The sequence below is a fragment of the Burkholderia sp. GW821-FHT14F03 genome (assembly GCF_058803765.1).
In genome coordinates, this window is sequence record NZ_JBXAPG010000051.1 from 1 (window position 1) to 48,140 (window position 48,140).

Here is a 48,140-nt window from a genome sequence, read left to right on the forward strand (position 1 = left end):
GAGGAGACAGGCCCGTGTCCGAGCCCGCGCCCGCGCCCGCGCCGGCCGGCGCGCCCGGCTCCGCGGCGTTCGACGCCGAGCCGCCCGGCGCGTCGCCCGTCGACCCGGGGCGCGAGGCCGAGCGCGCGGGCAAGATGCGGCGGGTGCGCGCGGACAGCCTGAACCGGCTGCTGAGCCTGTCCGGCGAGGCGCTGGTCGAATCGCGCTGGCTCAAGCCGTTCGCGGAATCGATGCTGCGCCTGAAGCGCGCGCAGCGCGACGCGGCGCGCGCGCTCGACACCATCCACGAGGCGCTGCCCGAGGAACTCGATCCGCGCGTGCACGGCGCGCTCAACGACGTGCGGCAGATGTTCACCGACCTGCAGCGCGCATTCGGCGCGCGGCTCGACGAGCTCGACCGCTTCGAGCGGCGCGGCACGCACATCGCGGAGCAGATGTACGACGAGGCGCTGCAATGCCGGATGCGCCCGTTCGGCGACGCGACGCGCGCCTATCCGCGCATCGTCCGCGACCTCGCGCGTTCGCTCGGCAAGCGGGTGCGCTTCTCGGTCGTCGGCGAGGCGACCCAGGTCGATCGCGACATCCTCGACATGCTCGACGCGCCGCTGGGCCACCTGCTGCGCAACGCGGTCGATCACGGCGTGGAGTCGCCCGAGGCGCGGCTCGCGCGCGGCAAGCCGGCCGAGGCGAGCATCACGCTCGAGGCGCGCCACAGCGCGGGATCGCTGCTCGTCAGCGTGTTCGACGACGGCCCCGGCGCCGACCTCGCCGCGGTGCGCGCGGCGGTCGTGCGCCACAACCTGACCGACGAGGACACCGCCGCGCGGCTGTCCGACCAGGAACTGCTCGAATTCCTGCTGCTGCCGGGCTTCTCGATGCGCGAGCGGGTGACGGACGTGTCCGGGCGCGGCGTCGGGCTCGACGCGGTGCAGGAACTGGTGCGCTCGGTGCGCGGCGCGGTGCGGATCTTCAACGAGCCGGGGCAGGGGATGCGCTTCGTGCTGCAGCTGCCGCTCACGCTGTCGGTGATCCGCAGCCTGCTGGTCGAGGTGGGCGGCGAGCCCTACGCGTTCCCGCTCGTGCAGGTGCGCCGCACGCTGGAGCTCGATCGCGCGGACATCGACGTGCTGGAGGGCCAGCAGCATTTCCCGCTCGACGACCGGCGGGTGGGCCTCGTCACCGCGCACCAGCTGCTGGAGGCGGGCGAGCTGGACGCGAGCCGGCCCAGCACCGCCGTGGTGGTGGTGGGCGGCGAGCCCGAGACCTACGGGGTCGCGGTCGACCGGTTCCTGGGCGAGCGCATGCTGGTGGTGCAGCCGCTCGACGGCCGTCTTCACAAAATTCAAAACATCGCAGCGGGCGCCTTGCTGGAAAATGGCGATCCGGTGCTGATCGTCGACGTGGAGGACCTGATCCGCTCGATCGACAAGCTGATCCGCGGCGGCCAGCTGACCAAGGTGCGGCGCGGCGAGCAGCACGCGCTCGCGCCGCGCGCGAAGCGCGTGCTGGTGGTCGACGATTCGCTGACGGTGCGCGAGCTGGAGCGCAAGCTGCTCGAAAAGCGCGGCTACGGCGTGACGATCGCGGTCGACGGGATGGACGGCTGGAATGCGATTCGCAGCGATGCGTTCGATCTGGTCGTCACCGACATCGACATGCCGCGGATGGACGGCATCGAACTCGTCACGCTGATCAAGCGCGATCCGCTGCTGAAGGCGGTGCCCGTGATGATCGTGTCCTACAAGGACCGCGACGAGGATCGGCGGCGCGGCCTCGAGGCCGGCGCAGACTATTACCTGGCGAAGGGCAGCTTCCACGACGAGGCGCTGCTCGACGCCGTCCACGACCTGATTGGAGACGCCCGGCCATGAACATCGGCATCGTCAACGACCTCCCGCTCGCGGTCGAGGCCCTGCGCCGCGCGATCGCGCAGCGGCCGGAGCACCGCGTGCTGTGGGTCGCGACCGACGGTGCGCAGGCGGTCGACTTCTGCGTCGCGAACCCGCCCGATCTGGTGCTGATGGACCTCGTGATGCCGAAGGTGAACGGGGTCGCGGCGACCCGCAGCATCATGGAGCGCGCGCCGTGCGCGATCCTGATCGTGACCGCGAGCGTCGACGCGAACACGTCGCATATCTACGAGGCGATGGGCGCGGGCGCGCTCGACGCGGTCGACACCCCGACCCTCGTGCAGGGCGTGCTGGCCGAGCCGCTGCTGGCCAAGATCGACCAGATCGGGCGCCTGCTCGCGACCCGCACCGCCGCGCCGGCGCCCCCCGCGCCCGCGGCCGTCGCGCCGGGCGCGCAGCCGCCGCTCGTGGCGATCGGCGCGTCGGCGGGCGGCCCGACCGCGCTGACGACGCTGCTCAAGCGCCTGCCGGAGGATTTCCCGGGCGCGATCGTGATCGTCCAGCATGTCGACCAGGCGTTCGCGATCGGGATGGCGCAGTGGCTCGACGGCCACACGGTGCTGCCGGTGCAGGTCGCGCGCCAGGGCAGCGTGCCGCGGCGCGGCGAGGTGCTGCTGGCCGCGACCAACGACCACCTGACGCTGACCGCGCGCGGCTCGCTCGGCTATACGCGCTATCCGGAGGAGACGCCCTACCGGCCGTCCGTCGACGTGTTCTTCAACAGCGTCGCCGAATACTGGAAGGGCGACGCGCTCGGCGTGCTGCTGACGGGCATGGGCCGGGACGGCGCGCTGGGCCTGAAGGCGATGCGCGACAAGGGCTACTACACGATCGCCCAGGACCAGGCGACGAGCGCCGTCTACGGGATGCCGAAGGCCGCCGCCGCGATCGGCGCGGCCACCGCGATCCTGCCGCTCGAGCGCATCGCCGAGCAGCTGATCTCGCTGCTGCAACGGAAGAATCGGTTCCGCTAGGCGCGCGCCGGCCGGAACCCGACACCCGCGCGCGGGTCGGAACCGTGGGGCCGCCCAGGTGGGGCCGCCCAAGTCGGGCCGGCCAGGCTACCGGTGCGGATGCACTAGCCGAACGGGTGCATCCGCGCCTGGCGCGCGGCGCGCGCGGCGGCGAGCATCGCATGATGCGCCGGCCGCGCGGGCCGTGCGCCGCAACGGAGAACCGATGACCGATCCAGCCAACGAAGTGATCAACGAGCAGGCGCTCAAGACGCATACCGACCGGCGCCAGTTGCAGCAAATCATCACGGGCCTGACCGAAGGCGTGATTCTCGTCGAGCCGGACCAGCGGATCGTGTGGGCCAACGAGGCGGCGCTGTCGATGCATGGCGTGGCCGACCTCGCGGGGCTCGGCGCGGACGTCGACGCGTACCGCGCGCGCTTCCGGCTGCGCTACCGCAACAATCATCCGGTGCAGGACGGGCACTACCCGATGGACCGGGTGATCGCCGGCGAGGCGTTCACCGACGTCACGGTCGAGGTGGCGCCAGCCGACGCCGAAGACATCGTCTGGGTGCACCGGATCCGCGGCCTGGTGTTGACCAACCACGCGGGCGAACCCGACTGCCTCGCGCTGGTGCTGCACGACGCGACCGAATGGGCGAGCGCCGAGCAGCGCTTCGAGCGCACCTTCAATGCGAATCCCGCGCCCGCCGTGATCTGCCGGCTCGGCGACTTCCGCTACATCAAGGTCAACCAGGGCTTTCTCGACATGACGGGCTACGTGCGCGACGACGTGATCGGGCGCTCCGTCTACGAGCTGGACGTGTTCGAGCACGCGGACGACCGCGAGCTGGCGATCCAGCGGCTCGCGGACGGCATGACGGTGCCGCAGATGGAGGCGCTGCTGAAGCTGCCGACGGGCGGCGCGAAGGCGGTGGTGGTCGCCGGCCAGCCGATCGATATCGGCGAGGAGGCGTGCATGCTGTTCACGTTCATGGATCTGGAGCCGCGCAAGCAGGCGGAATCGGCGCTGCGGCAGAGCGAGGAGCGCTTCGCGAAGGCGTTCCGGATGGCGCCCGTCGCGATGGCGATCATGACCGCCGCGCGCTCCGAGCTGCTCGACGTGAACGCCGCGTTCGTCGAGCTGACCGGGCACGCGCACGAGGACGCGCTGGGCCGCTCGACGGACGAACTCGGGCTGTGGGCCGACGGCGACGCGCAGCGGCAGATCGCGGCGCTGCTGGAGCGCGCGGGCGGCGGCGCGCGCAACGCGGAGGTGCGCATCGATACGCACGGCGGCGAGCGGCTCGACTGCGTGGTGTCGGCGGATCACGTCGCGATCCACGGGCAGGACTGCATCCTGATTGCGCTGCTCGACATCAGCGAGCGCAAGCGCACCGAGATGGAACTGGTGCAGGCGATCGAGACCGCGATGCAGGACGCCTCGTGGTTCAGCCGCACGCTGATCGAGAAGCTCGCGAACGTGCGCCGCGCGAACGCGCCCGATGCGGGCGCGCAGCTGTCCGACCTGACCGCGCGCGAACGCGAGGTGTTCGAGCTGCTGTGCGCGGGGCTCGCCGACAAGGAGATCGCGGCCCGCCTCGGGCTCGCGCCGAACACGGTGCGCAATCATGTCGCGACGATCTACACCAAGCTCGACGTGCACAGCCGCGGCGAGGCGATCGTATGGGCGCGCGAGCGCGGCATCGCGGGGCCGGCCGAACCGCCCGCGCGCGGCGGCGCGAAGGGGCGTCGCTGAGCGACAGGTGCGGATGCACCCGCGACGGCGGGGCATTCGCACCTGTCGCGCGCGCGCCGCGTTTGCGATGCTGTCGACAGCCGGCCGCGCGACGGCCGGCCTTCCTTGCATTTTCCGAAGGAGTCGACCATGGACAGGAATCGCATCGACGGCAAGCTCAGGCAGATCCGGGGCTCGGTCAAGGAGGCGCTCGGCAAGGTGATGGGCGATCGCCGCGCCGAGGCGGAAGGGCTCGCGGAACAGGCCGCGGGCCGCGTGCAGGAGCAGGCGGGCATCGCCGCCGACGCGGTGCGCCGCCGGCGCGACGGCCGCGCGAAGTAGCGGCTTGCCGGGCGGGCGAAGACGGCGGCGGGGGCGTGCGTCGCCGGCCCGCCCCCGCTTCACCGCTTACGCGAGCAGCTTCGGCTCGGTCTTGCCGTACTTGAGCGAGCGTTCGTCCGCCGTCATCAGGCCCGTGTACTCGTTGCGCCCCTGCAGCACCAGCCGCGCATCGGCGCGCCCGAGCTGCGCGGCGGCGCGCTGGCTGTCGAGGCCGATCTCGCCCGTCTTCATCCGGTTGACGATCACGCCGACCGCCGTGTCGTCGAAGTCGCGCAGCATCCACGCATCGCCGTCGCTGTCGCCGAACACGAGCAGCGGCCCGTAGCCCTTGGCCGACTGCAGCACGTTGCGGATCCCGACCGTCTTGCCCGGCCCGTAGTTGAAGTGCCAGTCCGGCGCATAGGCGTTGACGTAGCGGTCGTCCTGCATCACGAGCCGCATGCCGATCACGTTCGCCGCCGGCACGCCGTAGCCGAACGCGGGATGCCCCGCGAACACGCGCACCACGTCGTCGAGCGATGCCGTGCTGATGTAGACGTCGATGCCGTTCGAGCGCAGCGTGTCCATCAGCGCGCGGATCTCCTCGTGGATCCGGATGCCGTGGAAATGCGTGGCCGCGACCACGCCCGCGCGGCCCGGCTCCGCGCGCGAGCTTTCATAGGTGACCTTGCGCAGCGCGTCGCCGAGGTTGGCGGTGTTGCTCTCGTAGGCCATCGTCATCAGTTCGTCGCGGCTCAGGTTCGCGAACCAGTACATGATCCACTTGTAGCCGATCTCCACCGGATAGGTGTCGCAGATCGCGTCGTACATGAAATACAGCTTCGCGCGGAAATCCTTGAAGGCCTCGCTGCGCTGGATCTCGGCGAGCGGCAGCGTGCCGCCGAGCCCGTCGTAGTGCGCGTGCAGCCAGCGATAGTCGCGCTCGACGTCGGCGGCGATGTCGGCCATCGCGACCGGCTTGCCGTCGACCGTGCGGTAGCCGAGCGAGGCGTCGAAGGGCCCGTCCGGCACGCCCTGGCGCAGGATCGTCGCGAACTGGTCCGGCGTCAGCCGATAGCGCAGGTGGTCGATCTGATACATCATCAACGCCTCTTCGCAGTCGTTCATGATGCAGGTGTTGTCCCAGTCGAACACCGCGTAGGGGCGTCGATCGGCGCGGTATGACGCGCTCTTCGCGCCGTGCGCGTCGATCACGGCGGCGAGGCGCGCGTAATTGCGCGGCGCCCAGCGCCCGGGCGTCAGCGACAGCGGCCCGGCGACGGCCGAGGCGGCGGTCGCGGTCGGCGCGGCGGCGCCGGTGTTCGTCCAGGCGCCGGCGAGCGCGGCGGCCGACGCGCCCGCGACCGAATGCACGAAGTGGCGGCGGTTCATCTTCATTGCGGGGGTCTCCTGAGCAAAGGGGAAAGCGCGCGCGGAATCGCGAAGCCAGCTTCCCCGCCCAAAAATGCGCGCGGCGTGCGAAATCGGACGCCGGTCAGCCAAATTGCGACCGGGGGCCGCGCCGGCCGAGGGCAGGAATTCGCAGACGGAACCGGTCCCCGGGTAAAATGGGCCGCGTTCGCGGGCTCGCGCGCCCGCGAACGCCTATCATGGCGGAATCGCCCGAACGCGCGGCAGGCATCAAGCGCCGCGCGGGACTCAAGGACACCTCGATGGACACCAAACGCTCCCGGCCCGGACTCGTGGCCGCGCTGCTCTGGGCGGCGCTGTATCTCGCGAGCGGTTATATCTCGCACCGGTTCAACGGCCCGATTCGCCTGACCGGCTATATCTGGCTGCCCGCCGGCGTCACGGTGGGCGCGTTCATGCTGCGCCCGATGCGCGAATGGCCCACGCTCGGCGGCGCCTTCCTGCTCGGCCAGCTCGCGCTGGTCGCGATCGAGCGCGGCAACCTGCTCAACGCGGTGCTGTTCACGGTCGACGAGGTCGGCGCGGCCGCGCTCGCGGTCTGGCTCGTGCGCCGCACGCGCTTCTCGCTCGAAGGGCTCTATTTCCTGCGCTCGGTGATCCTCGCCGCGCTCGTTGCCGGGGTGCTCGGCGCGCTCGGCGGCGCGGCCTGGTTCGCGCTCGTGAAGGGCGCATCGTTCATCGACGTCGGGCTCGTGTGGGCCGCGTCCGATTTCGTCGGCGTGCTGCTGATCACGCCCGTGCTCGCCTCGTGGTCGCGCTTTCGCGCACACCGCTCGGGCGACCACGAGCGCTTCGACGTGGTGCTCGGCATCGTGTCGTTCGTGCTGCTCGCGATCGGCGCGGTCGTGATCTTCGACGGCGACAGCGTCGACCGCTTCGGCGCCGGCGCCGGCGCGGGCTACGCGCTGACCTACATCCCGCTGTTCATGACGGTGGCCGTGACCGTGCTGCTGGGCGGGCGGGTCGGCTCGTCGTCGGTGCTGGTGCTCGCGCTGATCGTGATCCTGCAGACCGCGCAGGGCGACGGCCCGTTCGCGCTGCTCGACGAGCATCACGGCCGCTCGCTGCTCGAGGCGCAGCTGTATCTCGCGGTCGCCTCGCTGCTCGTGCTGACCGTGAGCACGCTCAAGACCACCCGCGAGCGCGTGCACGAACACGCGGCCGTCCTGCAGAACAACATGGAGCTGGCGCTCGCGAGCGCCGGCCAGATCGCCTACGTGCTCGATCCCGAGTCCGGGCGGATCGAATGGAGCGGCGAAGTGCAGCGCGTGTTCGGCGTCGGCGTGACGGCCGAGCAGATCGCGTGCCTGTCGGACGTGCTCGACCGCGTGCATCCGACCGATCGCGATGCACTGCATCGCTACTGGCGCGCCGCGATGGCGGGCGAGGAGCGCGCGCCGGTGTCGCTGCGCGTGGTGCGCCCCGACGGCGGCACCCAGGCGATCACCGACCACGGCGCGCCGCTGCTCGATTCGAACGTCGACGTGACGGTCGTGGCAGGCGTGTGGCAGCTCGAACGTCTCTATGCGGACACGGCAGAGTGAGCGACGGAGCGTGCGCCCATCATGAATGACCGCACCGGCGTCCTGCTGATCCATGGGCTCGGCGGCACCCAGTATGACCTCGGCTCTCTGCACAAGGCGATGCGGCGGGCGGGCGGCGACGCGCACATGATCACGCTGCCGGGCCACGGCACGCGCCCCGAGGATCTCGTCGGCGTGCGCGCGGAAGCGTGGCTCGACGCGGTCACCGAGCAATACCACGCGCTCGCGGCCGAATACGACACGCTGCACGTGGCGGGCATGTGCATGGGCGCGCTCGTCGCGCTGCTGCTGTGCCATCGCGTGCAGCACGCGCGCGGCCGGCTCGCGCTGCTCGCGGCGCCGGTGTTCATCGACGGCTGGTCGACGCCCTGGTATCGCGCGCTGCGCCACCTGCTGTACCACATGCCCGGCGTGCCGGCGCGGCTGCGGGTGGAGGAGGGTGATCCCTACGGCCTCAAGAACCCGCTGATCCGCGCGATCGTGAAGAAGAAATTCGAGCGCGCGGACAACTTCCATTATCCGTGGGTGCCGCTCGCGTGCATTCGCCAGGTCGACCGGATGCGCGACTGGGTGCGCGCGGCCGCGCCCGAGACGTCCTGCCCGACGCTGGTCCTGCACGCGCGCGAGGACGAACTGACGAGCCTGCGTTCGGCCGAATTCCTGCAGGCGGTGCTGCCCGATGCGCGCGGGATCGTGCTCGAGAACAGCTATCACATGATCTGCGCCGACAACGATCGCGAGGCGGTGGCGCGCGAGGTGCTCGCGTTCTTCGGCTTCGATCCCGCGCACGCGGTGAGCCCCGCGATGGCGCGCCGGCAGGGGCGCGCCGCGGCCTGAGCACGCCCGATAATCGCCGACGGTGCGGCGGGCGCCGTATCCGCCCGCGCCGGGCGAGCCGGCGCGTCAACGCAGACGGGGGCGTGATGGGATTCACTGAAGTGAAGGTCCTGTTGTTCGACGTGTTCGGCACGGTGGTCGACTGGCGCGCGGGCGTGATCCGCGACGCCGCGACGTTCCTGGCCCGCCACGGGCGCGCGGATGCCGATCCGGCGGCATTCGCGGACGCCTGGCGCGCGCGCTACAGCCCGTCGATGGAAGCGGTGCGCAGCGGCCGCCGGCCGTTCACGCGGCTCGACGTGCTGCACCGGGAAAATCTCGAAGCGATTCTGCCGGCGTTCGGCATCGAACGCGCGGCGGTGCCCGACGCGGCGCTCGACGCACTCAATCTCGCGTGGCACCGGCTCGATCCATGGCCGGACGCGGTGGCGGGGCTCGCGCGGCTGAAGGCGCGCTACGTGATCGCCCCGCTGTCGAACGGCAACATCGCGCTGATGCTCGACGTCGCGAAGCGCGCGGGCTTGCCGTGGGACGCGATTCTCGGCGCGGAGGTCGTGCAGGCGTACAAGCCGTCGCCCGAATCGTATCTGCGCACCGCCGACCTGCTCGCGCGGCGGCCCGAGGAGATCTGCCTCGTGGCCGCGCACAACGGCGACCTCGCGGCCGCGCGGCGCTGCGGCCTGCGCACCGCATTCGTCGCGCGGCCTCGCGAGCACGGGCCCGCGCAGACCACCGACCTGCGCGCCGAATCCGACTGGGACGCGGTTGCGCCCGACTTCCTCGCGCTCGCGGACCCGCTCGGCGCGTGAGCGCGCGGCGCGCGGCCCGCGCCGTGCGACGCCGGAATCGCGTAGAATGACGCGCTTCCGGAGATGGCATGCCTCCGTATAACCGCCGGTCAGCCGGCTGATGATGCCTACGCGTTCCTGGGTGCAGGAGGTCGTAGGCCGTCTGGTGCAAGTGGCGTTCTGCCGCCCGGGTTTGATGTCCTGTCAAATCTGCTGCTCATGAAATCTCTCGTCTCGATCGAACCGGCCGCGCTGTTCGCGCATCTCGGCCGCTGGCTCGCGTTGTCGAGCGCGCTCGGCGTACTCGCCGGCAGCGCGTCGGCGTTCTTCCTGTACGCGCTCGATGTCGCCACCGACACGCGTCTCGCGCATCCGTGGCTGCTCGCGGGGCTGCCGTTCGCGGGCTTCGCGACCGGTTGGGTGTACCACCGGATCGGCCGGTCGGTCGAAGGCGGCAACAACCTGCTGATCGACGAGATCCACGATCCGCGCCGGATCGTGCCGAAGCGCATGGGGCCGCTCGTGCTGGCGGCGACCGTCGTCACCCACCTGTTCGGCGGCTCGGCGGGCCGCGAGGGCACCGCGGTGCAGATGGGCGGCGCGCTCGCCGACCGTCTGACCGTGCTCGCCGGCCTCGATCGCGATGCACGCCGGATCCTGCTGATGGCCGGGATCGCCGCCGGCTTCTCGTCGGTGTTCGGCACGCCGCTCGCGGGCGCGGTGTTCGGGCTCGAAGTGCTGGCGATCGGACGGCTGCGCTACGACGCGCTGTTCGCCTGCGTGATCGCGGCGATCGTCGCGGACGCCGTGTGTCGCCTGTGGGGGGCGCACCATACCGTCTACGCGGTGCCGCTGGTGCCGCCGCTGACCCTGTCGGGGTTCGCGTCGACGCTCGTCGCGGGGGTGGCGTTCGGCCTCGTGGGCCGGCTGTTCGCGCAGGCGACGCACGCGCTCGGCGCGCGTTTCAAGCAACGCATCGCCTATCCGCCGCTGCGGCCGTTCATCGGCGGCGCGCTGGTCGCGGCGGCCGCGACCGCGCTGCACGCGCCGCAGTATCTCGGCCTCGGCATTCCGACCATCGAGGCGGCGTTTCATGGCCCGCTGCCGGCCTACGATTTCGCGGGGAAGTTTGCCTTCACCGTCGTGACGCTCGCATCGGGTTTCAAGGGCGGCGAGGTGACGCCACTGTTTTACATCGGCGCGACGCTCGGCAACGCGCTCGGGCAGGTGCTCGCGCTGCCGGTGCCGGTATTGGCGGCGATGGGCTTCGTCGCGGTGTTCGCGGGCGCGGCGAATACGCCGATCGCGTCGACGCTGATGGCGATCGAGCTGTTCGGCGCGCCGATCGGCGTGCATGCGCTGCTGGCCTGCGTGGTCGCCTATTTGTTCTCGGGGCACATGGGCATCTATCGCGCGCAGCGGATCGGGACGGGCAAGCATCGGCCGTTGCCCGAGGACCAGCGCGCATCGGAACTCGCGACCGGGCGGCGCGCCGACGGCGCGTGACGGGTGGGGCCGGGCTTCAGGTCGCGCGCGCGGGCCGTTGCCGCGCGGCCGCGGGCAGGCCGCGCCATGCGATCAGCGCGAGCACGGCGAGCGCGGGGAATACCAGCACGCTGGCCTCGGGACCGACCGTGCCGCCGCTCAGCCAGACCGGCCCGGTCGCCTGGCTCGTCAGCAGGTTGCCCTGTGCGACGAGCCCGCTGTCGGCCGCGCCGAACAGGAACGACTCGCTCCAGTCCCAGGTCGCGTGCAGGCCGATCGCCCACCACAGCGAGCCGGTGCGCCAGATCGCGAGGCAGGCGACGAAGCCGTAGATCATGACCGGCACCACGCCGGCGAGATTCTCGCCGCGGTTCGCCGCGTGCGACAGGCCGAATGCGAACGAGGTGAGCGCCGTCGCGATGACGGGATGCGTGCCGCGCGCGAGGCGGAAGAACACATAGCCGCGAAACGCGATCTCCTCGGCCGCCGCGACGAGCACGAACGCGATCGCCCATTGCAATCCGGAGACGAGCGCGACCGGCGCGCGCGCGCCCGAGTGGTGGGTCGTTGCGCCGCCGAGCGCGATCAGCGTGAGCATCAGCACGCTGAAGATCGCCACGCTGCACAGCGCGCCGAGCGTGAACTGCACGGCTCCGCGCGGCGCGCGCAGGCCGAAGTCGAGCCACGGCGCGCGGTCGAGGTGGGCCATCGCGCGGGTCGCGGCCAGTGCGGCGATGCACAGCGCGAGTTCGAACTGGATCTGGGTCGGCGCGTTCATCACGCCGTGAAACTCGAACGGATGGCCGAGCCGCCGGCAGGCCCAAGCGAACCCCGCCATGATCGCGGCGATGAGTGCGCAATAGAGCAGCGCGGCCCAGCCGGCGCGCAAGCCGCGCGGTCCGAGCCACAGGGTTCTGAGACGAAAAGACGACGTGTTGAGCGAGCCGGTTCTCTTGACCGCTTTCATGTCTGTAATCCTTTCCATTCGTAAGCGTGTGAGCGCCTGATCTTTCGTGCGCCTTGCAGGCAGCGTGTCGCGTGTCGTGTGATGCACGGGGGCGAATGGTAACTCCGGGCGCGCGTTATGTGGCGGCGATCGTGTGCGGCGTGGTGGCGCGTGGCGGCGGGTGCGGTCGTCGCTTCGGTGGTGGTGAGGAGAGGGTGGGTGGTCGTAGGCGCGATCGGGAATGGCGATCGGCCGTCGCGGCTTGGTGGTGTGATGGTGCGATGGTGCGATGTCGATTGCGCGCGGATGCGGCGCGCAATCGGCGTGGTGCGAAGGCGAGCGTATCGGTGGGCGGCTTATTGCCCGAGGTCGCGCGCGGTGGCTTCGTTGTGCCCCTCGCGCCAGATCGCGGCGAAACGGCTGCCCGCGTGATAGGGGTTGGGGCGACGCGCGACGTAGTCGTCGATGCCCTGGCAGTACGCGCCGTACAACGTCAATGGCGGATTCTTCACGCTGGGCGCGCCGCGTGCGGGGGTGATGAGCCGTACGCCGTCGATGATCTCGAGCGCGTCGGCGGGCGCGGGTCCATGCGCGAATTCGACGATGTCCATGTTGGCCTCCCTGAGCCTGTTTTGTCTTGTATTCAGCAATAAGAGTGCCAAGGCGAAGCGCGGGAGAGGATCACGGTGGGATGCGGGTTCGCGCGCGTGCGCCGCGCGCGCGATGGCCGGTGTTACGGCGCGTGTAACGTGACATGGCGCGGCGCGTGCGTCGATGGACGGCGCTGAGTGGTTGGGAACGGTGTGTTCGTCGAACGTGAAGCGGCGCAAGGTTGGCGAAGAATGTCAACGCGGGGGCGGGGAGCGCAGTAGAGCGGCCCGGAGTGCGGGAGCGGTGAACGATGCGAGCGGCCGAGACGTATCGATGCGGCTCGCGCGTGAAGCTGCGAGGTGCCTCGTTGTGCGCGCAGCGTTTGAGTTCGCTGGATTGGAGATTCACGGGCTGGCGCGGATGGGCGGCGTGCGAGTGTGCGTCGATGGATGCGAGCGCGGGGTGGCGTGCGTGTCACTGAGTGAGGCGCTGGCGATTGCTGGATTGACGATTCACGGAATGGCGCGGACGAGTGGCGTGCGGTCATGCATCGAGAGGATGCGAGCGCGGGGTGGCGTGCGTGTCGCTGAGCGAGGCGCTGGCGATTGCTGGATTGACGATTCACGGAATGGCGCAGACGAGTGGCGTGCGGTCATGCATCGAGAGGATGCGAGCGCGGGGCGGCGTGCGTTTCATTGAGCGAGGCGCTGGCGGTTGCCGAGCTTGAAATGTGTGGATTGGCGCGGATGAGCGATGCGCATGCAGGTATCGATGCAGCTTGCACACGGCGACGCGTAGTTCATTGAACGCGATGCGCCGGGTTGCGAAGGATGAGAAATTCGCGGACAGGTTCAGGCCGAGCGCCGGGCACGCATCGATGCGAATCGCGCGCGAGGCGACGCGTGCGTCATTGAATGCGAAGCGCCGGCTGCGCCGGATCGTAAATTCGCGGGCTCGCGTGGATGAACCGCGCACAAGCGCGCATCGATGCGGCTCGTGCGTGAGCGGCGCGCCGTTTCCACGTGCGGGGCGGACGTGCTCGTCGCACTGGATTCCGATCCGCGTGGCGCTCCGCGCCGATGCGGCGCCCACCGAGTCGTCGTGCGCCGCGCCCTGCAAGCGGATGAAACGACGCGGCCGCGGCACGCACACGGATGCATGCGCAACGGGTATGCAAACGGCGCAGGCGGTCCGCCCACGGCGCGACGCGTCTACTCGGTCGGCGACAGCGGCGGCCCGAGGCTCTCGGCCGTTGCAGCAGCGGCTCGCGCGGCGGCGGGTTGCGAGAGCCGATCCTTGATGCGCAGGAACGGTGTTTCGATGCAGGCGTGGCTGAGCGCCGCCGCCGCGAGCGCGGCCGCGACGCCGAGCGGAAACGGCAGCGTCGCGGGCCCGCCCGGATGCATGAACAACTGTTGCCACAGATAGAGGCTGAACGAAATCGTGCCGACGAAGCCGAATGCACGCGTGCGCAGCAGCCGTGAGAACCAGAAATCCGGCCGCGCGATCAGCACCGCGATCAGCAGCCCGGCGAGCCCCGCTTCGAGGGTCACGCCGTAGGTCGCATACCAGAAGCCGCCGAGCCGTGCCTCGACGATCGGCATCGCCACCAGCAATACCAGCACGATGGCCGTGGGCGCGCGCGAACGGCGCGGCCAGGCGCGGATCCACGCATCGAGCCGCTCGGCGTTGAGCGCGATCCAGCAGCCGACGAGAATCGGATCGACGCCCGTGTGGAGCATCATGCCGAGCTGCCCGCGCAGCGCGGGCGCGGCGAAGTAGGTGGCGGCGCGCCCGAGCGGCACCGCGACGATCAGCACGATGAGCACGATGAGCACGCGCTGGCCGCGCCGCCGGTACAGCCCGGCGAGCAGCAGCGGCCACAGCCAGTAGAACTGCTCCTCCAGCGCGAGCGTCCAGAAATGACCGAGATACCACGCGCCGTCCGGGTGGCGGAGATTGTCGGCCGCGAGCCCGACGAGTCCGGCATAGTTCCAAAGATGCAGCGCGGCGTACGCGAGCTGGCGCGGCGTGACGTCGAGCCAGCCGGCATACGCGAGCGCGGCGATCGCCAGCAGATAGACATAGAAGGCCGGCCAGATCCGCAGCGCACGCTTCGCATAGAAGCGGCCGAGCCGCAGCCGGTGGCTGCGCGCCAGTTCGTCGTCCAGCTGGCGGGTGATCAGGAAGCCGCTCAACACGAAGAAGATCAGCACGCCCAGGCGGCCGTCGGCGATCAGCCGCAGCGGCGCGAGCCCGTGCGTGTAGCCGCCCGCGCGCGTGTGCTCCGCATGGCCGAGCACGACGAGCGTCACCGCGACGGCGCGCAATCCCGTCAGCGCCTGTACCCGATTGTTCATGGTCGATGCCCGTTCCGTCCCGCTCGATTCGGCTGCCGGCTGCACGGCGTCGCGGGATGCGACGCCCCGGTGCGTCGCCACGATTCCACGAAAAATCTCGAAATAAAATCGCCAAAAATGCGCGCTGGGCGCGCAGCGCCCGGATGCTCTGCTAATATACGATCCGTATATGAAACGTATAAGGATGAATGTGATGGGCATCGTCAAGATCTCCGAGCAGATGCATGAATCGCTGCGCCGTGCGAGCGGCGCGCTGAGCCGCTCGATCAATGCGCAGGCGGAGCATTGGCTGCGCGTGGGCATGGTGGCCGAACTGAATCCCACCCTCAGCTACGGCGAGATCTGCCGGGTGCTGCTCGACGCCGAGACGGGCGGCGCGGCGCTCGCGCGCGACGATTTCGCGAAGGTCGCGTGATGGCGGGGCGTCGCAAGGTGGCGATCCGCAATCAGGCGGAGATCGCGCAGGCCCGGCGCGCGGGCGCGCTGGCCGCCGACGTGCTGGCGATGATCGCGCCGCACGTGCAGGCGGGCGTGACGACCAACGAGCTGGATCGGCTCTGCCACAACTACATCGTCGACGTGCTCGACGCGATTCCGGCGAACGTCGGCTATCACGGGTTCCCGAAGACGATCTGCGCGTCGGTCAACCACGTGGTATGCCACGGGATTCCGTCGGATCGGCGGCTCGAAGACGGCGACATCGTCAATATCGACGTCGCGGTGATCAAGGACAGCTGGTATGGCGACACGAGCCGCATGTATTGCGTCGGCACGGCGTCCCCGGATGCGCAGCGGCTGATCCGCGCGACCCATGACGCGATGATGGCGGGCGTCGCGCAGGTGCGGCCGGGCGCGACGCTCGGCGATGTCGGCCACGCGATCCAGTCGGTCGCGCAGCGCGAGGGCTACAGCGTGGTGCGCGAGTACTGCGGGCACGGCATCGGCCAGATCTACCACGACGAGCCGCAGGTGCTGCATTACGGGCGCCCGGGGATCGGGCTCACGCTCGCGCCCGGGATGATCTTCACGATCGAACCGATGCTGAACGCGGGCCGTCCCGAGACCCGCGAGCTGGCCGACGGCTGGACCGTGGTGACGCGCGACCGATCGTTGTCCGCGCAATGGGAGCACATGGTCGTCGTGACCGACAGCGGCGCGGAAATCCTGACGCCGTGGCCGGACGCGGATCGCGCGGCGGCGTGAGCGCGGCGCGCTGCGGCTCGCCGAACGCTTCGGCTATCGGCGCGACGCGGAGGCCGTCTATCGGGGGCGTCCGACCGTGGTGCTGCGTCGCGCGGCCTGAGCGGCAGCGCGCGGCGAAGGCGCGGGCCGGTGAACCACATCGCATGTGCTCGCCAACGTACTATGTCGCGCGTATCAGACATCAGTGCCTATTGCGTCGCCTGGCGAACCGAAACCAATGCGCCGCCCATCGACCTCCGCCAAAAATTCCTCTTTGAATGCCGCGAGCAAGGCATCCGAATCATCGACAAAGCCCCCCAACTGCGTTGCGGCACGCGCCTTCGCGGTGGTCGCCGGCGAAGTGCGCAGCCTCGCGCAGCGCAGCTCCACGGCGGCGAAGGAGATCAAGAACCTGATCGAGACCACGACCGGGAACATATCGCATCGGGCGCGGGCGTCGCGCGCGATGCGGGCGCCTCGATGCAGGCGATGGTCGGCGAGATCGCGCGGGTGGCGGCGTTGATGCAGGCGATCTCCGCCGCGTCCGCGCATCAGGGCACGGGGATCGGCCAGGTCAGCCAGGCGGTCCGGCAGATGGATGCGGTCACGCAGCAGAACGCCGCGCTCGTCGAGCAGGCGGCCGCCGCGTCGCACAGCATGCGCGAGCAGGCCGCGCAGATGAAGGAAGGGGTGCGGGCGTTTCGCCTCGCGTGACGCGCGGCGGGCGCGCGGCTCAGTTGGCGGACGCGACGCCCGCGTCGCTGGCCGCGGGGGCCGACGCGGGGCGCTCGACCACCTTGCTGAATTCGCCGACGTGCTTCTGGATCTTCTCGGCGTAGGCGGTCGAGCCGCCGTACTTCTTCAGCGCCAGCGTCACGTCGCCGCGCGCCGATTTCAGGTAGCCGTACAGGATCGCGGAACCGGCGTCGATGTTCGCGGTGGGCTCGGTCAGATCCTTGGTGTTCTTCAGCAGGCCGCGATGCGCGGACGGCACCACCTGCATCAGGCCGGTCGCCCCGTTCGAGCCGCGCGCCTTCTCCTTGAAGCGCGATTCGATCGAGATGATCGCGAGCAGCATCGCGGGCGGCAGCGAATATTTCGAGGCCGCGACGTCGACGGCGTTGGCGATCTGCACGGCCTTGTCGCGCGCGACGCCGAACTTGTGCATCAGGTAGCCGGACAGGCGGACATTGTCGGGCGGCGGCTGCGTCGGCGGCGGCTGCTCGGCGGCCGACGCGGCCGCAACCGCGGCGGCCGTGGCCGCCGACGCCGGGTCAGCGGGCTGCGGCTGTTGCTGGGCCAGCGCGGGGTGCGCACAGCCCAGCGCAAAAACGATCGGACAAAGGAACCGCCTCATGGTCGATGGGATCGTGTGCACGGGAACAGCCGGAGTATAGCGGGTCGCGCGGCGCGGCTCCGGTGAACCTTTCATATGCATTTCAATGCCCGCTGCGCGGGTGACGCGGCGCGGCTTCGTCGATGTCGTCGTCGATGCGCGCGGGTCTCTTGGGCCCCGCGATTTGCCGGCGGGCATGAAGACGTTCCCGCCGGGGCGCGTCCGGCACCGTGCGTTGCCCCGCGTATTCCCTCGCCAGCGTGTGTCAGCGCACAATCGCGCAGGGCGGATTCGCCTAGCATCGATGCGCGCCGGTCCAACGATGTGAACCCAAACCCCGGCCGCGATCCCAGGAGGGCAGGATGTCCATTTCGAAGAACGCCGCGCTCGCGGCTTGCATCGTTGCATTCGGCTGGTCCGCTGCGTCCCGCGCGCAGACCATCACCCCCACCAACATCGAAGTCACGGCCAGCGGCCCGCTGCTCGTCAGCGGCGGGCCGGCGGGCCGCTGCACCTATCACTTCGCCGGCGCGGCCAAGGCCGGCCGGATCACGTTCGACCACATCACGCGCGACGGCGGTCCCGGCTGCGACAACCCGAACGACATGCGCATCGGCAAGCTCACGCTGGTGCCGCAGTCGTCCGGCGTGATGATGGCGATGGTCTACCTGACCTCGCTCGATCCGCTCAACGCGCAGGCGCTCAATTTCCAGGTGGGCTGGGACAACGCAAGCTCGGCGGCGACCTTCGGCGTGCCGGTCGATCCGCATGCGCACTACTGGGTGACGGGCGGCATCGTGACCGTGCGGCCGTCGATCTACGTGCAGTGAGGGCGCCGCCGCGCGGCGGCGAGTCGATGCGTCATGCGCCGGCGAGGCGCCGCAGGGCCGGATGCGCGGCCAGTGTCGCGATCGTCGCGACGAATTCGATGGCGCGCGCGTTCTCGCGCGTGATCCGGAAGCCGAGCTTCCGGTGGAAATTCATCGACAGGCGATTGGTCTTGTAGACATGGCTGCGCAGCGTCTCGACGCCGTGCCGCGCGGCCAATGCGGCGAGTTGCGCGAACAGGTCGGCGAGGATCGGGGCGGCGCGTCGCTCGGGATGCGTGCCGAGCCCCGTCACGAACCAGCCGTGCCCGTCGTCCGCGTCGGGGCGCAGCAGCGCATAGGCCGCGAGCCGGCCGTCGCGCCGCACCGCGCACAGCACGCCGTCGGCGAGCGAGCGGCGCAGCTTTTCGCGATGCGCGTCGGGATCGAGGTGGTCGCCCGCGCGTTCGGTGTGCGCGCGCAGCGTGAGCAGATCGAGTTCGAGGATTTCGTCCAGCGTGGCGGCGGGTGGGGTGTCGGGCGTCATGAGGCGGGGCGTGAGCTTGTCGTGCCGACGCGGTGAGCAGGCAGGGAGGGCGAGCAGCGTGCGCGTCCGTTCCGCGACAGGATGTGCCATTTTATCGTGAGACCGTGGACGCGCGGCGCGGCACGATCGGGGCTTCATTCATGCCCGGAGACTGTACGCCATGCCTGCTGCCGCATTCCTGTTCCCGTTCGTCGCGATCCTGCTGTGGGCGGGAAACGTGATGGTGTCGAAGCTGTCCGCCCATACGATCGATCCGATGGCGATCACGTTCTGGCGGCTCGTGCTGGCCGTCGCGCTGATGAGCGTGTTCGTGCTGAAGCCGGCCTGGCGCAATCGCGCGGCGATCGCGCCGCAACTGCCGAAGCTCGCCTGCCTCGGCCTGCTTGCGATGGCGCTGTTCCAGTGCCTGTCGTACGAGGCGGCGAAAACCACGAGCGCGACCAACCTCGCGATCCTGACCTCGCTCGTGCCGCTTCTGACGATGCTGCTGTCGGTGCCGCTGCTGCGCGAGCCGCCCACGCTCGGGATGCTGGGCGGCGGCATGCTGTCGTTCGCGGGGCTCGTCTACCTGATCACGGGCGGACGGCCGACCGTCCTCGCGGCGGGCGGCCCGCACGCGGGCGATCTGCTGATGCTCGGCGCGGCCTGCACGTACGCGCTGTACGGCGTGCTGCTGCGGCGCTGGCAGGTCGGCCTGCCGGCGTGGCAGTCGACCTATGTGCAGGCGCTCGCCGCGCTCGTGTTCATGCTCGCGATGATGACCCGGCTGCCGCCGGGCGCGGTGTGGCCGAATCGCGCGAGCCTGCCGTTGATCGCCTATGCGGGCAGCTTCGCGTCGGTCGTGCTGCCGTATTTGTGGATGCGGGGCGTGAAGTTGCTGGGCCCGAGCCGATGCAGCATGTTCATGAACCTGCTGCCGGTCGCGACCGCGGCGCTTGCGGTCGGCTGGTTCGGTGAAGCGTTGCACCTGTACCACCTGCTTGGCGGCGGCGCGGCGCTCGCGGGCGTGGTGGCCGCGCAGACGCTGCGCAAGCCGTTGTTTGCCGGCGCGCCCGTGGGCGCGGGCCGGCAGGCGGTGAAATCCTGACGTTTATGATGCGCGAGCGTTGACGTGCTGAAGCGCCCAAGTGCCGAAGTGCCGAAGCGCCGAAGCGCCGAAGCGCCGAAGCCCCGAAGCCCCGAAGCGCCGAAGCCCCGAAGCGCCGAAGCCCGGCCGCCGCACCCTGGCGGGCGCGGCGGCCGGCGGTGTTACTGCGCGACCACGACGTCGAGCGCGTCGGTGCCGCCTGCGCCGCCCAGCTTGACCTCGACGCCCTTCGCGCCGGTCTGCTCCATCAGCCCCTTCGCGAGTTCGAGCGCCTGGCGCTCGAACAGGCGGCGGTACAGGCCGCCCTCGATGCGGATCAGCGCGTCGTGCGTGCCTTCCTCGATGACCGTGCCGCGTTCGAGCACGAGCAGCCGGTCGAGCGCGCGCACCGTCGACAGCCGGTGCGCGACCACCAGCGTCGTGCGGCCCACCATCAGCCGCTCCATCGCCTGCTGGATCAGCACCTCGCTTTCGCTGTCGAGGCTCGAGGTGGCTTCGTCGAGGATCAGCACGGGCGCGTCGGCGAGGAACGCGCGCGCGATCGCCACGCGCTGACGCTCGCCGCCCGACAGCTTGATCCCGCGCTCGCCGACCAGCGTGTCGTAGCCGTCCGGCAGCGCCGCGATGAAGTCGTGCGCGCTCGCGAGCCGCGCGGCCCGCTCGATTTCCTCGCGGGTCGCGTTCGGCCGTGCATAGGCGATGTTCTCCGCCAGCGAGCGGTGGAACAGCACGGGCTCCTGCTGCACGATCGCGATCTGGCTGCGCAGCGAATCCTGGCGCACCCGCGCGATGTCCTGGCCGTCGATCAGGATGCGACCCTCGTTGACGTCGTGCAGACGCTGGATCAGCTTGATGAACGAGGTCTTGCCCGAGCCGGAGTGGCCGACGAGCCCCACGCGCTCGCCCGGCGCGATCCGGATCGAGAAATCCGCATAGAGCGGTTTCACGCGGCGGCCATAGGTGAAGGTCACGTGCTCGAAGCGGATCTCGCCGCCGCCGATCTTGATGGGCGGCGCGCCGGGCAGGTCGTCGATGCCGAGCGGCTGGCGTTCGAGCGACACGAGTTCCTCCATGTCGTTGACCGAGCGCTGCAGGTTGCGGATGTGCATCCCGATGTCGCGCAGGTAGCCTTGCAGCATGAAGAACATCGTCAGCGCGAAGGCGATGTCGCCGACGCTCGCGCGATCGTTCGCCCACAGCCACAGCGCCGAGCCGAGCATGGCCGCCTGCATCGCGACCAGCATCAGCCCCTGCAGACCGCCGTTGAGCGTGCCGCGCGCCCAGGTGCGGCGGGTGCGCTTGCGCCACTTGTCGATCACGCGCTTGAGCCGCGCTTCCTCGCGCGCTTCCGCGCCGAACGCCTTGACGACGGTGTTGCAGCTCACCGCGTCGGCGAGCGCGCCGCCCATGCGGGTGTCCCACGCGTTGCCGAGCCGCGCGGCGGGCGCGACGAAGCCGAGCGAGGTCGCGCTCGTCACCGCGATGAACAGCAGCGAGCCGAGCCCGACCACGGCGCCCATCACGGGCCAGTGCAGGCCGAGCAGCACGGTCGCGCCGCTCAGCATCACGATCGACGGCAGCAGCGCGACGAGCAGCGTGTCGTTCAGCAGGTCGATCGCCCACATGCCGCGCGTGATCTTGCGCACGGTCGAGCCCGCGAAGCTGTTGGCGTGCCAGTCGGTCGAGAAGCGCTGCACGCGATGGAAGGCCTGCTCGGCGACTTCGCTCATCATGCGCAGCGTGAGCCGGATGATGTTCCAGAACACGACCTGACGCAGCAGCGTGCTGCCGAGCCCGAGCGCGATGAGGGTGATGAACGCGTGCAATGCCGCCTGCCAGCCGGCCGCGCGCGCGGTGGCGCCGAGCGACAGGGCGTCGACCAGGCGACCCGCGAACAGCGGCGTCAGGATGTCGCCGAGCGCGACCAGCAGCGCGGCTGCCGCGATGACGCAGATCCGCAGGGGCTGGTGGCCCCAATGGCGGAAGGTGAACCCGAGGACGTCCTTGAACGCCTGTCCACCGAGGTTGGCTTTTTTGCGAGTCATATGTATTGCCTGACGGCCTTGCGCGCGCCAGGACTTGCTGAGCGAGAGAAGAAACAACGACCGCCGATGCGCACGGAGGCGCAGGCTTGCTGAATCGGCGAACTCTGGAAAGATGCAGGCTTATTGGGCAGCCCGCGAAGACGGCGACGTTAAGACTCGCGCCGTGGGACTGCGAACATGGAGGTGGCGGGCGTGTACGACATCATGCTGCACCTCCGTTATGTAGAGTGATGGAAGAAGCGGGATACGAGCGTCAAGCTCGTGGAGCGATTTTAGCGATATGGCGTGCGAACTGCAACGGTCTGAGCGCGGATGTTGCCGGATCGAGACGATGCGGCGCGCTGCGATCTCAGCGTGCGCGCCGTGCTGCGCGCACGCGCCGATCCGCGCCGAGCGCGACGCAAACCGGGGCCGCGCGGCGTCACTGCGCAGGCCTGTTTTGCAATCGGTGCGCGTGCGCGCGGCAGACGCCGCGCTCGACTACACTGCGTGCGTTCGACCGTCCCGCGTGCGTTTCGGTGCGCGGTGCCGGGCGTTCGTCGCGCGCAGCTTTCGCCGATCGGCTGCGGGGCGCGTTTGCGATCGGCGCCATGTTTGATCCATCGAAGGGAGTCAGGCCATGAGCAAGCAACCCGCGATTGTGCTGGTCCACGGTTTTTGGGGCGGGGCCGCGCACTGGAGCAAGGTGATCGTCGAACTGGCGCGGCGCGGGCATCGCAACCTGCACGCCGTGGAAATACCGCTCACGGCGCTCGCGGATGATGCCGAGCGCACCCGCAAGATGATCGCGCAGCGCGGCGGCCCGGTGCTGCTGGTCGGTCACTCGTATGGCGGCGCGGTGATCACCGAGGCGGGCACGCATCCGGACGTGGTCGGGCTCGTCTACATCGCGGCGTTCGCGCCGGACGCCGGGGAAAGCCCCGGCGGCATCACGCAGGCGCATCCGCCTGCGGCCGTCGCGAACATCGCGCCCGACAGCGATGGTTATCTGTGGGTTCGGCCCGATGCGTTCCATGACAGCTTCTGTCAGGACCTCGGCGCGGACGAGGCGCTCGTGATGGCGGTCACGCAAAAGGCGCCGCTCGCGCGCACCTTCGGCGACGCGATCAGCACGCCGGCGTGGCGCACGAAGCCGTCGTGGTACCAGGTGTCGAGCGAGGATCGGATGATCGCGCCCGACAACGAAGCGCGGATGGCCGCGCGGCTCGACGCGCGCAAGGTCGTCACGTTGCCGGCGAGCCATGCGTCGCTGGCGTCGCGGCCGGTCGAGGTGGCCGCGCTGATCGACGAGGCCGCCGCCGCGCTCGCTTGAGTGCCCGCGCCCGGTCCGCCCGCGCGCGGCGGCCCGGGCGCTTGTGGGACAATCGACGGTTTCAACGCAGTTTGGGGCAATGATGAGCGACTTTCAGCAAGGCATTCTGACGCCGATCTCGTCGGCGGGCCGCTACCTTTCCTTCACCCTGTCCGACGTGGATGCCGCGCCGCGCGTGCTGGCCGCGCTGCGCGATGCGGTGGACGGCCGCGGCACGGTGGTGGGCGTCGGGCCGTCGCTGGTGCAGGCGCTGGGCAAGCGGATCGATGGCTTGAAGGAATTTCCCGATCTGTCGGTGCCGGGCGCGCCGGTGCCGTCGACGCCCGCCGCGCTGTGGGTCTGGTTGCGCGGCGAGGATCACGGCGACGTGGTGCTGCGCTCGCGCGCGCTGGAGCGCCTGGTGGCGCCGGCCTTCGCGCTCGACAGCGCGGCCAACGCGTTCCGCTACGCCGACGACCGCGACCTGTCCGGCTACGAGGACGGCACCGAGAACCCCGAAGGCGACGAGGCGCTCGAAGCGGCGTTCGTCGCGGGCAAGGGCGCGGGGCTCGACGGTTCGAGCTTCGTCGCGGTGCAGCAGTGGGTGCACGACTTCGACAGGATGGCGGCGATCCCGGGTTCGGAGATGGACAACATCATCGGCCGCCGCCAGGACGACAACGAGGAACTGGAAGATGCGCCCGCCTATGCGCACGTGAAGCGCACCGAGCAGGAAAGCTTCAACCCGGAAGCGATCGTGCTGCGCCGTTCGGCGCCGTGGGCCGACGAGCGGCGCGCGGGGCTGTACTTCGTGGCGTTCGGCTTCTCGTTCCGCGCGTTCGAGGTGCAGATGCGCCGCATGGTCGGCGCGGTCGACGGGATTCACGACGGCCTGTTCCGCTTCACGCAGCCGATCACGGGCGCGTTCTTCTGGTGCCCGCCGATGAAGGACGGCAAGCTCGACTGGTCCGCGCTCGGCCTGTAAGGTCGCCGCGCGCGGCATGCCCGGCCGCCGCCCGGCGGCCGGCGGCAATCGATTCCGGAGCACGCTTCGTTCATGGCGACGCCCACTGAAGCCGCGCCGTTCACCTGCCGTCGCGCGACCGCCGCCGACGCGCTGCGCCTCGGCGCGCTCGCGATCCAGGTATTCCTCGACACCTATGCGCCCGACGGCATCCGCGACGACCTCGCGCGCGAAGCGCTGATGGTCTATGCGCCGGAGCGCTTCGCCGCCCTGTTCGACAGCCCGTCCGTCGAGCTGATCGTCGCGGAGCGCGGGCCCTGTCTGCTGGGCTTCGCGCAGTTCGCGCACGGATGCGACGTGCCGGGGCAGGGCAATGCCGTCGGTACGGAGCTGGAGCGCCTGTACGTGCAGCGTCCGTTCAAGGGTGCGGGCATCGGCAGCGCGCTGCTGGCGCGCGCCGAGGCGCGTGCGGCGGACAGCGGGGCATCCCTGTTGTGGCTGACCGCGTGGAGCGGCAATCTGCCGGCGCGGACGTTCTATGCGGCGCGCGGCTACGCCGAGATCGGCATCACGCACTACGTGTTCGGCGGCAACGCCTGCGAGAATCGCGTATTCGCCAAACCGCTCGCGGACGGCGGCCGCTGATCCGGCCGCCGTCCGCGCAGCGCTTACGCGCCCGCGCTTCCCCTTGGCACGACGTTCAAGGCCGAGCCTGCCTGGAACCAGCGGATCTGCGCCTCGCCGTAGCTGTGCCGCAGCCGGATCGTCTCCACTTCGCCGTCCGCATGATGGATCCGGCAGGCGACCGGCTTGCCCGGCGCGAGTTGCGCGAGGCCGATCAGATCGAGCCGGTCGTCGGCGCGGATGCGTTCGTAGTCGGCCGGATCGTCGAAGCGCAGCGCGAGCAGGCCCTGCTTCTTCAGGTTCGTCTCGTGGATCCGCGCGAAGCTGCGCGCGATCACGGCCACGCCGCCCAGGAGGCGCGGCGACAAGGCCGCATGCTCGCGGCTGCTGCCCTCCCCATAGTTGAAATCCCCGACGATCACCCACGACACGCCCGCCGCGCGGTAGGCGCGCGCGGCCTCGGCGGGCGTCACGTCGATCACGCCGCCCAGCACGTCGGTGCGCCCGGCCGCGCCGGTGTACGCGTTGATCGCACCCGACAGCAGGTTGTCGCTGAAACGTTCGAGATGGCCGCGAAAACGCAGCCACGGGCCGGCCGGCGAGATGTGGTCGGTGGTGGTCTTGCCGCGCGTCTTGATCAGCACCGGCAGCGCCTCGAAGTCGCGGCCGTGCCACGCGGGCCACGGCCGCAGCACCTGGATCCGCTCGCTGGCGGGGTCGACGGCGACCTCGATCGCGCGCCCGTCCGCCGGCGGCGCGACGTAGCGGTCGCGGCCGCGCTCGAACGCGCCGGGCGGTACTTCCGGCGCGGCGCGCGGCGGCGCGAGCCGGAACGGCTGGCCGTCCGCGCCCGTCAGGGTGTCGCGCTGCGGATCGAACGACAGGCGTCCCGCGAGCGCCCAGGCCGTGACGATCTCGGGGCTCGCGATCAGGTTGGCCGTGGTCGGCGCGCCGTCGTTGCGGCGCGGGAAATTGCGGTTGTACGAGGTGACGATCGTGTTCGGCTCGGCATTCGCGGACGCGTCGCGCCGCCACTGGCCGATGCACGGGCCGCATGCGTTGGCGAGCACGGTTGCGCCGATGCCGTCGAGCGCGTCGAGCTGGCCGTCGCGCGTGATCGTCGCGCGCACCTGTTCGGAGCCCGGCGTCACGAGGAACGGCACCGCGGCGCGCAACCCGTGCGCCGCGCCTTGCGCGGCGACGTCGGCCGCGCGGCTCATGTCCTCGTAGGATGAATTCGTGCAGCTGCCGATCAGCGCGGCCGACAGTTTCTCCGTGAGCGCCGCGGTTTCATCCGTCGGCGCCTGCTTCATCTGCGCGGCGAGCGTCGCGACCGTGCGCGCGCGGTCCGGCGAGTGCGGCCCGACGACATGCGGCTCCAGCGTCGACAGATCGATCCGCACGACCCGTTCGTAGAATGCTTCGGGATCCTGTTCGACTTCGGGGTCGGGCGCGAGCAGCGCGGCGTGCGCCTCGACGAGCGGCACCAGATCCGCGCGTCCCGTCGCGCGCAGGTAGGCGGCCATGCGCGCGTCGGCGGGGAACAGCGAGGTGGTTGCGCCCAGCTCCGCGCCCATGTTGGTGATGGTGGCCTTGCCGGTCGCGCTGATCGTGCGCGCGCCCGGGCCGATGTATTCGATGATGGCGTGGGTGCCGCCCGCGACCGTCAATTCGCCCGCGACGCGCAGGATCACGTCCTTCGGCGCGGTCCAGCCGCTCAGCGCGCCGCTGAGATACACCGCGATGCGGCGCGGATAGAGCACCTCCCACGGCAGTCCGGCGAGCGCTTCGACCGCGTCGGCGCCGCCGACCCCGATCGCGCAGGCGCCGAGCCCGCCCGCGTTCGGCGTGTGCGAATCGGTGCCGATCAGGAGCGCGCCGGGGAACGCGTAGTGTTCGAGCACGACCTGGTGGATGATGCCCGCGCCCGGCTCCCAGAAGCCGAGCCCGTATTTCGCGGCGGCGCTGCGCAGGAAGGTGTAGACCTCGCGGTTTTCCGCGAGCGACGCGCTGAGATCCGCGCGACCCTCGACGCGGGCCTGGATCAGGTGGTCGCAGTGGATGCTCGCCGGCACCGCGACGCGGTCGCGGCCCGTCTGCATGAATTGCAGCATGCCAGTCTGGCCGAGCACGTCCTGGAACATGACGCGGTCGACCCGCAGCGCGAGCTGGCTTTCGCCGGGCACGAGCGCCTGGGTTTCCGGGTCGTCGAGGTGGCCGAGCAGGATCTTGTCGGCGAGCGTGAGCGGGCGCGCGAGGCGCCGCCGCACGGTCGCGAGGCGACGTTCCATGTCGGCGTACAGGCGCGCAAGCGCCGCGGTGGGAATGAATTCGGACATCGATCACTCCTTGCTGATATCGGTTTGTGGGGTGGATGGATGCGATCGCAGGCGGAGTGTGCGCGTGACGAGGAAACACGTAAAATGAATTTATTGCGCGAATTAATCAATTTTTCTGATGAAAATCGATATCCTCGGCGTACAGGCTTTTGTCGCGATTGCCGATCGCGGCGGCTTCCAGAACGCGGCCGATGCGCTGTCGGTCACGCAGACGGCCATCACCCAGCGCTTGCGCAAGCTCGAGGACTATCTCGGCGTCGCGCTGTTCGAACGCACCACGCGCTCGGTCGCGCTGACCCACATCGGGCGCGCGTTCCTGCCGCAGGCGCGCCGCTTGCTCGGCGAGCTGTCCGATGCGCTGACGGAAATTCGCGAAAGCGGACAGGCCGCGCGCGGCGACGTGTCGATCGCGTGCGTGCCGACGGTCGGCGTGCAATTCCTGCCGAGCATCCTGCAGGCGTATTCGGCGCGTTATCCGGACAATCGCGTGAAGGTGCTCGACCATGCGTCGTCGGCGGTGACCGACGCGGTGCTGCATCGCGAAGCGGAATTCGGCATCCAGATCGCGAGCGCGCGGCATCCCGAGCTGGTCGGCGAGCCGCTCGTCGAGGATCAGTTCGTGCTGATCTGCCACGACAGCCATCCGCTCGGCGCGCGCCGGAAGGTGCCGTGGCGCGCGCTCGTGCCGTATCCGCTGATCGTCGCGGGCGAGGTGAGCGCGAACCGCGCGCTGCTCGACGCGGCGCTCGGCGATCTCGCGCCGCGCGCGCATTACGAGGTGCAGCGCAGCTCGACGGCGCTCGGGCTCGTCGCGGAGGGCGTCGCGGCCGCGGTGGTGCCGCGGCTCGCGGTGCAGAAGGGCGCGTATCCGCGCATCCGCATGATCGAGCTGGTCGAGCCGGTGATCTCGCGCGCGCTGGTGCTCGTGACCCGACGCAGCGCGCAGCTCTCGCCGGCCGCGCAGGCGCTGTACGACCTGATCGCCGAGCGGGCCCGCGCGCCGAGGCGGCGGAACTGAGCGGGCGGTGCGTCGGCGCGGCGTCGTGTCGATCCGCGTGCCGCGCTTGATGAACAGCATCACGGGCGTCTTCTCGCTGATGGCCGCGAGCCGCCCGCGTTGCGCATCGTCGATGCTGATCGTGCGCCGCACGTATTGCACGCCGTCGCGATCCGCGTGCAGCGCCGCGCGCACGCTCAGGTGAGCGTCGGGTCAGCGCCTTGCGCCGCATGGACATGCGCAGCGTCGCGGCCGCGCATTGCGCGAGGCCGGACAGGACGAATTCAGACGGCGCGGGGCCGCGATTCGCGCCGCCTTCGCGCGGATTCTCGTCGCCGTGCAGGCGATACGTACCGGCTTCGACGGCGACGCGATAGTCGGGGGCGTCGACGGGCAGGTCGTCGGCGGCGTGGATCAGGGACATGAGGATTCCCGGCGGGTTCGTCCGCAACGGACGCGAGGCGCACGGGCCCGGCCGTTTCCGGCGGGCGGCGCGCGTATGACGGGGAGCGGGCGGTGTCGATCGGCGATGGGCCGCGATGACGAGCAGGTTCGGGGCCGAGAGCATGACGTCGGGCGAATGGCCGTGCGGGAACACGGCGTCGATCGGCTTGCATGACGCGCGCGTGTTTCGGCCGCATCGACGCGCTGTCCCGCGGGCGCGCCCGGTGCGTGGGCGATGGCGCCTCGTGAGGCGTCGCACAGTACTGTATCTTGCGTCTGCGGCGGGCCGTCGTCAGGCGGACGCCGTGCCCCATGCCGACGGCCGGCGGCCGTCCGCGAGGGCCCGACCTCGGGCGCGGCGAACGATCGCCGCGCGTATCGACTTCTCAATCCGGGAGCGTTCATGACTCGAACTATCGCGCCTCGCCTCGCGGGCAAGTGCGCATTCATCACCGGCGCGGCGGGCGGCATCGGCCGCGCGATCGCGACGCGCATGGCCGAACACGGCGCGAAGGTGTTCCTGACCGACGTGGCGGACGCCGACGTGCTCGCCGCGCTGGTCGCCGAACTCAACGCGGCCGCCGGCGCGACCGTCGCGTTCGGCGCGCGCCAGGACGTGTGCGACGGGGCCGCCTGGCAGGCCGTGCTGGCCGAGGCGCGCGATGCGATGGGCGGCCTGTCGGTGCTGGTCAACAACGCGGGCGTTGGCTCGATGGGCACGGTCGAGCAGGTCGCGCTCGACGAATGGCGGCGCGTGATGGCGGTCAACGTCGAGAGCATCGTGCTCGGCATCCGGCATGCGCTGCCGCATTTGCGCGAGAGCCAGCCTGCCTCGATCCTCAACATCTCGTCGGTGGCCGCGTTCAAGCAGGACCCGGACTACCTCGCGTACAACGCCTCGAAGGCGGCCGTCGCGTCGCTGACCAAGTCGGTCGCGATCGATTGCGCGCGCCAGCGCATCGACGTCCGCTGCAATTCGCTGCATCCGTCCTTCATTCGCACCGGCATCGTCGAACCGTTGTTCGCGCAACTGGGCGAGCGCGACGCGAAACGCAGGCTGCTGCGCGGCGTGCCGATGAACCGGCTCGGCGAACCCGACGACGTCGCGCTCGCGGCGATCTACTTCGCCTCCGACGAGAGCCGCTACGTGACGGGCGCGGAACTCGTGATCGACGGCGGCATGTGCGCGGTCTGACGCGCGTTGCCGCGCGCTTCGCCGTCGACGGAATCCGGCGGGCGCGCCCGGATCGCCCGGCGCGTTCGCGTGTGACGCGGTAGCCGCCGTCGGCGGAATGCAAAGCACGGGGAGGGAACGCGTCAGCCACGTGTCGGCGCTTTGCGGTCTTTCGTGGAGGCGAGCGCGCATGGCGAGGCGCTTCATCGATCGAGGCGCGCGATCGTTTCCGCGCATTGCACTGTAAGCGGTGTAATTCAATGTAAACCGTGCGAATGCGTGCTTGGGCCGCGTGCTATTACTCGTCGACGCGCGGCGATGTGCCGAGGCCGCGTCATTCCCCGCCTGCACGCAAACAGGAGCCGTGATGTCGACGAATACGCCGCCCCCGACCCCGCACGACGGTCTATCTTTCCTGCCCGCGCTTGCGCGCCGCACCGCGTGCGCCGCGGCGCTCGCGTGGCTCGGCGCGTGCGCGGGCCCGGCGTCCCGGCCGCCCGTCGCGGGCGCGCCCGTCGGCCATGCGCAGGTGGCCGCGATCACCTTCATGTGGCCGGCGAACGGGACGGTGTTGAAACCTGCCGGCGCGGCGAGACATCCCGGCATCGATATCGGGGGGCGCGCCGGCCAGCCGGTCGTCGCGGCCGCCGGCGGGCGCGTCGTTTACGCGGGCAACGGCCTGCGCGGCTACGGCAACTTCGTGATCATCAAGCACGACGAAATCTATTTGAGCGCCTACGGGCACAACCGCGCGCTGATGGTCAAGGAAGGCGACGTGGTAAGGCAGGGCCAGCAGATCGCCGAAATGGGCGACAGCGATGCGCAGCGCGTGATGCTGCATTTCGAGATCCGCCGCAAGGGCGCGTCCGTCGATCCGCTCGTCTATCTTCCGCCGCGTTGATGTCGCTGCCGTTCACAGTGTGACGGCGAGCTGACGCGCAGCCGGAAAACAAAAACGCGCCACGGCAGAAGCCGTGGCGCGGCAATTAATCCAGTCAGGAGGGGGGGAACGAATGACTGGAGGGTCTGGTCGCTTCAAAACCACCGCAGCTGGGACCGCGAAACGATGGGCTCGAAGCAGGGTCCATTGTTGGTGGGCCGCCACGCCAAGTCAATTTCGGCAAATTAAGCTTCTTTACCGCGTATTGCAGATGTATCGGCGCGCGGTGTGTCGGCATGCGAAGCATGGGCACAGAAGGTCGCTTGGCGACACGGTTTACACGCCGGACGCGACGCGGAGCGCGTGCGTTGAATTATTACGAGGCGCGCATTATCGCGTTCGATCATTCCGCCGACGAATCGCTGCGCGAGCCACAACCGAGGACGCTCTGCATTCCGGAGCGATGACGCGGCAGCGCCTGTCGCCTACCGGGGACCGTTCTCGGCCAACGCGCCGCGCGTCGCATCCGGTGCGCTCCGCCGCCGCGCGGCGATGCCGGCGAGAATCACGAGCGCGCTCGCGAGCGTGAAGCCCGTGCACATCCAGGCGAGCGGTTTCATGCCGAGCGCGAGAAACGGCGCGACCGCCTGGGTCGCGAGCGCCGCGCCGCCGAGCCCGAAGAACATCAGGAGGCCCGCCGCGCGTCCGGCCGAAGCCGGGTCGGCGGCGAGCGCGCGCGCCATCGAGCCCGGCCCGCGCAGGCCGAGCGAACCACAGAACAGCATCCACGCGCCGATCACCTGCGCGGTGGAGCGCCAGTCTGCATAGGCGAGGACCATGAACCACGCGGCCGCGACGACCTGCAGCGCAGCGCCGAGCGCGATCACGCGGTCGAGCCCGTGGCGATCCGACCAGCGGCCGCTGCGCGACGACGTCACGATGAAGGCGCCGACGCCGCACGCTTGCAGCAGCGCGAAGGTCGAGGGTCCTTCATGCAGCCACAGCTCGACCAGTTGCGGCGCGCTCGCGACGAATGCGAGCAGGGCGGCGAAACACAGCGCATGACCGAGCGCATAGCCGAGGTAGGTCGGCGAGCGCAGCAGGCGGCCATAGCCGCCTCGCGGCGCATCGTGCGCGCGGGCGGGCGGATCGGCAGGCAGCACGCGCAGCGCGACCGGCATCACGAGCACGGAGAGCGCGACGATGACCCAGAACGTCGCGCGCCAGTCGGCGACCAGCAGCAGCGCGGCGCCGAGTACCGGCGCGAGCCCCGGCACGACGCTCTCGATGATGCCGAGCCACGCGAGCGCACGCACCGCGCGGTGGTCGGCGAAGCGCTGCCGGATCAGCGTCGGCACGACCACCATGGCCGCCCCGACGCCGAAGCCCTGCGCGACGCGCGCGGCGATCAGCGTCGTCATCGACGGCGCCGATGCGCACACGACCCCCGCCGCGATCTGCAGCAGCACGGCGAACACGAGCGTGCGGCGGCTGCCGAAGTGATCGGCGGCGGGGCCCCAGACGAGTTGCGACAGGGCGAGCGCGGCGGAGAACACCGCGAGCGTCGCCTGCGCGCCCGCGATCGATCCGCCCAGCTGGTCGGGCAGCGACGGCACGGCGGGCAGGTACAGGTCGGTGGCGAGCAGGCCGATGGCGGTCAACAGGGCCAGCGGCAGGATGGTCCAGAGGGATTTCATGCGTGAATCGGTCAGGCGGACGTCGGATTTCGAGGGCCAGACAGTATCACGCTCCCCGCCGCGCGCCGGCCGTCTTTGACAGGCGGCTCACAGGACGAGGATCGAACACGCACGTTCCGTAAGGGATTGGTGATGGATTTGAAATGATATAACATATCAAAGCCAAGACTCGCGCGCCGACGGATCGCTTTCAGCGGCCGGCCGGCGCGCGCATGAGGCAGGCAACAGGGCGGGCGTGCGCATTCGATATGATACGTTATATCGTTTCGGTGTCGAGAATGACACCGGGATATGTCGCGTCGGTCCTGTCCGATCCATTCATCCACAGCGACCACCGCGATGCGCGACCACCCTCGTCCCGACCTTGCTTCGTTACGCAAACTCCCTCCGTTTTCCCTGCTGCTGATCGCGAGTTTCGCGCACGCTCAGCAGACCGCTGCGGCCGAGGCGGCCGCGTTGCCGCGCGCGACGCTCGCGCCGGTGTTCGTGACCGCGAACCCGCTCGGCGACGCCGACCTGATCGCGCCCACCGCATCCGTGTCCGGCGATGCGCTCACGCTGCGTCGGGGCGACTCGCTCGGCGAGACGCTGAACGGCTTGCCGGGCGTCTCGACGACCACCTACGGCCCGCTGGTCGGCCGCCCGATCATCCGCGGCATGGACGGCGACCGGATCCGGCTGCTGCAGAACGGCGTGGCCGCCTACGATGCATCGTCGCTGTCGTACGACCACGCGGTGCCGCAGGATCCGCTGAGCATCGAGAAGGTCGAGATCGTGCGCGGGCCGGCCGCGCTGCTGTATGGCGGCAATGCGGTCGGCGGCGTCGTGAACACGATCGACAACCGGATTCCGCGCGAGGCGCTGCAAGGCGTGAGCGGCGCGCTCGACGCGAGCTACGGCGGCGCGAACAACGCGCGCGCGGGCGCGGCGATGGTCGAGGGCGGCAATGGCCGCTTCGCGTTCCACGCGGATGCGTATGACCGCGAGACCAGCAAGCTGCGGATTCCCGGCTTCGCGCACTCGGCGCGCCAGCGCGCGCTCGACGGCCCGGACGCGAACCAGCCCGAGGGCAGCATCCCGAACAGCGACGGCCGCTGGCATGGCGGTTCGGTCGGCGGCTCGTACACCTGGGCCGACGGTTATGCGGGCTTATCGTATAGCGGGTTCGAATCGAACTATGGCTCGGTCGCCGAGAGCGATGTCCGTTTGCGGATGCGCCAGGAGCGCGTCGCGTTCGCATCGGAGCTGCGCAACCTGAGCGGCCCGTTCTCGCGGCTGAAGTTCGATTTCGCGTACACCAACTACCAGCACAAGGAGATCGACGACGGCGTGACCGGCACGACCTTCCGCAACCACGGCTACGAGGCGCGCATCGAGGCGCGTCATCGTCCGCTCGGGCCGCTGGAAGGCGCGATCGGCGTGCAACTCTCGCAGAACACGTTTTCCGCGCTCGGCGAGGAGGCGCTCGTGCCGACCGCGCAGACCACCAACGTCGCGCTGTTCGGCCTCGAGGAGTGGCGGGCGACCGACGCGCTGAAGCTCAGCATGGGCGCGCGCCTCGAACACGTGAAGCTCGATCCGACGCCGGCCGGCAACGCGCGTTTCGCGGGGGCGCGTTCGCGCGACTTCAATGCGGGCAGCCTGTCGGCGGGGGCGCTGTACAAGCTCGCGCCGGCCTGGTCGGTGGCGGGCAATGTGTCGTACACGGAGCGCGCGCCGACGTTCTACGAGTTGTATGCGAACGGGCCGCACGGCGCGACCGGCCAGTACCTGATCGGCAACCCGGACGCGCGCAAGGAAAAGGCCGTGTCGACCGATCTGTCGCTGCGCTATGCGAGCGGTCCGAATCGCGGCAGCGTCGGGGTGTTCTACAACCGGTTCATCAACTACCTGACCGAGTACAACACAGGGCGTCTCGTCGACGACGATGGCGACGTCGTCACGCCCGGCACCGACGATGCGCTGCGCGAGGCCGTGTATCGCGGCGTGCGGGCGGAGTTCTACGGGGTGGAGCTGGACGGCAAGTGGCGGGTGTACGAGAAGGGCGCGCACCGCGTCGATGTCGGGCTCAGCGCCGACTACACGCATGCGCGCAACGCGGAAACCGGCGAGCCCTTGCCGCGCATCGCGCCGCTGCGTGCGTCGCTGAGTGCGGATTACGGCTACGGGCCGTTCGGCGCGCGCGCGCAGCTCACGCATGCGTGGGCGCAGCACCGGGTGCCGGAGAATGATCTGCCGACCGACGGCTATACGTCGCTGGGGCTCGTGCTGACCTACAAGTTCCGGATGGGCCCGACGCAGTGGCTCGCGTATGTGCGCGGCGATAACCTGACCAATCAGGAGATTCGCTATGCGAGTTCGGTGGTGCGGGATATCGCGCCGCAGGGCGGGCGCAGCGTGATGGTGGGGATGCGGACGACGTTCTGAGCGGCGGGCGGGGCGGCTCTTTTCCGGTGGGGAGGGGCCGTTTCCGGCCCGGGGCTGCTTTTCACGTCGCCTCGAAGCGCTTGTTTGCCCGCGAAGTCGATTGCCCTGCGCCGGCATGACGGTCGGCATTACCGCTGAAGCAAGTGCGCCTCTTGGCGTTCGCAGGCCGGCATCCGGCTCGTCACGCGCTGACGCCGCCCCCTTCTGTTTCGCCCCGTTCGTTTGTAAGATAGGCGCCGCGCCGCCGCCATCCCGTGCGGCCGTCGCCGGCGCGCGCGCCGCACATATTCCTACATTCCTGTTCGAGGGGGCGTCATGACTGTTCTTTCCTTCACCCGCGGCGTCGCGGGCGCCGCGCTGCTGGTCGGCGGCTCGTGGTGCGCGGCCGCGCCGCTGTGCCAGTCGCAGACGATCGGCGCGCATACGTCGAAAATCTGCATCGAGCAGACGCCGTTCCAGCACGACTACTACACGCTGTGGGTCGACAACGCGCCGCTGCTGATGCTGCCCGACGACTACATCGAGAAAGTGTCGCTCACGCACACGGTGCCCGAGGATGCGGGCGTCGAATTCCCGCTGTCGAAGCAGGGCACGCCCACCGTCACGATCGCGGGCGGCTGCACGCCGATCAGCGAGACCCAGACCAAGGGCGGCGAGACGGTCAGCCTCGAAACCGGCCGGGTCTGCTCGTTCACGTGGGGCAAGGAGACGATCGTCAAGGCCCTGCGCTTCACGTTCGAATGACGCGCGCGCGGCGCCGCGATGCGCGTTCAGCGCGCCTCGTCGGCCTCGCCGCGCGCGAACAGATCCCAGCTCGCCATGAACAGCGCGGCGACGAGCGGCCCGATCACGAAGCCGTTGATACCGAACAGCGCCATGCCGCCGAGCGTCGAGATCAGCACGACCCAGTCGGGCATCTTGGTGTCCTTGCCGACCAGGATCGGGCGCAGCAGGTTGTCGACGAGCCCGATCACGCCCACGCAGAACGCGACCAGGATCACGCACTTCCACACTTCGCCCGCCATCAGGAAGTACAGCGCGGCGGGCACCCACACGAGGCCCGCGCCGATCGCGGGCAGCAGCGACAGGAAGGCCATCAGCGAGCCCCACAGGATCACGCCCTGGATCCCGAGGATCCAGAAGATCAGCCCGCCGAGCGCGCCCTGCACGAGCGCGACCGCGATGTTGCCCTTCACGGTCGCGCGCACGACGGTCGTGAACTTGGCCAGCAGGTGCTGCTTGTGCTCTTCGTCGAGCGGCAGCGCGCGGCGCACGCGGCGGCCGATCTCGCCGCCGTCGCGCAGCAGGAAGAACACGAGGTACAGCATCACGCCGAAGCTCACGACGAACTGGAAGGTGTTCTGGCCGATGCTGAGCGCCTGCGTGGCGACGAACTGGCTGATCGCGGCCGCGCCGTCCGTCAGCTTCTTCTGGATGCTCGGGATGTCGGCCAGCCCGTAGTTGCCGAGGATGCGCTGCACCGAGTGCGGCAGCGCATGCATCGCTTCCTTGAAATATTGCGTGAGGTTCGGCTGGATGTCCTTGACCTGCTGGTACGCATAGGCGATTTCCTGCACCAGCGTGCCGACCACGAACACGAGCGGCAGGATCACGATCAGGATGATCAGCAGCAGGGTGGCCAGCGCGGCGAGATTGCGGCGCTTGCCGAAGCGCGCGGCGAGCCAGCGCTGGACCGGCTGGAACAGGATCGCCAGGATGGTGCCCCAGAAGATCGCGCCGAAGAACGGCAGCAGGATCCAGCACAGCCCGATCGTGGCGACGAACAGCAGAAGGTGAAAGAATTTTTGGTGTACGGTTCCGCTATCCATAGTGTGCTCTGCAGAAAGGGTGAGCGGCGCGGCCCCCGGCCGGGCGGGCGCCGCACAATGCCCGGAGTATGCCTGCAACGCCGCCCGCGTGATAGGGGCGGCGCCATCATGCGAAACGCCGCGGCGGGCGCCGCGGCGTTTCGGGTGGGGCGAGGGCGCGCCGCGCTTACAGCTTCAGGCGCGTGACCTTGGTGCCGTTCACGGACAGGTCGCCCATCAGGCCGGCATTGGTCAGCACGATCGCCTCGACCGGCGCGGTTGCCGTGGTGGTGTCGATCGCGCCGTTCGCGCCCATCTTCACGAGCGCCACCGAGGCGTCGCCGCCGGCCGACCAGCCTTGCGAGTTGCGGAATTTGTCGAGCGCGTCCTGCGTCATGAACAGGAAGATCACCGCCTTCGACTGCGCGCCCGCCTGCAGGCCGACCGACAGCGACGACGTGTTGTAGTAGCCGACGGTGCCGCCGCCCACGCGCAGCGCGCCGTTGCCCGATTGCGCGCCGACGATGAAGCCGGCCTGGAGCACGCTCGGGAACACCAGCACGCCGCGCGACTTGGCGACGAGTTCACGCGAACCCGGCACCGTCGAATACAGGCGCGACAGCGTCGCGTCGACGCTCGCGTTGATCGACTGGCGGGTCGAGGCATCGGCCGACGCGGTCGCGGGCTTGTCCGGCGTGGTGGTGCAGCCGGCGAGCGCGAGGCTGCCCAGTACCAGGGCCGTGGCGGCCTTCATCACAAGAGCTTGACGCATGTTTTTTCTCCTTCGTTTGTCGTGCGGGTTGGAATTCGGTAAGGCGCGCGACCGTGCGCGGCCGCGCCGCCGATCAGCGGCGCGCGAGCAGCAGGCCGGCGATGAAAGCAAGGCCGGCAACCGCGCCGGCGGTCTGCCACGGGTTCTCGCGCACCACCTGCGAGACCCGCTCGGCCGATTCGCGCAGCCGGTACGACGCGCCGTCGGCGGCGTCCTCGAGCGTGCCGCGCGCCTCGTCGAGGCGGCCCTGCAGGCGCTTGCGCAGCGCGGCGAGATCGCCGTCGTTGCCGTCCTTGAGCAGGCCGTCCAGTTCGTCGACGAGCGAGCGCATGTCGTCCTTCACGTCGGCGTGCAGGTCGCGGGCGGCGGAGCGGGTGCTGCGCGCGACCCGGCGGCCGGTGCGGCGGACCTCGGACAAGCCGCGGTCCAGCTTGTGTTCGACGCTGTCGGTAAGTGCCATGATGTTCGTGCTCCCTGGATAGTGAGTGAGATCAGGATGACTGGCGGACTCCGTACCTTGGGAGTCGCATTTCCGCGGCAAGTTTCGCAAGCGCCATGCCAAGCCTTCGCGCAATGCGCGGAAACCCTTGTACCGCAAGGCGCGCGGCCAGATGAAACAAAATGTCAGGAAATGTGGGGGGGCGTACGGGCTGGAAAATCTTGCCGGGGGCCGGGCGTTTCGTGCCGGTAACTCTGTCCGGGGGGCGGCGGCCTGGGCGGGCCGCATGGGAACGGCGCGCCGACGCGCACGCGAGCCCGGGCGGGTTCCATGCTACCTTCGGCGCACGGCGGAGAGCGGGGCTGGCATCCGTCGTGCTTCTGCCGATGTTTCCGCGCGGGCGACCGTCGCCCGCGCTCGACGAACCCGAGCCTGACTTTCACGCCCATGCCTCACGCCCTCATCATCGAAGACGATCCGAACAGCCTGCGCGCGCTCACGCGCATCGCGCAGAAAGACGGCTTCTCGACCGACGAAGCCGCCGACCTCGCCCAGGCGCGCGCATGCCTGAACAAGACCGTGCCCGACATCGTGCTGGTCGACGTGAACCTGCCCGACGGGCTGGGCCTCGACCTGTTGCCCGAATTGCCCGAGTTCGCGCCGGGGCGCAGCGTGCCGGTGGTCGTGATGACCGGCAATGCGACGCTCGAGACCGCGGTCGAGAGCCTGCGGCTCGGCGTGTGGGACTACCTCGACAAGCCGGTGGACGTCACGCGGCTGCGCAATCTGCTCGCGCGCGTACCGCGCACGGGCGACCTGCATGCCGAGGTCGAGACCCTGCGCCGCACATTGCGCGACATGGGGCGCTTCGGCGAGATGGTGGGCCGCTCGCCCGCGATGCAGAAGGTCTACGACCACCTGGGCCGGGTCGCGCCGACCGAGGCGAACGTGTTCATCTGCGGCGAGAGCGGCACCGGCAAGGAAGTGGCCGCGCGCACCGTGCATCAGCTGAGCCGCCGCGCGAAGGGGCCGTTCGTCGCGCTGAACTGCGGCGCGATCGCCGCGAACCTGATCGAGAGCGCGCTGTTCGGCCACGAGCGCGGCGCGTTCACCGGCGCGACCCACGCGCACGCCGGCCTGTTCGAGCAGGCGGCGGGCGGCACGCTGTTTCTTGATGAAATCACCGAGATGCCGGCCGACCAGCAGGTCAAGCTGCTGCGCATCCTCGAAACCCGCACGTTCCACCGGGTCGGCGGCAAGGAGACGCTGAACGCGGATTTCCGGCTGATCTCGGCGACCAACCGCGAGCCCGAGCGCGCGGTGCGCGACAACGTGCTGCGGCTCGACCTGTATCACCGCCTCAACACGTTTCCGGTGCTGCTGCCGCCGCTGCGCGCGCGTGGCGACGACCTCGCGCTGCTCGCGCAGCGTTTCCTCGACATGCTCAACGAGACCGAACGCACCACGAAGCATTTCTCGGCGACGGCGCTCGCGCGGCTCGCGACGCATGGCTGGCCCGGCAACGTGCGCGAGTTGCGCAACATCGTGCAGCGCGCGTACATCCTCGCCGACGAGGTGATCGAGGCGATCGAGTTCGATCCGACGAACCTCGCGCCCGAGACGACGGCCGCGCCGGCCGCGATGCCCGCGAACGCCGCGCTGATTCCGGCCGGCACGCCGCTCGCGGATGCCGAGCGGCAGCTGATCGAGGCGGCGATGGCGGCGTCCGACGGGGTGCGCACGCGCGCCGCGTCGATGCTCGGGATCAGCGTGAAGACCCTCTACAACAAGCTCAAGAGCTTCGACCTGGAATCACGGGAATGACCGGCAAGCCTGAATCCACCGCGCTGTGGCGCAACCCGAGCCGCTCGATCCGCGGCCGCTTCTCGGCGCTGAGCCAGGTGCTCAATGTCGGCGCGATGCTGCTCGACGAGCACGCGGAGGTCGAGTTCGCGAATCCCGCCGCGCTCGATCTGATCGGCGCGCGCGGCGAGGCGGATGCGGCCGACGCGTGGTCCGCCTGCCTGTCGGACGAGCTGCGCGGGCGGCTGGTCGCGATGGAGAGCGGCGGCGCGCCGTTGCGCGCGCAACTGGTGGGCCGGCACGACGACCAGCCGATCCCGCTGCGCGTGGAGGCGTACCGGCTCGACGAGGACGACGGCAACGGCTTCCTCGTGCTGCTGAAGGCCAAGCATGCGGGCGACATCCTCGAAGCGGACCTCGTGCAGGCGTCGCAGATGCGCAACCTGGTCAAGCGCTTCGCGTCGGCCACCCACGAGATCCGCGCGCCGCTCAATGCGCTGTCGCTGAACTGCCATCTGCTGCAGACGGCGCTTGACGAGAGCGGCGGCGACACCGGGCCGGCGCGCGAGCACGTCGACGTGATCGTCAGCGAGCTGAAGCGCCTGAACGGACTCCTGAACGAACTGATCGAGGAAACCCGGCCGCCCGTCAGCCAGCAGACCTCGTTCGATCTGGTGCTGCTGGTCGAGCAGGTGACGAAGCTGGTTCATCCGTATGCGGAGTCGCGCGGCGTGAAGCCCGTGAACCGGCTCGGCAGCGACGCGATCTGGGTCAACGGCTATCCGGACCGGCTGAAGCAGGCGGTGCTGAACATCCTCAACAACGCGATCGAGGCGATGCCGGAGGGCGGCACGCTGACCGTGACGACCGCGTCGACCGACGCCAGCGCGACGGTCGAGATCGCCGACACGGGCAAGGGCATGCCCGCCGAGATGCTCGACGACATCTTCCGCCTGCACTATTCGACCAAGAAGAGCGGCAGCGGGATCGGGCTGTATGTCGCGCGCCTCGTGGCCGAATCGCACGGCGGCGACCTGCTCGTCGAGAGTGCGGAAGACGCGGGCAGCACCTTCACGTTGATGCTGCCGCGCGCGTGACGAGCGTGACGCGCCGGGAGGGGCCGGGCGCGGACCGGTCAAACGGGCCCCAACTAAGCGCGGCCTGATCAAGCGTGACTTGATCAAGTGTGATCCGGCCAAACGCAGCCCGGCCAAACGCAGCCCGGCCAAACGCAGCCCAATCAAACGCAGCCCGGCCGCGCGTCAGCGCCGCCGCGCGCGGCGCGCGAACACGAGCGCCGCGCCCGTGCCCGCGAGCAGCAGGAACCACGGGTCCAGCGCGCCGCCGCCCGACTCGGCCGCGCCGCCGCCCGTGCCGGCGCGCACTTCCGCGGACGGCGGATCGGCGAGCGCGAGGTCGATCAGCACGGGGTCGTGGTCGGACGAGCGATACGCATCCGCCGCGTAGTAGGTGTCGCGCTGCTCCTTGCTTTTGTAGCTGAACGTGTACTGCAGCGCGATCGGCTCGTCGGCGTTGATGTGCCATTCGTTGACCGAGGCGACGCGCGCCGCGAGCGTCGGCGAGGCGAGCGCGTGATCGATGTAGCCGGCCTCGCCGTTGTACACGTAGCTGTAGGCCGAATCGCCCACGAACCGCGCGACGAGGTTCACGTAGCCGCGCCCTTCGAGCAGGCGGACCGGGTCTTCCTTCGCATAGCTGTTGAGATCGCCGATCAGCAGCACGCCGTCGGCGGATGCGCCCGTCGGGTTGCCGGCCAGCCAGTCGGCCAGCTTGCCTGCCGCCCGCACGCGAGTGGCGTTCCAGCAGCCCTGGCCGTCGCCCTGGTCGAGATCGTCGCCGGCCGCGTCCGGGCAGTTCTTCGACTTCAGGTGATTGACCGCGATCGTCACGCCGCGCGCGCCGCCGATGCGGCGGAAGGTCTGCGCGAGCGGCTGGCGGTTCTTGTTGTCGATGTCGAGCGTCGCGGGGCGGCCGACCGGCTCGACCGCGCGGCTGTTGTAGATCAGCGCGACCGCGATCGCGTCGCCGCCGAGCTTCGGCAGCCCCGGGTCGACCACGCGCCAGCCGTCGCCCAGTCTGGCCGCGAGCTGGCGCACCGCGCCCAGTTCGCCGTAGCCGTTGTTGGCGATCTCCATGAGGCCGATCACGTCCGCGTCGAGCCCGCGCAGCGCGGCGAGAATCTTGGTTTCCTGCCGCTCGAATTCTTCCGCCGACTGCGCGCCGCGATTGTTCGGATCCTTGAAGCCGCCGCCCTTGCCGTCGCCGTTGAAGTAGTTGAGCACGTTGAACGACGCGACCCGCAGGTCGGCGTTCGGCGCGCGCGCGGGCGCCGCGGCGCGCGGGTTCGAGGCTGCGTCGAAGCTCGGCGCGGGCGCGCCGGGCACCGGCTGCAGCCGCCACGCGCTGTAGCGCATTTCGAGCACGCCCTCGACGCCGCTGACCGTGTAGCCCGCGCGCAGCGTGTTGGGCGCGCTGAAGCCCGGCGCGGGATACGGCACGGATGCAGGGTTGGACTTGTTGGAGCCGTCGTCGAGCACCAGGCGGTTGAGCGCGTTCGCGTCGGCCTGCGCCTTTGTCTGCGCGGGCGGCGCGACGTTGGTCGGGTTGCGCAGCCGGCCGTTGCTGAGCAGCACGCTGCCGTAGCGGCCGAGTTCGTAGACCTCGCTCACGGTCAGCTTCTGCGGCAGCCGCACGAGCATGCCTTCGTATGCCGCGAAGGTCGACGGATCGGCGACCGGCAGCGTGAGCGTCGCGGGCGTGACGGTCTGGCCGCTCGCGCATACCGCGATGCCGCCCGACAGCGTGAGCTGGGTCTGCCCGAATTTTTCCTCGACCTTGCCGCTCACGCGGACGAGATCGCCCGCGTTCGCGCGCAGCTTCGGCGCGTAGACGAACAAGCCTTCCGAGACGCCGGGCCGATGCTGGCGCTGGGCGTCGGCCTGCTGGACGAAGAAGCCGCCGAAGCCGTCGGCGCCGCCGTAGTCGGCGGTCACCACGGCTTCGATCGACACGGTCTGGCCGGCGAGCGGCGAGGGCCCGGCGCCGGCCTGGATGTCGGCGAGCAGCGTCGCGCCGCCGCCACAGGCGGGAAGCGGGGCGGCGCCGGCCGGGCCGGCGGCGAGCAGCGACAGCACGATCAAGAGAGAGGGCAGCGGGCGCATGGGCGGGTCCGATGAGTGGGCATTCCGAAAGACTAGGAAAGCATGATGACAGGCGTATGTAAGATTCGGACATCAACCGGTCATTCGGCCATGTTTTCCTGCGCGCACATGAATCGTTCCTTGCTCCCGCCCGTCGATGCCGACGCCGTCGCCTCGACCTGGCTTGCGCCGCGCGCGGGCTGGGGCGTCGCGGCGCTGCTGCCGATCATGCTGCAGGCGCTGCCCGCGCGGGTGCGGGATGCGCTCGCCTATGACCGCGTCGCGATCGCGACGGGCGAGGTCTGGCGGCTCGTCACCGGGCATTTCGTGCATCTGGGCTGGGCGCACTGCCTGCTCAACGTCGCTTGCGTCGCGCTGTGCGCGAGCGTGCTCGCCGCGCGCGGCCGCGCGTTCGTGACGCTCGGCGGGCTGGCCGCGGGCTGCGGGACGCTGCTATGGCTCGGCGCGCCGGAGGTGGCGCGCTATGTCGGGCTGTCGGGCGTCGTGTACGGCCTCGCGATGCTCGCGCTGTGGCCGTATGCGCGTCGTGATCCCGTGCTGTGGTTGGCGCCGCTCGCGATCGTCGCGCGGGTCGGCTGGCAGCTCGTCGCCGGCACGCCGCGCGCGGAAGCGACGTGGCTCGGCGGGCCGGTGATCGCGCAGGGGCACGTCGCGGGGCTGCTGACAGGGGCGGCCTGGGCTGCGTGGCGCGCACGCCGCTCAGGTCGCCGCGCTTGAGCCGAACCCAGGCCGAACCCAGGCCGAACCCGCGCCGAACCCGCGCCGAACCCAACCAACCGGGGCGCACCCGGGTGGACCCGCGCCGCGTCCCGGCTCACAATGCGAGCGCGGTTGTGCCGGGCCGCGCGCGTGCGCGGCCGTATGCCATTTCACCGGAGCGCTCCATGTCCTACCTGTTGCTGATCGTCGAACCGACGGACCAACGCGCGACGCGCACCCGCGAGGAAGGCGAGGCGTTGTACGCGCGCATGGCCCGCTTCGCCGACGCGCTGCGCGCACGCGGGGTTCTGCGCGCGGTCGAGTCGCTGGTCTCGGCCGATCAGGCGACCCGCGTGCGGGTCCGCCAGGGCGAGACGCAACTGCTCGACGGTCCGTTCGCCGAGGCGAAGGAGATGATCGGCGGCTTCTTCCTGCTCGATGTCGACACCGAGGACGAGGCGCTCGCGATCGCGAAGGCCTGTCCGGCCGCCGAGTGGTGCACGGTCGAAGTGCGCGAGGTCGGCCCGTGCTTCCTCTGAGCCGCGCTGCCCCGGTCGCATGCTAGGGGTTTTCCCCGGGTTCGACGCGCGGGATGTCGAACCCGGGTGACATCGCGCGTCGTAGGAACAAGGCGCCGGTTCGCGGCGTCCGTTCACGTTCACTTTGGCAGACAAGGAGCCAGCAATGCGATTCATGATCATGGTCCATGCGACCGCCAGCAGCGAAGCCGGCGTGATGCCGGACGAATCCCTGATTGCCGCGATGGCGTCCTATCACGAGGAACTCGCGAAGGCGGGCGTGCTGCTCGACGCCACCGGCCTGCGGCCGTCGTCCGACGGCTGGCGCATTCACTACGAGGGTGGCAAGGGCACGGTCGTCGACGGCCCGTTCGCGGAGACGAAGGAACTGATCGCGGGCTATACGCTGATCGAGGTGCGCTCGCGCGAAGAGGCGCTCGAATGGACGCGCCGCTTCCCCGCGCCGTTCGGCGAGCACGCGGCAGGCACGATCGAGGTGCGCCAGCTGTTCACGCTGGACGACTTCGAGCCCAGTCCCGCGGTCGAGCGTTTCCGCGGCATCGAGGGCGACCTCGAGGGCAATCGTTGAGGCGCGCGCGTCCTTCGCGCGGCGCGGCTTGCCGTCACGAGATCGGTCGGGAAGCCGCGTGAGCGCCACGCTGACTCATCGTGCGATCGAAGCCGTCTGGCGGATCGAGTCCGCGCGCGTCATCGCGCACGTCACGCGCTTCGTGCGCGACGTGGGGGTGGCCGAGGAACTGGCGCAGGACGCGCTGGTGGCGGCGCTCGAGCACTGGCCGCGCGAGGGCGTGCCCGAGCGTCCGGGCGCGTGGCTCATGACGACCGCGAAACGACGCGCGCTCGACTGGCTGCGCCAGGAGGCCCTGCACGCGCGCAAGCGCGATGCGCACGGGCTGGAGCTGGACGCGCTCGGAACTCACGTCGTGCCCGACTTCGTCGCCGCGCTCGACGCCGCGCGCGAGGACGATATCGGCGACGACCTGCTGCGGCTGATCTTCATCGCCTGTCATCCGGTGCTGTCGACCGAGGCGCGGGTCGCGCTCACGTTGCGGCTCCTGGGCGGCCTGACGACGGGCGAGATCGCGCGCGCGTTCCTCACGCCCGAGCCCACGATCGCGCAGCGCATCGTGCGCGCGAAGCGCACGTTGAGCGCCGCGCGCGTGCCGTTCGAGGTCCCGCCCGCCGACGAGCGCGCGGCGCGGCTCGCATCGGTGCTCGCGGTCATCTACCTGATCTTCAACGAAGGCTACGCGGCGACGGCGGGCGACGACTGGACGCGTCCCGCGCTGTGCGACGAGGCGTTGCGGCTCGTCCGCGTGCTGGTCGGGCTCGCGCCGGACGAGAGCGAGGCGCACGGGCTGGCGGCGCTGCTGGAACTCCAGGCGTCGCGCCTGCCCGCGCGCGCGGATGCGCAAGGCCGGCCGGTGCTGCTCGCGGACCAGGATCGCGGCCGCTGGGACCCGCTGCTGATCCGCCGCGGGCTGGCGTCGCTCGCCCGCGCCGAGGCGCTCGGCGGCGCGCGCGGCCCGTATGCGCTGCAGGCGGCGCTGGCCGCCTGTCATGCGCGCGCATCCAGCATGGCGGAGACCGACTGGGCGCGCATCGTCGCGCTGTACGAGACGCTCGCGCAGGTCGCGCCGTCGCCGGTGGTCGAGCTCAACCGCGCGGTCGCGATCGGGATGCTCGCCGGACCGGCGGCCGCGCTCGCGCTCGTCGACGCCCTGGCCGACGATCCGGCGCTCGCGCGCTATCCGTGGCTACCGAGCGTGCGCGGCGACCTGCTGGCCCGGCTCGGCCGCCATGCCGAGGCGCGGCAGGCGTTTCTGCGCGCCGCCGAGCTGACCGGCAACGCCCGCGAGCGCGCGCTGCTGCTGGAGCGCGCCCAGGCCGACTGACGCCCGTCGCCGGCCGCCCGTTGGCAACTGCCCGTCGCCCCCTTTCCCTTCCCTTGCCGCGCGTCGCCGCCCGGCCCGGCATCCATTGCATCGATTTCCGAAAATCTCGCCGCTGCGCGCGCAGTTTTATCAATATCTATTATTTTTATCGATCGGAATCGGTTTGATTTTGCAAATCGTAGATCTTTGTCCTAGCCTTTTCGTCAGCTGCCTATAAACCAAAAGTTAATGCAGTCGGATTTGCTCTCATGAGGGGGTGTCCGGAATGCTTCTGTAAGGCCGTTCCCGCCGCTGTTCCATTGCGTCATCAGATTCTCCCGCCCGGCCTCATGCTGCTTTCGCCCGGCAGGGATAGTTGTTGCCCGAAACCGGAAACGTTTCATAAAAAGAATTTCGCCATCAATACGAATGGTGCTCTGCATCGAAAAAATGATTTGAATCAAAAAGCCGTTGCATTGTTGACCGTTTTAAATCCATGACGAGGTGAAAAATGGGCCGTATTCGCCGTGAAAAAAATCAAGAAATTCCGAAATTCGTGCCCGCCGTGGGCGTGTTCTGCGCATTGGCGGGCGCGGGAATCGTTCCCGCGTATGCGGTGTGCAGCAGCGCGGGTCCCACGGTGAACTGCTCCGGCGTGGCGAACCCGCTGGCGCCGAGCTACTCGAACGCCGGCAGCGGTCTGAACGTCACCGTCAACAATGGCGCGAGCCTCGGCGTGCTGCTCGGCGTCGGCGGCACCGCGCTGTCGCTCCAGGGCAGCAACAACACGCTGACCAACAACGGCACTATCGATCCGTCCGCGCTCGGCACCGGGCTCGGCGTGCTGTCGAGCGGCGCCTTGATCGGCAATGCGTCGGCGGGCACGACGACCGTCACCAACAACGGCACGATGAACGGCGCGACGGGTGTCGCGCTGTCGGGCGTCACCGGGATGGCGCTCGGCGTGCAGAACGGCACGGGCGGCACCACCAACATCACCAATACCGGCGTCATCGGTTCGAACCCGCTCATCGGCGCGACCCTGGTCGGCGCGGACGCGCCTGTCGTGGCTGCGTACGGCGGCGGGCAGGTCAACATCAACAACAGCGGCACGATCACGGGACGCGTCGGGATGCAGGCGTCCGGCACGCCGGGCACGGGCAACACCTTCACCAACTCCGGCACCATCAACGGCAGCGTGTCGATGGGGGCGAACAGCACCAACACATTTACCGCCACCACCGGGTCGTCCGTGAACACCGCCGGTGGCACCGGGGTGCAGCTGAACCTCGGGATCGGCGCGGTCACGATCGGCCTCGCGGCCACCGGCACCGTGGACGGCGGCGCGGGCGGCAACAACACGCTGGTGCTGCAGCAGAACGGCGGCGGTCCGGCGACGGGTGCGATCAACAACGGCAGCTACATCAACTTCCAGAACCTGCAGGTCGGCAGCGGCACCTGGACCTTGACCGGCGCGTCGAGCGCGACGAATGCAGCGCTGAACGGCGGCGTCGCGATCATCGACAACAACGCGGGGCTCGGCACCGGCACCATCACGGGCAACGGCGGCGCGATCCAGAGCGCGAACTCCGGCGTCAATCTCAACAACAACGTCACGCTCAACGGCGGCGGGCTGACGGTGCAGGGCGGCAACAATCTCGGGCTGTCGGGCGTGATCAGCGGCGGCGGCGGCCTCACGCAGAACGGCACGGGCACGCTCACGCTGTCGGGTCCGAACACCTATACGGGCGGCACGGCGCTGAACAGCGGCGGGATCGTGCTCGGCAACGCCAACGCGCTGGGCACCGGCGCGCTGACGGTGGGCGGGGCGGCCACGCTCGACACGACCGCCGGCATGACGGTCGCCAACAACATCGGGATCAACAACGGCGCGACGCTCACGCTCGGCGGCAGCAACAACCTCGGCTTGTCCGGCGTGGTGTCGGGGGCGGGCGGCGTCACCAAGAACGGCCCGGGCACGACCACCCTGACGGGCGCGAACACCTATACGGGCCCGACCACGATCAACAGTGGCACGCTGGCGATCGGCGGAGGCGGCAGCCTCGCGCCGGCGAGCGCGGTGAACCTGGCAGGCGCGGGCGCGACCTTCGACATCAGCGGGGCGGGCGTGAACCAGACGGTCGGCGCGCTGTCCGGGGTGGCCGGTTCGACGGTGGCGCTCGGCGGCAACGGCCTGACTTTCGGCGACGCCACGAACCAGACCTTCGGCGGCGCGATCGCGGGCTCGGGCGGGATCACGAAGCAGGGCAGCGGCAC

General features: G+C 70.0%; 43 protein-coding genes, 1 pseudogene and 1 riboswitch. Of the genes and pseudogenes, 28 read left to right on the forward strand and 16 right to left on the reverse strand.

Translation table 11 applies throughout. From position 1 onward, the window contains the following. The 4 genes from AC1RQF_RS27480 to AC1RQF_RS27495 all read left to right on the forward strand — a co-directional run. A partial coding sequence (locus AC1RQF_RS27480; protein WP_492873387.1) for a hybrid sensor histidine kinase/response regulator occupies positions 1 to 1,871 on the forward strand: 1,871 nt, incomplete at its 5' end. Continuing rightward, a complete protein-coding gene (locus AC1RQF_RS27485; protein WP_273996714.1) occupies positions 1,868 to 2,884 on the forward strand; it encodes a chemotaxis response regulator protein-glutamate methylesterase in 1,017 nt (338 codons plus the stop codon). The genes AC1RQF_RS27480 and AC1RQF_RS27485, both read left to right, overlap by 4 nt. 205 nt (positions 2,885 to 3,089) lie before the next feature. Beyond that, the gene (locus AC1RQF_RS27490) at positions 3,090 to 4,625 is read left to right on the forward strand and encodes a helix-turn-helix transcriptional regulator (RefSeq protein ID WP_273996713.1); all 1,536 of its coding nucleotides are present in this window, start codon (positions 3,090 to 3,092) and stop codon (positions 4,623 to 4,625) included. A 129-nt stretch (positions 4,626 to 4,754) separates the two neighbouring features. Continuing rightward, a complete protein-coding gene (locus tag AC1RQF_RS27495; RefSeq protein WP_273996712.1) occupies positions 4,755 to 4,946 on the forward strand; it encodes a CsbD family protein in 192 nt (63 codons plus the stop codon). Between the two features lie 66 nt (positions 4,947 to 5,012). Here AC1RQF_RS27495 and AC1RQF_RS27500 read toward each other — a convergent pair whose 3' ends face one another. After that, a complete protein-coding gene (locus AC1RQF_RS27500; protein WP_492873388.1) occupies positions 5,013 to 6,323 on the reverse strand; it encodes a haloacid dehalogenase-like hydrolase in 1,311 nt (436 codons plus the stop codon). A gap of 275 nt (positions 6,324 to 6,598) precedes the next feature. Here AC1RQF_RS27500 and AC1RQF_RS27505 point away from each other — a divergent pair, with 275 nt between their 5' ends. The 4 genes from AC1RQF_RS27505 to AC1RQF_RS27520 all read left to right on the forward strand — a co-directional run bounded on the left by AC1RQF_RS27505 (position 6,599) and on the right by AC1RQF_RS27520 (position 11,031). After that, positions 6,599 to 7,900: an MASE1 domain-containing protein gene (locus AC1RQF_RS27505; RefSeq protein WP_273998408.1), complete on the forward strand. Its 1,302-nt coding sequence runs from the start codon at positions 6,599 to 6,601 to the stop codon at positions 7,898 to 7,900. 21 nt (positions 7,901 to 7,921) lie between these two features. Further along, positions 7,922 to 8,737 carry an alpha/beta hydrolase gene (locus AC1RQF_RS27510; protein WP_273996710.1) on the forward strand — a complete coding sequence of 272 codons (816 nt, stop codon included), beginning with the start codon at positions 7,922 to 7,924 and terminating at the stop codon, positions 8,735 to 8,737. Further along, positions 8,620 to 9,546, forward strand: coding sequence for a haloacid dehalogenase type II (locus AC1RQF_RS27515; RefSeq protein ID WP_492873404.1), 927 nt, complete (start codon positions 8,620 to 8,622; stop codon positions 9,544 to 9,546). The genes AC1RQF_RS27510 and AC1RQF_RS27515 overlap by 118 nt, the downstream gene beginning before the upstream one ends. A 50-nt stretch (positions 9,547 to 9,596) precedes the next feature. Further along, positions 9,597 to 9,663, forward strand: a riboswitch (Fluoride riboswitch). A gap of 81 nt (positions 9,664 to 9,744) precedes the next feature. Continuing rightward, entirely contained in the window at positions 9,745 to 11,031 is a 1,287-nt protein-coding gene (locus tag AC1RQF_RS27520) for a voltage-gated chloride channel family protein (RefSeq protein WP_492873389.1), read from the forward strand. A 16-nt stretch (positions 11,032 to 11,047) separates the two neighbouring features. Here AC1RQF_RS27520 and AC1RQF_RS27525 read toward each other — a convergent pair whose 3' ends face one another. The 4 genes from AC1RQF_RS27525 to AC1RQF_RS27540 form a co-directional block, all read right to left on the reverse strand. Beyond that, a complete protein-coding gene (locus tag AC1RQF_RS27525) occupies positions 11,048 to 11,977 on the reverse strand; it encodes a CPBP family intramembrane glutamic endopeptidase (protein ID WP_273996708.1) in 930 nt (309 codons plus the stop codon). Between the two features lie 335 nt (positions 11,978 to 12,312). After that, a complete protein-coding gene (locus tag AC1RQF_RS27530; protein WP_492873390.1) occupies positions 12,313 to 12,567 on the reverse strand; it encodes a hypothetical protein in 255 nt (84 codons plus the stop codon). Between the two features lie 601 nt (positions 12,568 to 13,168). After that, complete coding sequence (locus tag AC1RQF_RS27535; protein ID WP_492873391.1) at positions 13,169 to 13,639, reverse strand: hypothetical protein; 471 nt, start codon at positions 13,637 to 13,639, stop codon at positions 13,169 to 13,171. Between the two features lie 119 nt (positions 13,640 to 13,758). Then, positions 13,759 to 14,907: an acyltransferase family protein gene (locus AC1RQF_RS27540; RefSeq protein WP_492873392.1), complete on the reverse strand. Its 1,149-nt coding sequence runs from the start codon at positions 14,905 to 14,907 to the stop codon at positions 13,759 to 13,761. Positions 14,908 to 15,100: 193 nt separating this feature from the next. Here AC1RQF_RS27540 and AC1RQF_RS27545 point away from each other — a divergent pair, with 193 nt between their 5' ends. The 3 genes from AC1RQF_RS27545 to AC1RQF_RS27555 all read left to right on the forward strand — a co-directional run bounded on the left by AC1RQF_RS27545 (position 15,101) and on the right by AC1RQF_RS27555 (position 16,803). Continuing rightward, on the forward strand, positions 15,101 to 15,322 hold the full coding sequence (locus AC1RQF_RS27545; RefSeq protein WP_273996705.1) for a ParD-like family protein: 222 nt from the start codon (positions 15,101 to 15,103) through the stop codon (positions 15,320 to 15,322). Next, positions 15,322 to 16,110, forward strand: a complete 789-nt coding sequence (gene map / locus AC1RQF_RS27550) for a type I methionyl aminopeptidase (RefSeq protein ID WP_273996704.1) — start codon at positions 15,322 to 15,324, stop codon at positions 16,108 to 16,110. The genes AC1RQF_RS27545 and map overlap by 1 nt, the downstream gene beginning before the upstream one ends. A 129-nt stretch (positions 16,111 to 16,239) precedes the next feature. Next, positions 16,240 to 16,803 carry a methyl-accepting chemotaxis protein gene (locus AC1RQF_RS27555; protein WP_492873393.1) on the forward strand — a complete coding sequence of 188 codons (564 nt, stop codon included), beginning with the start codon at positions 16,240 to 16,242 and terminating at the stop codon, positions 16,801 to 16,803. 19 nt (positions 16,804 to 16,822) lie between these two features. Here AC1RQF_RS27555 and AC1RQF_RS27560 read toward each other — a convergent pair whose 3' ends face one another. Continuing rightward, the gene (locus AC1RQF_RS27560) at positions 16,823 to 17,446 is read right to left on the reverse strand and encodes a lytic transglycosylase domain-containing protein (RefSeq protein ID WP_273996703.1); all 624 of its coding nucleotides are present in this window, start codon (positions 17,444 to 17,446) and stop codon (positions 16,823 to 16,825) included. Between the two features lie 341 nt (positions 17,447 to 17,787). On the opposite strand from AC1RQF_RS27560, the gene AC1RQF_RS27565 reads away from it, so the two are divergent. Next, on the forward strand, positions 17,788 to 18,255 hold the full coding sequence (locus tag AC1RQF_RS27565) for a PraA/PraB family alkane oxidation protein activator (RefSeq protein ID WP_273996702.1): 468 nt from the start codon (positions 17,788 to 17,790) through the stop codon (positions 18,253 to 18,255). 31 nt (positions 18,256 to 18,286) lie between these two features. Here the strand turns inward: AC1RQF_RS27565 and AC1RQF_RS27570 are convergent, their stop codons facing one another. Continuing rightward, entirely contained in the window at positions 18,287 to 18,868 is a 582-nt protein-coding gene (locus AC1RQF_RS27570; RefSeq protein ID WP_492873394.1) for a GNAT family N-acetyltransferase, read from the reverse strand. Positions 18,869 to 18,938: 70 nt separating this feature from the next. Here AC1RQF_RS27570 and AC1RQF_RS27575 point away from each other — a divergent pair, with 70 nt between their 5' ends. Next, positions 18,939 to 19,865, forward strand: a complete 927-nt coding sequence (locus AC1RQF_RS27575) for a DMT family transporter (protein ID WP_273996700.1) — start codon at positions 18,939 to 18,941, stop codon at positions 19,863 to 19,865. Positions 19,866 to 20,026: 161 nt separating this feature from the next. Here AC1RQF_RS27575 and AC1RQF_RS27580 read toward each other — a convergent pair whose 3' ends face one another. Further along, the gene (locus AC1RQF_RS27580) at positions 20,027 to 21,910 is read right to left on the reverse strand and encodes an ABC transporter ATP-binding protein (protein ID WP_273996699.1); all 1,884 of its coding nucleotides are present in this window, start codon (positions 21,908 to 21,910) and stop codon (positions 20,027 to 20,029) included. A gap of 619 nt (positions 21,911 to 22,529) precedes the next feature. On the opposite strand from AC1RQF_RS27580, the gene AC1RQF_RS27585 reads away from it, so the two are divergent. The 3 genes from AC1RQF_RS27585 to AC1RQF_RS27595 all read left to right on the forward strand — a co-directional run bounded on the left by AC1RQF_RS27585 (position 22,530) and on the right by AC1RQF_RS27595 (position 24,810). Then, positions 22,530 to 23,222 (forward strand): alpha/beta hydrolase, encoded by a 693-nt coding sequence (locus AC1RQF_RS27585; RefSeq protein ID WP_273996698.1) that lies wholly within the window; start codon positions 22,530 to 22,532, stop codon positions 23,220 to 23,222. 82 nt (positions 23,223 to 23,304) lie between these two features. Beyond that, positions 23,305 to 24,186 carry a Dyp-type peroxidase gene (locus AC1RQF_RS27590; RefSeq protein WP_492873405.1) on the forward strand — a complete coding sequence of 294 codons (882 nt, stop codon included), beginning with the start codon at positions 23,305 to 23,307 and terminating at the stop codon, positions 24,184 to 24,186. A 72-nt stretch (positions 24,187 to 24,258) separates the two neighbouring features. Further along, positions 24,259 to 24,810 (forward strand): GNAT family N-acetyltransferase, encoded by a 552-nt coding sequence (locus AC1RQF_RS27595; RefSeq protein ID WP_492873395.1) that lies wholly within the window; start codon positions 24,259 to 24,261, stop codon positions 24,808 to 24,810. A gap of 23 nt (positions 24,811 to 24,833) precedes the next feature. Here the strand turns inward: AC1RQF_RS27595 and AC1RQF_RS27600 are convergent, their stop codons facing one another. Continuing rightward, positions 24,834 to 27,128: an aconitate hydratase gene (locus tag AC1RQF_RS27600; protein WP_492873396.1), complete on the reverse strand. Its 2,295-nt coding sequence runs from the start codon at positions 27,126 to 27,128 to the stop codon at positions 24,834 to 24,836. A gap of 118 nt (positions 27,129 to 27,246) precedes the next feature. Between AC1RQF_RS27600 and AC1RQF_RS27605 the strand changes: the two genes are divergently transcribed. Further along, positions 27,247 to 28,146 carry a LysR family transcriptional regulator gene (locus AC1RQF_RS27605; RefSeq protein WP_492873397.1) on the forward strand — a complete coding sequence of 300 codons (900 nt, stop codon included), beginning with the start codon at positions 27,247 to 27,249 and terminating at the stop codon, positions 28,144 to 28,146. A gap of 21 nt (positions 28,147 to 28,167) precedes the next feature. On the opposite strand, the pseudogene AC1RQF_RS27610 reads toward AC1RQF_RS27605, so the two are convergent. After that, positions 28,168 to 28,549: pseudogene (locus AC1RQF_RS27610) on the reverse strand (OsmC family protein); the annotation flags it as partial. Between the two features lie 423 nt (positions 28,550 to 28,972). Here AC1RQF_RS27610 and AC1RQF_RS27615 point away from each other — a divergent pair. Together AC1RQF_RS27615 and AC1RQF_RS27620 are read left to right on the forward strand one after the other, a co-directional pair. Next, entirely contained in the window at positions 28,973 to 29,764 is a 792-nt protein-coding gene (locus AC1RQF_RS27615) for an SDR family oxidoreductase (RefSeq protein WP_273996694.1), read from the forward strand. A 346-nt stretch (positions 29,765 to 30,110) separates the two neighbouring features. After that, a complete protein-coding gene (locus AC1RQF_RS27620) occupies positions 30,111 to 30,644 on the forward strand; it encodes a murein hydrolase activator EnvC family protein (protein ID WP_492873398.1) in 534 nt (177 codons plus the stop codon). A 464-nt stretch (positions 30,645 to 31,108) separates the two neighbouring features. Here the strand turns inward: AC1RQF_RS27620 and AC1RQF_RS27625 are convergent, their stop codons facing one another. Beyond that, positions 31,109 to 32,320, reverse strand: coding sequence for an MFS transporter (locus tag AC1RQF_RS27625; RefSeq protein ID WP_273996693.1), 1,212 nt, complete (start codon positions 32,318 to 32,320; stop codon positions 31,109 to 31,111). A gap of 339 nt (positions 32,321 to 32,659) precedes the next feature. Between AC1RQF_RS27625 and AC1RQF_RS27630 the strand changes: the two genes are divergently transcribed. Together AC1RQF_RS27630 and AC1RQF_RS27635 are read left to right on the forward strand one after the other, a co-directional pair. Then, complete coding sequence (locus AC1RQF_RS27630; protein ID WP_492873399.1) at positions 32,660 to 34,747, forward strand: TonB-dependent receptor; 2,088 nt, start codon at positions 32,660 to 32,662, stop codon at positions 34,745 to 34,747. A 315-nt stretch (positions 34,748 to 35,062) separates the two neighbouring features. Then, positions 35,063 to 35,491 (forward strand): hypothetical protein, encoded by a 429-nt coding sequence (locus AC1RQF_RS27635; RefSeq protein ID WP_492873400.1) that lies wholly within the window; start codon positions 35,063 to 35,065, stop codon positions 35,489 to 35,491. A gap of 26 nt (positions 35,492 to 35,517) precedes the next feature. Here AC1RQF_RS27635 and AC1RQF_RS27640 read toward each other — a convergent pair whose 3' ends face one another. The 3 genes from AC1RQF_RS27640 to AC1RQF_RS27650 all read right to left on the reverse strand — a co-directional run bounded on the left by AC1RQF_RS27640 (position 35,518) and on the right by AC1RQF_RS27650 (position 37,787). Next, on the reverse strand, positions 35,518 to 36,576 hold the full coding sequence (locus AC1RQF_RS27640) for an AI-2E family transporter (RefSeq protein WP_273996690.1): 1,059 nt from the start codon (positions 36,574 to 36,576) through the stop codon (positions 35,518 to 35,520). 166 nt (positions 36,577 to 36,742) lie between these two features. After that, complete coding sequence (locus AC1RQF_RS27645) at positions 36,743 to 37,327, reverse strand: BPSL1445 family SYLF domain-containing lipoprotein (RefSeq protein ID WP_273996689.1); 585 nt, start codon at positions 37,325 to 37,327, stop codon at positions 36,743 to 36,745. A 73-nt stretch (positions 37,328 to 37,400) separates the two neighbouring features. Further along, a complete protein-coding gene (locus tag AC1RQF_RS27650) occupies positions 37,401 to 37,787 on the reverse strand; it encodes an ElaB/YgaM/YqjD family protein (protein WP_273996688.1) in 387 nt (128 codons plus the stop codon). A 426-nt stretch (positions 37,788 to 38,213) separates the two neighbouring features. Here AC1RQF_RS27650 and AC1RQF_RS27655 point away from each other — a divergent pair, with 426 nt between their 5' ends. Both AC1RQF_RS27655 and AC1RQF_RS27660 read left to right on the forward strand, forming a co-directional pair. Further along, entirely contained in the window at positions 38,214 to 39,590 is a 1,377-nt protein-coding gene (locus AC1RQF_RS27655; RefSeq protein WP_273996687.1) for a sigma-54-dependent transcriptional regulator, read from the forward strand. Then, positions 39,587 to 40,666, forward strand: coding sequence for a two-component system sensor histidine kinase NtrB (locus AC1RQF_RS27660; RefSeq protein WP_273996686.1), 1,080 nt, complete (start codon positions 39,587 to 39,589; stop codon positions 40,664 to 40,666). The genes AC1RQF_RS27655 and AC1RQF_RS27660 overlap by 4 nt, the downstream gene beginning before the upstream one ends. 165 nt (positions 40,667 to 40,831) lie before the next feature. Here the strand turns inward: AC1RQF_RS27660 and AC1RQF_RS27665 are convergent, their stop codons facing one another. After that, positions 40,832 to 42,751, reverse strand: coding sequence for an ExeM/NucH family extracellular endonuclease (locus tag AC1RQF_RS27665; RefSeq protein ID WP_492873401.1), 1,920 nt, complete (start codon positions 42,749 to 42,751; stop codon positions 40,832 to 40,834). Between the two features lie 108 nt (positions 42,752 to 42,859). On the opposite strand from AC1RQF_RS27665, the gene rrtA reads away from it, so the two are divergent. The 4 genes from rrtA to AC1RQF_RS27685 all read left to right on the forward strand — a co-directional run bounded on the left by rrtA (position 42,860) and on the right by AC1RQF_RS27685 (position 45,884). Continuing rightward, a complete protein-coding gene (rrtA, locus tag AC1RQF_RS27670) occupies positions 42,860 to 43,468 on the forward strand; it encodes a rhombosortase (protein ID WP_273996684.1) in 609 nt (202 codons plus the stop codon). Positions 43,469 to 43,635: 167 nt separating this feature from the next. Next, on the forward strand, positions 43,636 to 43,989 hold the full coding sequence (locus AC1RQF_RS27675) for a YciI family protein (protein ID WP_273996683.1): 354 nt from the start codon (positions 43,636 to 43,638) through the stop codon (positions 43,987 to 43,989). A 145-nt stretch (positions 43,990 to 44,134) separates the two neighbouring features. Next, positions 44,135 to 44,557, forward strand: coding sequence for a YciI family protein (locus AC1RQF_RS27680; protein WP_273996682.1), 423 nt, complete (start codon positions 44,135 to 44,137; stop codon positions 44,555 to 44,557). A gap of 58 nt (positions 44,558 to 44,615) precedes the next feature. After that, positions 44,616 to 45,884 (forward strand): RNA polymerase sigma factor, encoded by a 1,269-nt coding sequence (locus tag AC1RQF_RS27685; RefSeq protein WP_273996681.1) that lies wholly within the window; start codon positions 44,616 to 44,618, stop codon positions 45,882 to 45,884. A gap of 203 nt (positions 45,885 to 46,087) precedes the next feature. On the opposite strand, the gene AC1RQF_RS27690 is transcribed toward AC1RQF_RS27685, so the two are convergent. After that, positions 46,088 to 46,306: a hypothetical protein gene (locus tag AC1RQF_RS27690; protein WP_273996680.1), complete on the reverse strand. Its 219-nt coding sequence runs from the start codon at positions 46,304 to 46,306 to the stop codon at positions 46,088 to 46,090. Between the two features lie 68 nt (positions 46,307 to 46,374). Here AC1RQF_RS27690 and AC1RQF_RS27695 point away from each other — a divergent pair. After that, positions 46,375 to 48,140, forward strand: a 1,766-nt coding sequence (locus AC1RQF_RS27695) for a beta strand repeat-containing protein (RefSeq protein WP_492873402.1), incomplete at its 3' end; no start/stop codon positions are given.

Coding starts and splice junctions, on each gene's coding strand:
- AC1RQF_RS27510 (WP_273996710.1), top strand. CDS start 7,922: ATGAATGACCGCACCGGCGTCCTGCTGATCCATGGGCTCGGCGGCACC.
- AC1RQF_RS27505 (WP_273998408.1), top strand. CDS start 6,599: ATGGACACCAAACGCTCCCGGCCCGGACTCGTGGCCGCGCTGCTCTGG.
- AC1RQF_RS27520 (WP_492873389.1), top strand. CDS start 9,745: ATGAAATCTCTCGTCTCGATCGAACCGGCCGCGCTGTTCGCGCATCTC.
- AC1RQF_RS27690 (WP_273996680.1), bottom strand. CDS start 46,306: ATGCAGAGCACCATTCGTATTGATGGCGAAATTCTTTTTATGAAACGT.
- AC1RQF_RS27525 (WP_273996708.1), bottom strand. CDS start 11,977: ATGAAAGCGGTCAAGAGAACCGGCTCGCTCAACACGTCGTCTTTTCGT.
- AC1RQF_RS27630 (WP_492873399.1), top strand. CDS start 32,660: ATGCGCGACCACCCTCGTCCCGACCTTGCTTCGTTACGCAAACTCCCT.
- AC1RQF_RS27485 (WP_273996714.1), top strand. CDS start 1,868: ATGAACATCGGCATCGTCAACGACCTCCCGCTCGCGGTCGAGGCCCTG.
- AC1RQF_RS27500 (WP_492873388.1), bottom strand. CDS start 6,323: ATGAAGATGAACCGCCGCCACTTCGTGCATTCGGTCGCGGGCGCGTCG.
- AC1RQF_RS27635 (WP_492873400.1), top strand. CDS start 35,063: ATGACTGTTCTTTCCTTCACCCGCGGCGTCGCGGGCGCCGCGCTGCTG.
- AC1RQF_RS27570 (WP_492873394.1), bottom strand. CDS start 18,868: ATGGCACATCCTGTCGCGGAACGGACGCGCACGCTGCTCGCCCTCCCT.
- AC1RQF_RS27540 (WP_492873392.1), bottom strand. CDS start 14,907: ATGAACAATCGGGTACAGGCGCTGACGGGATTGCGCGCCGTCGCGGTG.
- AC1RQF_RS27665 (WP_492873401.1), bottom strand. CDS start 42,751: ATGCGCCCGCTGCCCTCTCTCTTGATCGTGCTGTCGCTGCTCGCCGCC.
- AC1RQF_RS27660 (WP_273996686.1), top strand. CDS start 39,587: ATGACCGGCAAGCCTGAATCCACCGCGCTGTGGCGCAACCCGAGCCGC.
- AC1RQF_RS27530 (WP_492873390.1), bottom strand. CDS start 12,567: ATGGACATCGTCGAATTCGCGCATGGACCCGCGCCCGCCGACGCGCTC.
- AC1RQF_RS27575 (WP_273996700.1), top strand. CDS start 18,939: ATGCCTGCTGCCGCATTCCTGTTCCCGTTCGTCGCGATCCTGCTGTGG.
- AC1RQF_RS27560 (WP_273996703.1), bottom strand. CDS start 17,446: ATGAGGCGGTTCCTTTGTCCGATCGTTTTTGCGCTGGGCTGTGCGCAC.
- AC1RQF_RS27605 (WP_492873397.1), top strand. CDS start 27,247: ATGAAAATCGATATCCTCGGCGTACAGGCTTTTGTCGCGATTGCCGAT.
- AC1RQF_RS27645 (WP_273996689.1), bottom strand. CDS start 37,327: ATGCGTCAAGCTCTTGTGATGAAGGCCGCCACGGCCCTGGTACTGGGC.
- AC1RQF_RS27640 (WP_273996690.1), bottom strand. CDS start 36,576: ATGGATAGCGGAACCGTACACCAAAAATTCTTTCACCTTCTGCTGTTC.
- AC1RQF_RS27615 (WP_273996694.1), top strand. CDS start 28,973: ATGACTCGAACTATCGCGCCTCGCCTCGCGGGCAAGTGCGCATTCATC.
- AC1RQF_RS27590 (WP_492873405.1), top strand. CDS start 23,305: ATGAGCGACTTTCAGCAAGGCATTCTGACGCCGATCTCGTCGGCGGGC.
- map (WP_273996704.1), top strand. CDS start 15,322: ATGGCGGGGCGTCGCAAGGTGGCGATCCGCAATCAGGCGGAGATCGCG.
- AC1RQF_RS27565 (WP_273996702.1), top strand. CDS start 17,788: ATGTCCATTTCGAAGAACGCCGCGCTCGCGGCTTGCATCGTTGCATTC.
- AC1RQF_RS27580 (WP_273996699.1), bottom strand. CDS start 21,910: ATGACTCGCAAAAAAGCCAACCTCGGTGGACAGGCGTTCAAGGACGTC.
- AC1RQF_RS27680 (WP_273996682.1), top strand. CDS start 44,135: ATGCGATTCATGATCATGGTCCATGCGACCGCCAGCAGCGAAGCCGGC.
- AC1RQF_RS27675 (WP_273996683.1), top strand. CDS start 43,636: ATGTCCTACCTGTTGCTGATCGTCGAACCGACGGACCAACGCGCGACG.
- AC1RQF_RS27650 (WP_273996688.1), bottom strand. CDS start 37,787: ATGGCACTTACCGACAGCGTCGAACACAAGCTGGACCGCGGCTTGTCC.
- AC1RQF_RS27490 (WP_273996713.1), top strand. CDS start 3,090: ATGACCGATCCAGCCAACGAAGTGATCAACGAGCAGGCGCTCAAGACG.
- AC1RQF_RS27585 (WP_273996698.1), top strand. CDS start 22,530: ATGAGCAAGCAACCCGCGATTGTGCTGGTCCACGGTTTTTGGGGCGGG.
- AC1RQF_RS27595 (WP_492873395.1), top strand. CDS start 24,259: ATGGCGACGCCCACTGAAGCCGCGCCGTTCACCTGCCGTCGCGCGACC.
- AC1RQF_RS27655 (WP_273996687.1), top strand. CDS start 38,214: ATGCCTCACGCCCTCATCATCGAAGACGATCCGAACAGCCTGCGCGCG.
- AC1RQF_RS27600 (WP_492873396.1), bottom strand. CDS start 27,128: ATGTCCGAATTCATTCCCACCGCGGCGCTTGCGCGCCTGTACGCCGAC.
- AC1RQF_RS27545 (WP_273996705.1), top strand. CDS start 15,101: ATGGGCATCGTCAAGATCTCCGAGCAGATGCATGAATCGCTGCGCCGT.
- rrtA (WP_273996684.1), top strand. CDS start 42,860: ATGAATCGTTCCTTGCTCCCGCCCGTCGATGCCGACGCCGTCGCCTCG.
- AC1RQF_RS27625 (WP_273996693.1), bottom strand. CDS start 32,320: ATGAAATCCCTCTGGACCATCCTGCCGCTGGCCCTGTTGACCGCCATC.
- AC1RQF_RS27620 (WP_492873398.1), top strand. CDS start 30,111: ATGTCGACGAATACGCCGCCCCCGACCCCGCACGACGGTCTATCTTTC.
- AC1RQF_RS27495 (WP_273996712.1), top strand. CDS start 4,755: ATGGACAGGAATCGCATCGACGGCAAGCTCAGGCAGATCCGGGGCTCG.